Genomic DNA, 57,529 nt, shown 5'->3' on the forward strand with positions numbered 1-57,529 from the left:
AGCGCCGCCGCCGCAGGCTCGTGCATGGCGGGCCTCTTGTGCTCTCGTCCCTGAAGGTCGGGCATGCTAGCAAGCACCCACGGCCCACCGCTACTTCGTTTTGGAAACAGGGTGTGTCAAAGAGGCTCGTTGGGGGGGGACGTGCCGGGACACCCCCCCAGGCCTAGGGGGGTCTGGGTTCAGTCCAAACGACGCTGCTCGAGTGCGCGCGCCAGCGGTGCATCGCGCTGGTACACATCGGCGGCGAACCGCAGGAGCGCTGCGGGTGCCTCGGCCCAGGCGGTGAAGTAGACCAGGGCGACGGGCACCGGACGGCCGAGCCTCACGTGCTGCGAGGGGGCGGCATCGTCGCGCATCGCCGCGGCCACTCGCTCGGCGTTCCAGCCTGGCTGGTCGCGCAGCAGCCAGGTGGCCAGGGCGGCCGGCTCCTGCACGCGCACACAGCCATGGCTGAAGTCTCTCCGCTCACGCAGGAAGAGGCTGCGCGCCGGGGTGTCGTGCAGGTAGATGGCCTCGTCGTTGGGCATCATGAACTTCACGGCGCCCAGAGCATTGCCCGGGCCCGGCCTCTGGCGCAGGCGCAGGCTGCCGTCGCGCAGTCCGGCCAGGGCCTCGGGACCGAACGGGACCACAGGGGAATGGTCGGCCGGGCCGGCCACCACTTCCTTGTTCAGGCGGTGCACGGAACCGGGGTCGGCCTCGATGCGCGGCAGCTCCTCACGGTGCAGGATGCCGGATGGCACGTTCCAGTAAGGACGGAAGACGAGGTAGCGCAGCTCCTCCATCATCGAGGGCGTGGCGTCCTTGCCGCTGCGGCCCACGATCACACGCGACTCCAGGACGGGCTCCCCGGCCGCGTCGGCGTAGGCCCACAGGCGGAACATCGGCACGTTGACCAGGATGAGCGGCCCGCCCGGCCGGGAAGGCATCCAGCGCAGCCGCTCCAAGCTCAGCTCGACCTGGCGCACGCGCTGCGACAGCGGTACGTTGAGGGCCGCCACGGTGGAGGGCCCGATCACGCCGTCGTCGTTGAGCCCGTGGCGGGCCTGGAAGCGCCGTACGGCCGGCTCCCAGGCCGGGTCGTAGAGGGTCGGGTCGGTGGGCGATGGCGCATCGCCGGGCAGGTCGCCCAGGAAACGCAGCCGCTCGAAGACCTGCGCGGCCTGGCCATGTGACTGCCCCGGGCGCAGGCCGGGCCGGAAGACAGGCAACGAGGTCGGCGTTTCCCGGGCGGCCTGCGCCCGCAGGGTCGGCAAGGCGGCCCGCAAGGTCTCGTAAGCCGGCCAGGCGGGACGCAGGGCCTGCACCACGGGGGCCAGGCGTCCGGCTTCCACGGCCTGGTGCAAGATGGCGGCGAGGTCGGGCTCGCCCCGGGCGGGTCGGCGTTTCCAGCCGTGTCGATGCGGGTCGACACGGCCCAGGTGCAGGTCGCGCAGGAAGCGCAACCAGGTCAGACTCAGGCGCAGGTCCAGCGCGGGCAGCGCTGCCGACGCACCGGGCCCAGGAGTGGCTGCGCGCACGGCTTCGGCGGCCCGCGCCAGTTCAGCGGCCTGGTAGTCGTCGGGACGCAGCCCGTCGTCCTCGGCCGCGGCCAGCAGGGACAAGGCTTCGGCCAGCACCGGGCGCGCCCGCCCCTCGGCATCGAACCATCGCAGCCCGGCCGGGCCCAGGGCATAGAAGCGCCGCAGGGTCTCGGCCTGGGCCGCGGGGAGGGTCGCGGTCCAGGCTGTCTGAGGATGCTCGGGCCACCGGGCCAGCGGCGGGGGCAGTGGGGAGGCCAGAACCTGGGTGGCGAGCCCTGTGACGGCCACGCAGGCCACAAGAAACAGATCGGGGAAACGCATGGGGTGGCTACGGTACCTCGGAAGCCGGCCGTCGCGGCATCCCCCGAATCGGCGAACTTCGTCGTCATCCGGGCCGGCCGTCGGCCCGGGGCCGGCCGAACCAACGCCCATACCGCCAGCTCCAGCCCAAGGCCACGGCCGCCCAGACTACCGCCGAAGCGAGCACCAGCGCCCCCGAGGCCGCGCCCTGCCCCGTCCCCAGCAAGCGCAGCACCACGGCGACTTGCAGGCCCCAGAACAGCGCCCAGGCGATGTCGTCGGCGGCGAGCACGCGCCCGCCATGCCCGCAAGACACGCGTGTGGCCATGGCCAACAAGACGGACCCGAGGAAACCCAGCGTGAGCGCGTGCAGCGGGGCCAAACCGAGGGCGTGCCCGCCCAGCCACCACAGGGCCTGAGCGGCGGCCTGCAGCAGCAGGGCCAGGCCGAGCCAGACGAAGCCGAGGTGCAGCATGGCCAACAGACGGATGCGCAGGCTTTGCACCAGGCCCCAACGCACCGCCAGCCACAAAGCTCCGAGCCCGGCAACGAGGTTGAAGCCGATGGCCAACATGGTCAGGGGCCCGGAGCCTCGTGCCGCCCAGGCCAGCGGTGGCTGCGCCACCAGCACCGCCAGCCAAGTCCACAACAACCACATCGGCCGCCAGGCATCGAGCACCGGTAGCGCCGCGGTCGTGAAGAAGGGGATCATGCGATGCAGCACAGCGGCGTAGATGGGGGCGATGAACCACCACAGGCCCACCGAGGCGGCAGCCAGGGTCCAGCCTGGCTCCCCCAACATCAGGCCGGCCACTGCCGCCCACAGGTCGATCGAGCCGACCAGGCAGGCGCAGCCCACGACGCGCGCATGAGTGCGGTCTTGGGCCGTGGCACGGTGCAGCAGTTGTAGGTAGCGCCGGGTGAAGCCGCTCCAGCCCCAGGCCACCGCCGACAGGCCGATGGCTGCCAGCGGTGCCAGGCCATGCACCCCCATCAGGAAGACGGCCCAGCCGCTCAGGCAGGCCAGCGTGGGCGCCAGCAGGCTGCGCGCCCCCACCGGCGGCAGGCCCAGCCACTTTGGCCCGGCCGTGAAGAGGAAGCCCGTGATGAACAGGGGCATGAAACCATGGCTCATCAGCAAAGCATGTGCCAGGGTAGGAGAAAGGGTCCAGGACAGCGGCGGAACCAGGCCTTGGCGGCTGGCCAGCACGATCAGCCACCACACAGCGCTGGTCGAGAGCATCACGGCCCCGGCAAAGAAGCCCAGCCGGTGCGGCGCGGCCAGCAGCCAGGACGCCCGCCAGGCAGGGGCCGGGCCGGTGCGGCGCGGCGCAGCCGCCGGCCCGGCCGGCTCAGGCTGGATGGGAACGGTGCGCATGCCCGGACCTCAGGCCGCCGCCGGAGCCGGGGTAAGCAGCCGTTCGACCAGCTCGCGCACGCTGCGGATCTGGTCACCGAAAGGCAGGGCGCCCACACCGCGGAAGAACAGGCCCTTCTTCACGTCGCCGCGCAGGGCGGCGGCGAGCTGGTGATCGATGCAGAACTGGCCCCAACCGGCCAAGCCGTCGCGCAGCCCACACTGGGCCAGGCAATCGAAGGCCTTGGTGCAGCGGCTCTTGACATGCGCCACGGCCTGTAGCTTCTCCTCGATCTTGAGGTAAGCCTTGAGCCAGGGTGTGGCCACCGCGCGCGCCGGCAGGCCGGCCACGCTGGTGAACTCGACCACGTCCTCCTCACGGGCTTGCGCCAGCACCCGCTTGAACTCGGGGTGAGCGTCGCCCTCCTGCGTCACGGCAAACGGAGTGCCCAACTGCGCGGCACTGGCCCCCAGCGACTGCACGCGAGCGATGTCGGCATGGGTGCGAATGCCACCGGCGGCGATCAGCGGGATCTCGCGTTCGACGCCCGCCTTGCGCAGGAACTCGCGGGTCTCAGGCAGCACGCGCTCGAAGTCAAAGCGCGGGTCGTTCAGGTCGGCAATTTTCGCAGCACCCAGGTGGCCGCCGGCCAGGCGGGGGTGCTCAATCACGATGGCGTCGGGCAGGCGCTTCTTGCGCTCCCACTTCTTCACGATGAGCTGCACGCCGCGGCTGTCGGAGAGGATGGGAATGAGCAGGGCGTCGGGGTGATCCTGCGCCAGGTCGGGCAGGTCCAGCGGCAAGCCGGCGCCCACCACGATAGCATCGATGCCGGCTTCCAGTGCACGCTTTACGCTGGCGGCGTACTGGCTGACCGCACGCATCACATTCATGGCCAGCAGGCCGCGGCCGCCGCTGCGCGCGCGGGCGGCGGCCACTTCACGGTCGATGGCTTCGAGGTTGGCCGCGTCGATGGCCTGCTTGGCCGCCTCGCCCATGCCCACGCCACGAGTGCGCTCCGTCAGGTCGGGATGGTGACGGCGCAGATCCACGCTGCTGAGCGTGCCCACGCCGCCCAGCGCGGCCACGCTGCCGGCCAGACGGTGGGCTGACACCCCCACGCCCATGCCCCCCTGGACGATGGGCAGCAGGCGAGCGCCCTTGAGCTTCAGCGCCGACAGGCCGCTGCGCTCGAGCAAACGGGCCAACGCGGGTTCGACGCGAGAGAAAACTTCAGACATGACCGCACCTCTTGGAATGGCGCCCTGAAGGTAAGCGTATGCCCCGGTCAGGGTCTTGACCGAGCTCAACGGCAATTCGTCAATGCAACACGAGCACCGGCAGTTTCGTACGCGACATCAGGTTCTTCGTGTGCGATCCCCACATGAGCTCGCCAAAGACGCCACGGCCGTGCGTGACCATGACGATGAGATCGCACTGGTGCTGGGCTGCAACGTCGACGATGGCATCCTCGATGTTGTTGGCCTGCACGCTCACGCGCTGGAAGGGCACCTTCGCCTCGGCAGCGAGGCGCTCGAATCGTCCGAGCACTTCGTCGGCATGCGCACGCACCGATTCGTCATGGCTCTTGGTGATGCGCCCATAGGCATAGCCTTCGCCGATGCTGGCCGGTGGGGGCGCAAAGGGTTCGACGATGAAGCCCGTGACACGCGCGCCCAGGCGCTGGGCCAGAGCCAGACCGGAGGTCATGGCCTTGTCGCTGAGGTCACTGCCATCGACGGGGACGAGCAGGTGGTTGAACATGGAAGCCTCCGTCCGAGCCCGCCTCGGGCCCTCGGAAACACTCTACGCCGGGTATCCCGGCCGCGGATTGCTCCACGTCAAGCCCGGGGTCATCGGGGCGGGCGCAGCCGGCTGTCAATCTCGTTGAAGCACACGTCCTGCTCGGCCGGTATGTATGGCCCGGTCCCGCTGTGCTCGGACCGCGAGGCCGGCACGAAGCCCCCAGCCAGCACGTCGAAGACGTGCACTTCACCGTCCTCGATCACATAGTGCCAGCCATGCAGCGTGATCGTCCTGGACTCGACCCGGGAGCGCACCATCGGATAGTCCATCAGGCGCTCGAGTTGCAGCACCACGGCACGCTGCTCGGTGCGGCGCAGGGCTTCGGGGCTGGGCTGCACCGGCAGGGCCGCCTCGCGGGCCAGGTCGAGCCAGCGGGCCAGGTTGGGTGCTTCGGGCGAGATCTCCTCGTACAAGGCCTTCATGGCACCACAATGGCTGTGGCCGCACACCACGATGCGCGTCACATGCAGATTGAGCACCGCGAACTCGATGGCCGCGGTCGTGCCATGGTGTCCATGGCTGCCGTCGTAAGGCGGCACCAGCGCACCCACGTTGCGCACGATGAAAAGCTCGCCCGGCCCAGCCCCGGTGAGCAGGTAAGGCACGAGACGGGAGTCCGAGCAGCCGATGAAGAGCGTGCTGGGGTGCTGCCCCTGGTCCACCAGGTCGCGAAACCTCGCTTGGTGCCGAGGGAAGTAGTCGTCGTGGAATCGACGCAGGCGGGCGATCAGCTCGTCAGGCATGGTCGCACTCCCCTGCTCCCTACTGCACCAGGGGCGTTTCGGCGGCATCGAGTGCCACCCCGTCGAGTTTGGCCTGACTCGCCAGCAGACGCAGGTACTGGCGCAGCGCGGTCACGTAGGCCTGCTGCTGCAACGCCAGGCGCACGGCACCGCGCACCCTCTCGAAAGGCTGGGGGCGGCCGGCCTGGCGCTCCAGCACCTCCACCACGTGCAAGCCAAAGCGGCTGTGTACCAGTCGGGGCAGCACGCCCACCTCGGTGTGCCCGAAGACCTCGCGGGCGAACTCGGGGGCGCAGTCGGCCGCGCGCAGCCACCCCTCTTCATCACCAATCATGCCGCCGTGCGCACTGCTGGGGCAGTTCGACCACTGCTGAGCCGCCTGGGCAAAGCGTCGATCCCGATCGGCTTCGGTCTGGCCTTCGTCATGGCAGCGCAGTTCCAGCAGCACGCTCTCGGCCTTCAGGCGCAGGGCCTTCACGTCCACGCCGGGCGTCACGGCGAACAGGATGTGCCGGGCGCGCACCCGCTCACCTTCGCTGTACTTGGCCGCATGGGCCGCGTGGTGGCGACGCAGGGCCTCCTCGGACGGCTCGGGCAACGCCAGCTCGCGTTCGAGCAGGGCCTCGATCGCCGCGCTGGCCGCTTCGCTGATCACGCCGTCGGTGCCCGGTTCGTCAGCCGCGTCGAGCAGCCCGGCAGCCTGCGCGGCTTGGCGCAGCAGCTCGGTGCAGGCCCGTTGGCGCAGCACATCGGGCGGCAGCACCTCGCCAGGGGCATGGAGCGGCTGGCCGTTGACGCGAGCCGCAGGGTGAAGGGTCTCGGCGGTCATGGCATCGTCTCCTTCAGGCCACGGGACGGCGCGCCGGAGCATGGTGATCGGCCGGCAGGTTCAGACGGCGCGAGCGCACCACCTGGTACGGCCGCAGCAGATAGGCGATGGCGCCGAAGCCGCTCCACACGTGCACCAAGCGGGTGAACGGGAAGATCAGGAACATCGTCATGCCCAAGAACATGTGGGCGCGGAAGACCCAGGAGATGTCGGCCATCAGCTCGGCGGCGCCGGGACGGAAAGTGACGATGCGCTGGGCCCATTCGGCCAGCACCAGCATCACGCTGCCATCCAGGTGCTGGGCCGACAGCGGCACGGTGGCCAGGCCCAGCACCAGCTGCACCCACAGTAGCCACAGCAAGACGATGTCGCTGGTCTTGGACGTGGCACGGATGCGCGGGTCTGACAGGCGGCGGTGCAGTAGCAGGCTTACCCCGATCAGAGCCAGCACGCCGGCGATACCGCCGGCCGTCATGGCCAACACCTGCTTGGTGCCCGAGCTCATGAAGGGCTCATACAAGAAGTGCGGCGTGAGCATGCCCACGAAATGGCCGAAGAAGAGGAAGAGCACTCCGGCATGGAAGAGGTTGCTGCCCCAGCGCAACTGGCCGGCGCGCAACAGCTGCGAGGAATCGCTCTTCCAGGTGTATTGATCGCGATCGAAGCGAAGCAAGCTGCCGACGAAGAACACCCCCAAGCAAATGTAGGGGTACAGGCCGAAGACGAAGAAGTCGAGGGTGGCTTTCATGCGCGTGCTCCTTGAGTAGGTGCCGGCTTGCGGACGATGTGGATGGGCTGGGGCTGGTCCGGGCGGTTCTGGCCCTTGGTGGCGCAGCCATCGAAGGCCAGTGGCTCGGCCCAGGCGTCGTCGATGCCTTCTTCGGCGGGCAGGTTCACGTGCTGGACACGCTCACCCGCCATTTCCAGCACGGCAGCGATGGCCGCAGCGTAGGGGCTCTGGCGCTGGGCCAACGCCGTATGCAAGGCATTGAGGATGTGCGCCATCTCGCCGAGGAAGTCCCGCGCCACAGCCGCCTCCTGCGTGGCGGCGAACTCCAGGACCACGGGAAGGAAGTCCGGCAGTTCACCGGGGGCGAGGTAAAGGCCGGCTTGCTCATAGGTCTGCAGCAGGTCTACCATCGCCGGGCCGCGGTCGCGCGAGTCGCCATGCACGTGCTCGAACAAGTGCAGCGAGGTCGCACGGCCCCGGTCGAAGGTGTCCACATACCGGGCCTCGACCTCGAAGGTGTCACCCACGCGCAGCTGGCGAATCAGAGCCTGCAGGCCTGCTCGGGCCTCTTTGCTGAGTGCAGGATCCTCGGTCACCGCAGTCTCGATCTCGTCGAGAGCGGAACGCAGCGTGTCGTCCGGGTAGCCTAGCAGACGGGCCACCGCGCGGCAGCTTCGGGAGGGAAATCGTTTCATCGTGGATCTCCTGCGCTCAGACGGTGGCCTTGATGGGGATGGTGCGTTTCTTCTTCCCGCCGAAGAGACTGACCTCGGTGCTGCCCTCGGAGCAGCCGTTGCCGAAGGAAAAGCCGCAGCCACCGCGCACGTCGAAAGCGTTCTCGGCGTACTCACGGTGCGTGGTGGGGATGACGAAGCGATCCTCGTAGTTGGCAATGGCCATCACGTGATACATGTCTTCCACCGTGGTCGGATCCAGACCCACCTGCTGCAGCGCAGCGGTGTTGACGCGACCTTCTACGTGCTTGTCGCGCTGGTAGGCGCGCATCGCGAGCATGCGCTCGAGGGCGCGCACCACCGGCGCCGTCTCTCCGGCCGTGAGCATGTTGGCCAGGTAGCGCACGGGGATGCGCAGCTGGTTGACGTCGGGAATCTCGCCGTTGATGCCAATCTCGCCGGCATTGGCCGCGGCGGTGATGGGCGACAGCGGCGGCACGTACCACACCATCGGTAACGTACGGTACTCGGGGTGCAGGGGCAGCGCCACCTTCCAGTCCACTGCCATCTTGTAGACGGGGCTCTTGCGCGCCGCCTCCAGCCAGGACTCGGGGATGCCATCGGCGCGGGCCTGCTCGATCACCTGGGGGTCGTTCGGGTCGAGGAAGATGTCGAGCTGGGCCTGGTAGAGGTCGCGGTCGTGCTCGACGCTGGCGGCCTGCTCAATGCGGTCGGCGTCATACAGCAGCACCCCCAGGTAGCGGATGCGGCCCACGCAGGTCTCCGAGCACACCGTGGGCTGGCCGGCCTCGATGCGGGGGTAGCAGAAGATGCACTTCTCGGCCTTGCCGGTCTGCCAGTTGTAGTAGATTTTCTTGTAGGGACAACCCGAGACGCACATGCGCCAGCCGCGGCACTTGTCCTGGTCGATCAGGACGATGCCGTCCTCCTCACGCTTGTAGATCGAGCCCGAGGGGCAGGAGGCCACGCACGCCGGGTTGAGGCAGTGTTCGCACAGGCGCGGCAGGTACATCATGAAGGTGTTCTCGAACTGGCCGTAGATGTCCTTCTGCACCTCGTCGAAGTTTTTGTCCTTCGACCGCTTGGCGAATTCGCCGCCCAGAATCTCCTCCCAGTTCGGACCCCACTCGATCTTCTCCATGCGCTGGCCTGTGATGAGGCTGCGCGGGCGCGCCACCGGGGCCGCCTTGGTTTCCGGGGCGGACTGCAGGTGGTCGTAGTCGAAGGTGAAGGGCTCGTAGTAGTCGTCGATCTCGGGCAGGTGGGGGTTGGCGAAGATGCGCATGAGCAGCTTCCACTTGCCGCCCTGGCGCGGCTCGATGCTGCCGTTGCTCTTGCGGACCCATCCGCCATGCCACTTGTCCTGGTTCTCCCACTCCTTGGGGTAGCCGATGCCGGGTTTGGTCTCGACGTTATTGAACCAGGCGTACTCCATGCCCGGCCGGTTCGTCCAGACGTTCTTGCAGGTGACGGAGCAGGTGTGGCAGCCGATGCACTTGTCCAGGTTGAGGACCATGCCGATCTGTGCGCGGACTTTCATCGCAGGTATCTCCTTCTTCTCAGGCGGCGGTGGCCGTGGACTCGTCGTCGAGCCAGTCGATGCGCTTCATCTTGCGCACCACCACGAACTCGTCACGGTTGGTCCCGATGGTTCCGTAGTAGTTGAAGCCATAGCTCAACTGTGCATACCCGCCGATCATGTGCGTGGGCTTGGTGACGATGCGGGTCACGGAGTTGTGGATGCCACCACGCTGGCCGGTGATCTCACTGCCCGGAGTGTTGATGGTCTTTTCCTGGGCGTGGTACATCATCACCATGCCCGGGTTGACGCGCTGGCTCACCACCGCCCGCGCCGCGATCGCGCCGTTGGCGTTGAAAAGCTCGACCCAGTCGTTGTCGACGATGCCGGCTCGCTTGGCGTCGTCCTCGCTCAGCCAGATCACCGGGCCGCCCCGGTTGAGCGTGAGCATCACGAGGTTGTCGCTGTAGGTGGAGTGGATGCCCCACTTCTGGTGCGGCGTGATGAAGTTGAGCGTGATCTCCGGGTTGCCGTTGGGCTTGCGGTTCATCACCTCGTCCACCGTCTTCAGGTCTACCGGCGGTCGGTAGCTGGAGAAACCCTCGCCGAAGGCGATCATCCAGGGGTGGTCTTGGTAGAACTGCTGACGGCCGGTGAGCGTGCGCCAGGGGATCAGTTCGTGCACGTTGGTGTAGCCGGCGTTGTAACTGACCTTCTCGCTTTCCAGGCCCGACCAGGTGGGCGAGCTGATGATCTTGCGAGGCTGTGCCTGGATGTCGCGGAAGCGGATCTTCTCGTCCTCGCGGTGCAGGGCCAGGTGGGCGTGCTCGCGGCCCGTGATCTTCGAAAGCGCCTCCCAGGCCTTCACTGCGACATGGCCGTTGGTTTCGGGCGCGAGCATCATCACCACCTCGGCCGCGTCGATGTCGGTCTCGATCTTCGGCAGACCCTGGGTCACACCTTCTTCGTGCACCTTGCCGTTCAGCTCAGCGAGATGACGAACCTCCTCGGCCGTGTTCCAGGCGATGCCCTTGCCGCCATTGCCCAGCTTTTCCATCAGCGGCCCCAAGGCCGTGAATCGCTTGTACGTGTTCGGATAGTCTCGCTCTACCACAGTGATCTGCGGCGCGGTCTTGCCGGGGATCAGCTCACATTGACCCTTCTTCCATTCCTGCACGCCCAAAGGCTGGGCCAGCTCGGACGGCGTGTCGTGCATCAGCGGCGTGAGCACCACTTCCTTCTCCACGCCCAGGTGACCCACGCACACCTCACTGAACTTTTTCGCCAAGCCCTTGTAGATCTCCCAGTCGGACCGAGCCTGCCAGGCTGGGTCCACCGCCGTGGACAGCGGGTGGATGAAGGGGTGCATGTCGCTGGTGTTCAGGTCGTTCTTCTCGTACCAGGTGGCCGTGGGCAGCACGATGTCGGAGTACAGGCAGGTCGTGCTCATGCGGAAGTCGAGCGTGACCAGCAGGTCGAGCTTGCCTTCGGGTGCCTGCGCGTGCCAGGCCACCTCGGTCGGTTTGGCATCGCCGGGGCCCAGATCCTTACCCTGCACGCCGTGGGCGGTACCCAGCAGGTGCTTGAGGAAGTACTCATGGCCCTTGCCCGATGAGCCCAGCAGGTTGGAGCGCCACACGAAGAGGTTGCGCGGCCAGTTGTGGGGATGGTCGGGGTCCTCGCAGCTCATCTTGAGTACGCCGCTCTTGAGTGAGCTCACCACGTAGTCCTTGGTGTCCTGGCCTGCAGCCTGGGCGTCACGCACCACTTGCAGCGGGTTGGTTTGGAGCTGTGGCGCGCTGGGCAGCCAGCCCATACGCTCGGCACGCACGTTGTAGTCGATCAGGCTGCCCTGGAATTGGGTCTTGTCGGCCAGCGGCGAGAGCACCTCCTCCACACCCAGCTTCTCGTAGCGCCACTGGTCGGTGTGGGCGTAGAAGAAGCTGGTGGAGTTCTGCTGACGCGGAGGACGGATCCAGTCGAGCGCGAAGGCCAAGGCTGTCCAGCCGGTCTGCGGGCGCAGCTTCTCCTGACCCACGTAGTGCGCCCAGCCTCCGCCGCTTTGGCCCACACAACCGCACAACATCAGCATGTTGATGATGCCGCGGTAGTTCATGTCGCTGTGGTACCAGTGGTTCATCGCCGCGCCGATGATCACCATGGACTTGCCGTGCGTCTTGTCGGCGTTGTCGGCGAACTGACGCGCCACGGCAATCACCTGGTCGCGCTTGACACCGGTGATGCTCTCCTGCCAGGCCGGGGTGTAGGGGACGTTGTCGTCATAGGAAAGCGCCGAGTTTTCTCCCTGCAACCCGCGCGAGACGCCGTAGTTCGCCGCCAACAAGTCGAACACGGTGGCCACCAGGATCTCGCGGGGCTCGCCCGCCTTGCCCAGGGTGATGCGAACGGCCGGCACCTTGCGCTGGATCACGTCGCCCGCGGACTTGTTGGCGTTGAAGTGCGGGGTATCGACACCACCGAAGTATGGAAAGGCCACATCGACGACCTCATGAGCCTGGGCCCCGTCTTCCAGCACCGACAGCTTGAGCTTCACGTCGTGGCCGTGGCGGGCCTCCTTGCTTTCGAGATTCCATCGTCCCGCATCGGGTCGGCCTTCAGGGCCCCAGCGAAAGCCGATGGAACCGTTGGGCAGCACGATCTTGCCCATCTCGTCGAAAGCCACGGTTTTCCACTCGGGGTGATTGGTCTGACCGAGCTTGCCGTTGAAGTCGCTCGCGCGTACGTAGCGGTCTGGCACCAAGGTCTTGCTGCCGTCGGGCAGGTTGTGCTCCTTGAGCTGCACCAGCATCGGCAAGTCGGTGTATCGGCGCGCGTAGTCGTCGAAGTAGCTGGATCGCTTGTCGAAATAAAACTCTTTGAGGATCACATGACCCATGGCCATGGCCAGCGCAGCATCGGTGCCTTGCTTGGGGTGCATCCACAGGTCGGCCAGCTTGGACACCTCCGCATAGTCGGGCGTGATGGCCACGACCTTGGCGCCCTTGTAGCGCACCTCGGTAAAGAAGTGCGCATCAGGCGTGCGCGTCTGCGGCACGTTGGAGCCCCAGGCGATCAGGAAGGTGGAGTTGTACCAGTCGGCACTCTCCGGCACGTCGGTCTGTTCCCCCCAAGTCTGGGGACTTGATGGCGGCAAATCGCAGTACCAATCGTAGAAGCTCATGCACACGCCGCCAATGAGCGACAGATAACGGCTGCCAGCGGCGTAAGACACCATCGACATCGCCGGGATCGGCGAGAATCCGATCACCCGATCCGGGCCGTACTTCTTGATGGTGTAGACGTTGGCCGCCGCGATGATTTCGTTGACCTCCTCCCAGGTCGATCGGACGAACCCTCCGAGCCCGCGCTGGCGCTGGTAGTCGCGGCGCTGCGCATCGTTCTCCACGATGCTGACCCAGGCATCCACGGGACTTCGGGCCACCGCTTTGGCCGCGCGCCAGTGCTTGAGCAGTCGGCCGCGCACCATCGGGTACTTCACGCGGTTGGCACTGTAGAGATACCAGGAGTAGCTAGCGCCGCGGGCGCAGCCGCGCGGTTCGTGATTAGGCAGATCGGGACGGGTGCGCGGGTAGTCGGTTTGTTGGGTCTCCCAAGTCACGATACCGCCCTTGACGTAGATCTTCCACGAGCACGACCCTGTGCAATTGGTGCCGTGGGTGGAGCGTACGATCTTGTCATGCGCCCAGCGCCCCCTATAGGCGTCCTCCCAGGTGCGGTCCTCGCCGGTGGTCACGCCATGGCCGTCCGCAAAGGGCTCTCGGGGTTGGTTGAAGTAGGTCAGACGATCAAGGAAGTGGCTCATCGAGGGCTCCTAGTTCGGTTTGGTATCAGACGCTCAGCAAGGCATCGGGGCGTTTTTGCGGCTGTAGTACCACCACGTGATGGCCACGCACGTCACGTAGAACGCAATGAACACATACAAGGCCGCCTCGGGTCCGCCCGTCATGGCAATGGATGTCCCGTAACCTTTCGGAATGAAAAATCCGCCGTAGGCCCCCACGGCCGAGCTGAAGCCCAGCACGGCAGCGGCCTCCTTGTTGGCGTCACGCTGAGCCTGCTCTTGGGCCGCTGTACTTGATCCGGCCGCGCGCTGCCGCTCGGTCAGAAAGATGATGGGGATCATCCGAAACGTCGAGCCGTTGCCCACACCCGAGGCGGCAAACAGTACGAGGAAAGAGACGAGGAAGCCGTTGAAGTTGCCGGCGCGGCCTTCAGCCGGGAGGAACTGCAGCACCGCGGCCACGCCCAGGCCCATCACGATGAAGGTCCAGAAGGTCACGCGCGCACCGCCCAGCTTGTCGGACAGCCAGCCCCCCACCGGTCGAATGAGGGCACCCACCAGCGGACCCAGCCAGGCATACGACAGCGCGTTGATTTCGGGAAACTGGCTTTTGATCAACAACGGGAAGCCGGCCGAGTACCCAATGAAGCTGCCGAACGTGCCGATGTAGAGCCAGCACATCAACCAATTGTGCTTGCGCTTGAAGATCACTGCTTGATCGGCAAAAGAGGCTTTGGCGTCTTTGAGATCGTTCATCCCGAACCAGGCCGCCAATGCCGATGCCATGATGAAAGGCACCCAGATGAATCCCGCGTTTTGCAACCACATCGGTACTTGCTGCCCCGAGCGATCGACCATGACCGGCTCTCCACCAAGGACGCCAAACACCCCTGTGGTGATCACCAAGGGAACGACGAACTGCACGAGCGACACACCCAAGTTGCCCAAGCCCGCGTTCATTCCCAATGCATAGCCCTTGCGCGACTTAGGGTAGAAGAAACTGATGTTGCTCATGCTGGAAGCAAAGTTGCCGCCACCCAGACCGCACAACAGCGCCAGCACCACAAAGACCTCATAAGGGGTCTGGGGGTTTTGCACCGCAAACCCGATGCCCAATGCAGGCAGCAGCAAGCTGGCGGTGGAGATGGCCGTCCAGCGTCTGCCGCCGAAGATGGGTACGGCAAACGAGTAGAAGATGCGCAAAGTGGCGCCGCACAAGGCTGGCAACGCGGCCAGCCAGAACAGCTGGTTGGTGTTGAACTTGAATCCAACGGCGGGCAAGTTCACCACCACGACGGACCACACCATCCACACGGCAAACGCCAGCGTGAGCGCGGGAATGGAGAGCCACAAGTTCCGCCTCGCGATGGCTTCGCCTTGCTGACTCCAAAATGCGGGATCCTCGGGGTTCCAACGCTCAATCACATGAGAAGCCACGTCAGCCTCCAGTCAGTATCGGTTGCAGATCAGCTTTGGACAGACAACCCGCCGGCGTTGGGGCCCAACACTTCGCGGCGTCGCACTTCGGTGAAGTACATCCAAATGAGGGACACCCAGACCACGCCATAGAGCAACATGAATGCGCTGGAGCGGATGCCGGTAAAGTCGAGCAGGGCGCCGAACATGATGGGCAGGATGAATCCACCCAGGCCGCCAGCCAGCCCTACGATGCCGGAGACCGTGCCAATGTTGCTGGGGTAGTCATCACTGATGTACTTGAAGACACTGGCCTTGCCAAAGGCCCAGGCGATACCCAGAATGAACATCAGCGCGGTGAAGGCGTACACGTTCAGGCCGATCGTGAAGGTTCGCGGTCCATCGACGGTGAGCACCGTGAATTCGGTTTGCGGATAGCTCAACAGGAACAGACAGATCCAGCTCACCCACATCACCCACCAGGTGACGCTGTGGGCGCCGTACTTGTCTGACAGCCAACCACCGATGGCGCGCAGCACGCCGCCGGGCAGCGAGAAGCACGCCGCCAGCAGCGCCGCCACACGGATGTCCAGGCCGTATTCGCCCACGTAGTACTGCACCATCCACAGGCTGAGGGCCACATAGCCGCCGAAGACGATGCTGTAGTACTGGCAGTACTTCAGCACGCGCGGATCCTTCAGTGCCTTGAGCTGGTCCGTGAACTTGACGTTGCTCGGCACCAAGTGGCTGGGGTCGCTGTGGCTGAACATCCAGAACAGCACCACGGTGCCGAGCATGATGGCCGCATACACCTGCGGCACCATGGTCCAGCCGAAAGCCACCAGGATCACTGGCGCGACGAACTTGTTGACCGCCGCCCCCGAGTTGCCCGCGCCATACACGCCCATCGCAAAGCCCTGACGCTGCTTGGGGAACCAGCGAGCCACATAGGGCGTTCCCACTGAGAACGACCCCCCGGCTAGACCGACGAACAGGCCGATGACGAGGAAGTGCCAGAACTGGGTCGCATAGGCCATCAGCCAGATGGCCGGCACGGTGGCGGCCATCAGCAGGGTCATCACGATGCGCCCGCCGTAGCGGTCGGTCCATATGCCCAGCGGCACTCGCACCAGCGATCCGGTGAGCACCGGCGTGGCCATCAGCAGGCCGAACTCGGTGGCGTTGAGATTGAGCGCCTTCTTCAGCGGGATGCCGATGACGCCAAACATCATCCACACCATGAAGCACACGGTAAAGGCCAGGGTGCTGACGATCAGCACCGACCAGGCCTTGGCTGAAATGGGAGGGACCGTTACCGATCCCGGTTGGGGGGCCGCCATGGGGATCACTCCTTGCTCTCTTCCATGTCAGCCACTGTAGGAAGCGGAGCGGGCCTTGCCCATCCTTCCGCAGGGCGTCCCCGTCTGTCCGGAAGAACGATGTCGCCACAGGTCTCATCGTTCTTTGGAACTATTGACACCCCGCTGACCCACACCCGTAAAGATGACGGGGAGCTGACATCCGACAAGCGCTGTGCGGCTTCGTGGCCCACGCGCTCCCCACTCGCTCAGGGCTTACCCGCGCCATAAGCTGGACGTAAGCCTGGCCCATCACATTGCGATGCAACGGTGCAGGCCTGCGTCTGCAACGCGATACGCCCCGCGGCCTTGCGGCCGCTTTCTTGGATTTCCGATTTTCGAGAGGAGACGCTCGGTGGATGACAACAACGCAAAGGCCTATTGGTCGGCGACGCTGGGGTTGCTGACCAAGGTGCTGGTGATTTGGGCCGCGGTGTCCTACGGCGCCGGCATCCTGTTCGCCCCGGCCCTCAATGCCATTCAGTTGGGGGGCTATCCCCTGGGCTTTTGGTTCGCCCAGCAAGGATCCATCTACATCTTCATCGCACTGATCTTCTGGTACGCGAAGAAGATGAAGGACATCGACCGCCGATTCGGCATGCAAGAAGACTGATCAGGGACGAACCATGGATCTTCAAACAATGACCTATTTGATCGTGGGGCTGAGCTTCGCGATCTACATCGGCATTGCCGTCTGGGCACGTGCCGGCAGCACCAAGGACTTCTATGTGGCCGGCGGGGGCGTGCACCCCGTGACCAACGGCATGGCCACGGCGGCCGACTGGATGAGCGCCGCATCGTTCATCTCGATGGCCGGCCTGATCTCCAACATGGGCTATGGCGGCGCGGTGTTCCTGATGGGCTGGACAGGCGGCTATGTGCTGCTGGCCTGCCTGCTGGCCCCTTACCTGCGCAAGTTCGGCAAGTTCACGGTGCCCGAGTTCATCGGCGATCGCTACTATTCTCAGTTTGCGCGCAACGTGGCGGTGATCTGCCTGCTGGTGGCCTCCATCACCTACATCATCGGCCAGATGACGGGTGTAGGTGTGACCTTCGCGCGCTTCCTGGGAGTGACGAGCGACCAAGGCATCTACATCGGCATGGCCATCGTCTTCGCCTACGCCGTGTTCGGCGGCATGAAGGGCATCACCTATACGCAGGTGGCACAGTACATCGTGCTGATCCTGGCCTACTTGGTGCCGGCTTTCTTCATCTCGCTCAACCTCACCGGCAACTTCCTGCCACAGCTGGGCTTGGGGGCCAACCTGGCAGGCACCGACGTGTCACTGCTGGCCAAGCTCGACCAGGTGGTGACCGATCTCGGCTTTGGCCAGTACACGAGCACCACCGCCGGCAGCACCATCAACATGGTCTTCTACACGGTCTCGCTGATGATCGGCACGGCCGGACTGCCTCACGTGATCGTGCGCTTCTTCACCGTGCCCAAGGTGGCCGATGCCCGCTCCTCCGCCGGATGGGCGCTGGTGTTCATTGCGCTGCTGTACACGACGGCTCCGGCCGTGGGAGCCATGGCCCGGCTGAACCTGTTTGGTACCACCAACACGGCTGTGGGCATCACGCAGAACGAAGCCGGACAGCTCGCCGTCAACCCTGACGTGGTCAAGGCCAACGCTGACCTTTTCGCACCCGAAGCCAGCCTGCAGTACGACAAGCGCCCCGAATGGATGAAGCGCTGGGAAGCCACAGGGCTGTTGAAGTGGGAAGACAAGAACGGCGATGGCCGCATCCAGTTCTACAACAGCGCCACGAAGAATCCCGACGTGCTGGCCAAGGCCGAGGCCGCCGGTTGGAAGGGCAACGAGCTGACGGTCAACGCCGACATCATCGTGCTGGCCAACCCCGAGATTGCGCAACTGCCCAACTGGGTGATCGCGCTGGTGGCCGCCGGCGGCCTGGCCGCCGCCTTGTCGACGGCAGCCGGCTTGCTGCTGGCGATTTCCTCGGCCATCTCGCACGACTTGATCAAGGGCGCGATCAAACCCGACATTAGCGAGAAGAGCGAGCTGATGGCCGGAAAGATTGCCATGGCCGGCGCCATCTTCGTGGCGGGCTATCTCGGCCTGAACCCGCCGGGCTTCGCAGCCGGGACGGTGGCTCTGGCCTTCGGCATCGCGGCCTCGACGATCTTCCCGGCCCTGATGATGGGGATCTTCAGCAAGACTGTGACCGACAAAGGCGCCAGCGCCGGCATGATCGCGGGCTTGGCTGTGACGTTGTTCTATGTCTTCGCACACAAGGGCATCTTCTTCATCAAAGGCACGGAGTACCTCGACCTGATCGGCGGCGCCAACAGCTTCTTCACCATCACCCCCGAAGCGTTCGGCACCGTCGGGGCCATCGTGAACTTCACGGTAGCCTTCTTGGTAAGCAAGATGTCGGCTCCCGTGCCCTCGCACATCGCTGCGATGGTGGATGCCGTGCGCACCCCCAAAGGCGCCGGAGCGGCCGCGGTCCACTGAGCGATCCGCTTCCATCGCGAGGGGCCCGGTGTGGCCCGCTCACTGACCCCGTCGGCCGCCGGCGGGGTTTTTTCATTGCGGGATTTGTTGCGAGAATCGGCGCACAGGTCGTGAACCCATGAGCATCTTCATCATCAACTGGATCTTCCTGCTGGCGCTCATCCCGATCGCCTTTTTCTGGTTGCGTCGCGCCTGGCGTATCGCGGTGCATCGCGATTTCTCGGAGGTGGCGCTCAAGAGGGGCCTGCCCCCGGCCAATGCCGAGCGCTATGCTCCCTACGAGATGATCATCAACCTCACGGGTGGCGTGGTGCTGGTGGGTGTGCTGGTGGCCGTGCTCGGTTTCCAAGCTCTGGCCCGCGAGGACTGGATTGCCATCGCCGGCTCGACGCTGTGGATCAAGCTGTTGGCCTCGTTTGCCCTGAGCCGGCAGGCCCATGGGCTGGGCACCGGACGCCAGCGCGGCCCTGGGGGTTCACCGTAAGGTCACGGTCAGAGGAACGGGCGACAATAGGCGCCGCAGAGAGCCTTGCCGCCATGGACTGCACCCCCTGTTCGAGGAGACACCGATGTTCAGGAGCCTGGGGGCGCAGCGGCTGGTGTTCGTGTTCTTCGCCGGCTGGCTGTCGCTGAACTTTCCGCTGATGGCGCTGTGGGACCGCGAGGCCACAGTGCTGGGGGTGCCGCTGTTCCCGGCGGCGCTCTTCCTGGTGTGGGCGGTACTGATCGGCGTGACCGCCTGGCTCGTGGAACGCCTGGACGACTGACATCGTGCTCAGCGCACCGCTGGTCATCGTCACGGCCTTTGCCTACCTGCTGCTGCTGTTCGCCGTGGCCTACCACGGTGACCGCCGCGCCGCCGAAGGCCGCTCGATCATCGGCAATGCCTGGATCTACACCCTGTCGCTGGCGGTGTACTGCACCGCCTGGACATACTTTGGCAGCGTGGGACGTGCCGCCGGTTCGGGCGTGTGGTTCCTGCCGATCTACCTGGGCCCCACGCTGGCCATGGTGCTGGCGTGGATGGTGGTGCGCAAGATGATCCGCATCGCCAAGACCTATCGCATCACCTCGATCGCCGACTTCATCGCCAGCCGTTACGGCAAGAGCCCCGCCCTGGCCGGTGTGGTGACGCTGATCACTGTCGTGGGCATCGTGCCCTACATCGCGCTGCAGCTCAAGGCCATCTCGGTGGGCTACGGACTGCTGACGCAGCCGCCGATGAGCCCCCTGGGCCCGGCACACGACGGCCTGCCCTGGTGGCAGGACACTGCCTTGTACGTGGCGCTGGTGCTGGCTGGCTTCACCATCGTCTTCGGGGCGCGTCACCTCGACAGCACCGAACGTCACGAAGGCATGGTGGCGGCCATCGCGTTCGAGTCGCTGGTCAAGCTGCTCGCCTTCCTGGCCGTCGGTGTCTTCGTCACCTGGCGTCTGTACGATGGGCCAGGCGATCTTTTCGGCCGGGCCCTGGCCGATCCGGAGCTGGCCCCCCTGCTCAGTCCCTCGCAAGGTGCGGGCCAGGGTCAAGGATTCGCCTACGGATCCTGGTTTGCACTGACACTGCTGTCGATGCTGTCGGTCATCTTCCTGCCGCGGCAGTTCCAAGTGATGGTGGTGGAGAACGTCGACGAGAACCACCTCAAGCGCGCGGCCTGGGCTTTCCCGGCCTACATGCTGCTCATCAATCTCTTCGTGCTGCCCATCGCCTTGGGCGGGCTGATGCTGTTCGAGCGGGGCGGCCAGAACCCCGAGGGCTTCTTGATCTCGCTGCCGCTCAGCGACGGCCAACAGGCGCTGGCGCTGCTGGCCTTCATCGGTGGCCTGTCGGCCGCCACCGGCATGGTCATCGTCGAAGCCATCGCCGTCTCCACGATGGTGTGCAACGATCTGATCATGCCCTGGCTGCTGCGCGCAAGGCGTGTGCAGGCCCGATCGGGCGGCGACCTCACCGGGGTGCTGCTGGGCATCCGGCGCTCGGCCATCGTGGGCATCCTGCTGCTGGGCTACCTCTACTTCCACCTGGCCGGAGAGGCCTACGCCCTGGTGAGCATCGGCCTGATCAGCTTTGCCGCGGTGGCCCAGTTCGCCCCGGCAATGCTGGGCGGCATGTACTGGAAGGGGGGCACCCGCCAGGGCGCGATGGCCGGCCTGCTGGCGGGTTTTGCGCTGTGGGTCTACACGCTGCTGCTGCCTTCCTTTGTCAAGTCGGGCTGGCTGGATGCCTCGCTGCTGGAGCGCGGCCCCTTCGGTTGGGAGCTGCTCAAGCCCGAGGCCCTGCTCGGGGTGAGCGGCCTGGACTACCTCACGCACTCGCTGTTCTGGAGCCTGCTGGCCAACGTCGTCGCCTACGTGGGTGTCTCCTTGTGGCGCGGGCCTTCGGCCCATGAGGCCAGCCAGGCGATGCTGTTCGTCGACGTGTTCGATCGCACCCAGGCCACACGCCCCGTGTTCTGGCGCGGCCGAGCCCAGGTGGCCGACCTGCTGCCGCTGGTGGCCCGCTTCCTGGGGCCGACGCATGCTCGCCGGCTCTTCGAGGACTATGCCCGCCAGGTCGGCGCGCCCAGCATCGAAGGCATCCCACCCGACGCCCGGCTGGTGCAGTATGTGGAAACCCAGCTCGCCGGGGCGATCGGCAGCGCCTCGGCACGCGTGATGGTGGCCTCGGTGGTCGAGGAGGAGACTCTGGACCTCGACGACGTCATGCGCATGCTGGAGGAAACCTCGCAGCTGAGGGCCCACTCGCGCGAGCTGGAGGAGAAGTCGCACGCGCTCGAGCAGCTCACCGCCGAGCTGCGCCAGGCCAACGAGCAGCTCAAGAGCCTGGACCGCCTCAAGGACGACTTCATGTCCTCGGTGACCCACGAGCTGCGCACGCCGCTCACCTCGATCCGCGCGCTGTCCGAGCTGATGCTCGACGACGCCGACATGGATCGTGCGCAGCGCCAGCAGTTCCTGGGCCTCATCGTCAGCGAAACCGAGCGCCTGAGCCGCCTGGTCAACCAGGTGCTGGACATGGCCAAGATCGAGTCCGGCCACGCCGAGTGGCACCCCACCGACGTGGACCTGGCCGCCCTGCTGGAGCAGGCGGTGAAGACCACCCGGGAGCTCTTCCACGAGCGCGGGGCCGAGGTCCATCTGCACCTTCCGCACGGGCTGCGCACGCTGCGCACCGACCGCGACCGGCTGACCCAGGTGATGCTCAACCTGCTCACCAACGCCGCCAAGTTCGTGCCCCAGGGCGACGGCCAGGTGGATGTGCGGGTCACACCCGACCCCCGGGGCGTGCAAATCGAGGTGCACGACAACGGCCCTGGCGTGCCCGAGGACCAGCGCGCCACGGTGTTCGAGAAGTTCCGCCAGGGCGGGGACGAGAGCATCCGCCGCCAGGGCACCGGGCTGGGCTTGCCCATCAGCCGCCAGATCGTGGAGCATTTCGGCGGCCGCATGTGGCTGCGCGACGATGCCGGCCCGGGAGCCTGCTTCTGCCTGTGGCTGCCCTGGACGCCGGCCGACGAGACCTTCGGCAACAACCCGCACGAACCCATCACCGGAGACGACCATGCCAGCGAAGATCCTCATCGCGGACGATGAGCCCAACATCCTGCTGTCGCTGGAGTACCTGATGAAGCGCGAGGGCTACGAGGTGGTTCTGGCGCGCGACGGTCAGGAAGCCCTCGACGCCATCCGCGCCGATCCGCCCGCCCTGGTGCTGCTGGACGTGATGATGCCTCGCCGCAACGGCTTCGAGGTCTGTCAGGCTGTGCGCAGCGACGAAACCCTGCGCGGCGTGCGCATTCTGATGCTCACTGCCAAGGGGCGCGACACCGACATCGCCAAAGGCCTGGCGCTGGGAGCCGACGCCTACGTGACCAAGCCCTTTTCCACCAAGGAGCTGGTGGGCAAGGTTCGCGAGATGCTGGAGGCGCAGGGCTCGTGAAGGTCGATCGCCGCTTCGTCGTGGCCCTGCTGGCCTTCGCGCTGGCGCTGCTGCTGTGGGGAGCGCTGAGCCTGGCGCTCGTTGTGCCCACCGTCGACGAGGCTCAGCGCGGCCTGCTGCGCTCGGTGCTGACCGAGCGTGCGCCCCTGGTCTTCATGGCCTTCATCTTCACGCTGGGCGTGGTGGTGCTCGTGCTGCGCCCGGTCTACCGCCGCTGGATCACCGCCGCCGCCAGGTTGGCCGAGGACACCCAGACCGTGCTGGGCACCGGCGTCGTGCGCGAGATCGCGCCGCGCGGCAGCGCCGAGCTGCGCGCCCTCACCCAGGTGATCAACGAGCTGGTGCGCCAGCGCGCACGGCTGCGCGAGGACATAGCCCAGCAGGTGCGCCTGGCCAGCGAGCGCATCGAGCAGGAACGCTCGCGCCTGGCCGCGCTGATGGCCGAGCTGACGCAGGCGGTGGTGGTGTGCAACCTCGACGGGCGCATGCTGCTCTACAACGCCCGTGCGCGCAGCCAGTTCCGCGCCCTCTCAAGCGTGCCGGCGCTGGCCGACGGCGCCGAGCTGATCGGCCTGGGCCGCTCGATCTACACCGTCATCGACCGTCGCCTGGTGGCGCATGCGCTGGACACCGTGCGCCGTCAGATCGCCCGCGGACATCCCGAGCCGTCGGCCCAGTTCGTCACCAGCACGGCCACGGGCCAGTTGCTGCGCGTGCAGATGACGCCGGTGCGCGACCATTCGGAGTCGGGCCTGGGCGGCTTCTTGCTGATGCTGGAGAACATCACCGAGGCCTTCGAGACCGAAAGCGAGCGTGACCGGGTGCTGCACGATCTCATCCAGGGCACGCGCGCCTCGCTGGCATCGTTGCAGGCAGCCGTCGAGGTGCTGGACGACCCCGGGCTGGACACGTCCATGCGCGAGCGATTCCAGCGCGTGATCCGCGAGGAGACGGCCACGATGAGCCGCCGGCTGACGGACCTGGCGCGGCGCAGCACCGAGGCCCGCCAGACCCGCTGGCCGCTGGAGGACATGCTCGGCGCCGACTTCGTGGCCGCCGCCGCCCAGCGCCTGGAGGCCGCCCATGGAGCGCGCGTCACCGTGGGGGAGGTCGATCCGACCGTGTGGCTGCGCGTGGACAGCTTCTCACTGCTGCAAGCCCTGTCCTACCTGGCCGGCCGTCTGGTGGACGAGTATCAAGTGCGCTACCTGCAGTTGCGCCTGGCCCCGGCCGGGGCGCATGTCCACCTGGACCTCCTCTGGCCCGGCCAGGCCATGAGCACCGAGACCGTGATGAGCTGGGAACTCGACCCCATGCAGGGCGGGGCCGGAGCCTCGCCGCTGAGCGTGCGCGAGGTGCTCGACCGCCACGGCGGCGAGTTCTGGTTCGAGCGCGAGCGCACACGCAACCAGGCCTTCTTCCGCTTCCTGCTGCCCCAGGCCGCCGCACCCGAGGCGGCGGATCCGGCCCCGCCGGCCGTGGGCGACAGCCGCCCGGAGTTCTACGACTTCGATTTGTTCCAGACCACCGAATCGACCGAAGAGCTGGCCGAGCGTCGGCTGGTGGACCTGGTGTACACGGTGTTCGACACCGAGACCACCGGCCTGGAGCCGTCGGCCGGCGACGAGATCATCCAGATCGGTGCCGCCCGCATCGTCAACGGCCGGCTGTTGCGCCACGAGTGCTTCGAGCAGCTCGTCGATCCGCAGCGACCCATTCCGGCCGCCGGCATCCCCATCCACGGCATCACGCCGGAGATGGTGCTGGGACAGCCCACCATCGACACGGTGCTGCCGGCGTTCCACGCCTACGCCCGCGACACGGTGCTGGTGGCGCACAACGCGGCCTTCGACATGCGCTTCCTGCAGCTCAAGGAGACTCGCACCGGGGTGCGCTTCGACCAGCCGGTGCTCGACACCCTGCTGCTGTCGGCCGTGGTGCACCCGCATCAGGACTCCCACAAGCTCGAGGCCATCGCCGAGCGCCTGGGCGTGACGGTGTTCGGCCGCCACACCGCGCTGGGCGACGCCATCGTGACGGCCGAGATCTTCCTCAAACTCATCCCGCTGCTGGCGGCCCAGGGCATCCACACCCTCGGGCAGGCGCGAGAGGCCTCGAAGAAGACCTTCTACGCCCGCATCAGCTATTGAAGCGCCGCTGCAGCCAGCGGGCGGGTGCGGCCGCAGAGACCCGCTCTGAGAGCCACCGGCGGCTTCGACGCCGCCCCGTAGGGCCCGATCGCCCAGGCCGTGGCCGCCGAGGCCCGTGCGGCCAGCGCGGCTCTGGGTCATCGGGCCGGATCCGCCTCCCCTGCGACGCACCGGGACGGCTCAGGCGCCCATCCGGTCGGCCAGGTCGGCCAGATCGGCGGCCTGCAGGTCCACCGGCACGCTGGCCTGAATCTCCCCCCGCCCCGGTCCATGCTCATCGGGGCGGGCGATGAAAGCGGTGCGCAGGCCCGCCGCTGCGGCCGCGGCCAGGTCGGAAGAATGGGCGGCGACCATCATCACCTCGTGGGGGGCGCAGTCGAAGGCGCGCGCCGCGGCGAGGTAAACCTCGGGCTTGGGCTTGTAATCACGTGCCACCTCGGCCCCCAGGATGGCATCCCAGTGCCAGCCGTTGCGCCGTGCCAGGTCCACCATCAGCGAGATGTTGCCGTTCGAGCACGGGGCAACGAGGAAGCGCCCGCGCAGCCGCTCCAGCGCCGGCGTCACATCGGGCCAGGCGTCGAGCCGGTGCCAGGCCCGGTTCAGGTGCACGCGCAGGGGCTCGTCAACCGCGGCGTCCAGGCCGAACCGGTGCAACACCACGTCGAGGTTGCGGCGGTGCAGCACATCCAGCGTCGAGAACGGCCGCCGGCCCGTGCGCACCTCCTCCATCGCCGGCTGGTACTCGTCTCGCCAGGCATCGGCAAACGCCGGCCCGTCCACCTGCAGGCCGCGGGGCTCCAGCGCGAGTTGTACCTCTCGGGCGATGCTGGTGCGCCAGTCCACCAGGGTGCCGAAGACATCGAAGACGAGCGCACGGACGGCAAACGACATGGCGGGTGTTCGGACAAGGTTCTGGACCACGCAGAAGTATCTCCGGCTTCGAGGCGAAGCGGTGGTGCCGAAGCGCTCCTGCTTCGGCGGCCTCTTCGGCCTGCCAGGCCACCACCGCCCCAGACCGCCCGGCTCTTGCGGGGCCTGGAGCGTGTGCCGAGCGTCCCCACTCGACAGCTGATGCGATGAGCGCACGCAGCCCCCGGCGGCTCACCGCCTGGGCCGTGAACGCATATCGCACGGCGGGCGGGGGGGAGGCCCCCTCTCGTCGCGCGCTCGCCCCGTCAGCTTGCGCCCGCCGTGCCGATAGCCCTGGGACCCCCCATGCGCCCGACGAAGGCCCGTGGCGCTTTTCCCTTCCGAGGAGCTTTTTTCATGAAGATCACCCTGCGCAATCTCCGAGTCGGCACGCAACTGATCGGCGGCTTCGCCATCGTGAGCGTGATCGGCGCGTTGATCGGTGCGGTCGGACTGTGGCGTTCAGCCCAGATGAACGAGTTGGCCCGTCAGATGTACGACCGTCAGGTCGTGGGTCTGAATGCCGCGGCCGAAACGGCCTTGGCCCTGCTCGAGGCCAACCGGGCCGCCACGAACGCCGTGTTCGCCGACACCCTGACCGACCGCCAGAAGCACACGGCCTCCACCCGCGCCCGCTTGGAGGCCACACGCGAAGCCCTGGGCCGCACGGAGACCCGGTTCTTCACGGACGAGGGCAAGCAGCAGGTGCAACGCGCCCGCGAGCAGGTGCAAAAGGTGTCCCAGGTGGTGGACGAGCTGCTCACGCGCCTGGAAAGCGAACCGCCCGGCGAGGCCTGGACCGCGGCCGACATGCTGCGCAATGAACTGCGCCCGGCGGTGGACGAGGCCGAGGCGCTGCTCAAGCAGATCATGCAGCGCAAGCAGGCCGATGCGGCCGGGCTGGCCGAGGCCACCACGACCGCCTTTGCCAGCGGCCGTGTCGCGATGATCGCCCTGACCCTGGGCGGCTTCGTCGTGGGCCTGGGCCTGGGCGTGTGGCTCACCCGGCGGCTGACCCGCCAACTCGGCGGCGAGCCGGCGGACGTGGCGGCGATGGCCAACGCCATCGCCGAGGGGGATCTGACCACGGCCATCGACACCTCGCGCGCCCAGCCTGGCAGCGTGGTCCATGCCATGCAGGCGATGCAAGCGGCGCTGCGCCGCGTGGTGGGCAGCGTGCGCAGCAGCAGCGATCACATCGCCACCGGCTCCACGCAGATCGCCACCGGCAACGCCGACCTGTCGCAACGCACCGAGGAGCAGGCCAGCAACCTGCAGCAAACCGCGGCCTCGATCGAGCAGTTGGTCAGCACGGTGCAGCACAACGCCGAGACCGCCCGCCAAGCCGCTCAGTTGGCCGGCGTGGCCAGCGATGTGGCGGCCAAGGGCGGCCAGGTGGTGGGCGAGGTGGTGCACACCATGGGCGAGATCAACGCCTCCTCCAAGAAGATCGCCGACATCATCGGCGTCATCGACGGCATCGCCTTCCAGACCAACATCCTGGCCCTCAACGCCGCCGTGGAAGCTGCCCGCGCCGGCGAGCAAGGCCGCGGCTTTGCCGTCGTGGCCGGCGAGGTGCGCAGTCTCGCCCAGCGATCCGCCCAAGCCGCCAAGGAGATCAAGAGCCTGATCCAGGCCAGCGTGGAAAAGGTGGAGGCCGGCCAGACGATGAGCGACATCGTCGCGCAAGTCAAGCGCGTGACCGATCTGATCCAGGAGATCAGCGCGGCCACCACCGAGCAGACTTCGGGCCTGAACCAGATCAATGACGCGGTGAGCCAGCTCGACCAGGTGACGCAGCAAAACGCCGCGCTGGTGGAGGAATCGGCCGCCGCCGCCGACAGCCTGGCCCAGCAAGCCCGGCGCCTGGTAGAAGCCGTGGCCCAGTTCAAGTTGAGCGAGCACGAAGCCGCTCAGGCCATCGCCCGGGCCCAAGCTTCGAGCCTGCAGGCAACGGCCGCCCCGGTGACCTCCCCGGCAGGCGAGGCAGACGACGCCGGCTGGCGCACGCATTGAGCCCCACGGACGGCCGCTAGAACCGCCCGGCCTGGAAGCGCTGCTCCAGCACGCTTTGCAAGGTGTGGACGACGTCGAAGGCGTCCTTGAGCTGGTTGCGTTCGAAGTGGGACAGGCTGTCGACGACGAGGAAGTTGTCGGGCGCCTGTCCTTGCGCCATCTGACGGGCCTGGTGGCGGATGCGCAGCACGGCCAGGAACTCCAGCGCTTGGCGCAGGTCGCGCACGCCGTCGGCGCTGATCTCGCCGCTGTCGGCCGCGCGCTGCAGGCGGTCTTGCGTATTCACCTCCTTCAGGGCCCCGGCCAGGGCATAGATGCGCGCCAGGTCGACGATGGGCACGATCCCGGTGTGCTTGAGGTCGATGGCGCCGCGGTGCTCGCCGCTGCGGATGGGCGTGATGCCGCCAAACAGTCCCCGCGGCGGCCGGTGGGCCAGGGCATTGCCCACCATGTAGGCCAGGAAAATGCCATTGCCGCGCGTGCGCTCGAGCATGTCGAGGCGCAGGCTGTCGAGCAGTTCGGTGCGGCCGTGCACCGCACGCAGATCGAAGAACACGCAAGTAAGCATCAGCGCCTTGGGCTCGGGCTCGTTGATCCAGGTGCGAAAGTACTGGCGCCAGCGGCGCAAGGGCTGGCGCCAGGCCGGCGTCATTGCCATCATCTCGCCGGGGCAGTGCACGTAGCCGCAGGCCGCCAGGCCATCGCAGACGAAGCGCGCGAAGGCCTCGAAGTAGGCCCCATGCCGGGCTTCGTCGTAGCCATCGTCGAGCACCAGGCAGTTGTCCTGGTCGGTCTTGGCGGTCTGCTCGCAGCGGGCCTGCGAGCCGGCGGCCACCCAGGCGTAATCCACCGGCGGCGGGCCCAGGTGGCTTTCCGCGAGGTGGATCAGCCGGCTGGTGAAGGCATCAGTGACGGCGGTGATCAGGTGGCCCGTGGCATGGGCCGAGGCGTCGGCCGCTGCGAGGTGGCGCTGCAGCTCGGGCAGGCGCCGGCTCACGCGCACCAGGCCTTCCAGGTCGGGCTGCTTGTGGATCTCCCCAACCAGATACACCGCAGTGGTACTGTGCCGCTCGGTCAGGTCGCGCACCGTGACCAAGCCAGTGACGCGCTCGCCGTCCATGAGCGGCAGGTGGTGGATGTTGTGCCGCGCCATCAGCATCAGCGCCTCGATCGCGGGGCGGCGCTCGTCCAGGGTCAGGGGCGCCAGCGTGGCGATGTCCATGACCGGGCGGGACGGATCGAGCCCGGCTGCAACGACCCGGTTGCGCAGGTCGCGGTCGGTCACCAAGCCGAACAGGCGGCCCTGCTCGACCACCAGCACCGACGACACCCCCTGCTGCTGCATGAGCTGGGCCGCCTCGCGCACGCTGGCCGTGGGCGGCACCGTCACGGGCTCGCGCCAGCGCAGGCCCGACAGCGGCTCGCTCAGCAGGTGCAGGTGCTGTTCGCGCCCGCCGGTCGCCAGGTCCGGGCCAGACGGGTCGGGGGGAAGGAAAGGCGCATGCATGGCCGCATCATCGCCGCGAAGCCCCGGGCTGACCAGAGGGGAGCCCCGACAGGCTCTTTCCCCTCCGGTTTCACCCGCGCTGACGCTCACTGACGTAGACGGCCGCCTGCACACGCGAACTCAGCCCCAGCTTGCGCAGGATGTGCTGGACGTGGATCTTCACCGTCGTCTCGGCGATGCCCAGTTCGCGGGCGATCTCCTTGTTGCTGGCGCCCCGCGCAATGTGGTCCAGGATCTCGCGCTCGCGCGGCGACAGGGAGTCCAGCGGCTCGGGCGCCGCCGGCGCGGGCGGTGCGAGCGCGCCGGGCGCGGCGTGCAAGGCCTGGAAGGCCGCCACCAGCTTGGCCGTGAGCTCGGGGCTGACGACCGAGTCGCCGGCCATCGTGCGCTCGATGGCGCGCACCAGGTCCGGGCCATCGATGGTCTTGAGCACATAGCCGCGTGCGCCGGCCTTCAGGGCGGCGGCGAGGTCTTGCTCGTCCTCGCTGACGGTGAGCATCAACACTTTCGCGTCCGGCGCCGCCTCGCGTAAGCCGGCCAGTGCATCCACGCCGTTCACGCCGGGCAGGTGGTTGTCCAGCAAGATGAGGTCGGGCTGCAGCTCGCGTGCGCGGCGTTGGGCCTGCCCGGCATCGCCGGCTTCGCCCACCACCTGCAGCCGCGGCTCCAGGCCCAGCAGGGCCACGATGCCGCGACGAAACAGGGTGTGATCATCGACGACCAGCAGGCGGATGGGGGGCGCAACGTCAGTCATGGGCAGCGGCGGGGTCAGGCGGCCAGCGATTCGGCAGGCACGACCGGGCTGGGCAAGGTCAGCGTCACGCATGTGCCGCGACCGCACTGGGAATGGACGTCGACCGTGGCGCCGATGCGGGCCGCACGCTCGCGCATGATGCGCAAGCCCACATGGGTCTCGTCCGGGGACTCGGCAGCGACATCGAAGCCCACGCCGTCGTCGCGCACCTCGAAGCGCCACACTGGAGTCTGCTGCACGTCCACCCAGACCTCACGGGCCCGCGCATGCTTGCGCACGTTGGACAGGGCTTCTTGCACCACATGCAGCACCTGGATCTGCACGTCCGGGTCGAGCGGCAGGCCGTGGCCGTGCATCGACAGGTGCACCCGCATGCCGCTTTGCAGCTCGAACTTCTGCAGGGTCGTGCGCAGCGCCGGCTCGATGTCCTCGCCGCTGGCGCGGGTGCGGAAGTGCAGCAGCAGTTCGCGCACGTCGTTGTAGCTCTCGCGCACGCCGGCATCGAGCTCTCCCAGCACCCGCTCCACCCCGTCGTGATCGGCGCGACGCAGGGCCTCGCGCAGCAGCTGCACCTGGATCTTCAGGAAGGCCAGCGACTGGGCGATGGAGTCGTGCAGCTCCTGCGCCAGCAGACTGCGCTCCTGGGCCACCGCGGCCTCCTTGCCCAGGGCCTCGGCGCGCAGGCCCTCCATGGCCCCGGCCAGATGGGCCGCCAGGGCTTCGAGCAGCGATCGTTCGTCCTCGCCCAGCGCGGTGTCGCTGCGGAAGAAGAGGTCCACCTCGCCCAGCAGCCGATGCTGCAAGCGCACCGGCACCGACACCAGGGTCTGGTAGCCCGCCCGCATGCAATGGTCCAACGTCGGCGCACCGCCCCGGGCCGACGGGGCGGCGATGCGGATGATCCGCGTGCTCGCTTCGTCCGCCCCCTGGCCACAGTGGCAACTTCCGGTCTGCACGCACTGCTCTTGCTCACTCATGAACTCCGGCAGGCAGTCACCGGCCAGCAGCAAGTAGCGCTGGTTGGCCTCGTCGGACCAGCGCACGGCCACCGCATCGGCCCGCGAGAGGCGCCGCACCTGGCGTGCAAACCCCTGGGCCAGCTCGTCCAGCGTGGCAGCCTCGGCCAAGATCGCACTGGTTTCGTACAGCGCGGCCAGTCGCTCGCGCTGCTGTTCCAGCCGCGCAGTCTTCTCGGCCACCCGCGCTTCCAGGTTGGCATACAGCGCTTGCAGCGTCTCGGCCATGCGGTTGAAGCCTCGGGCGAGCTGATCGAACTCCTCGCTCGAGCCTTCCTCGACCCGCGCGGCGAAGTCCTGTGCTTGCACGCGCTGCAGGCCGCGCTGCAGGCGGTTGAGCGGATGGATCACGAACAGGTGGCCCGCATACAGCAAGGCCACCCCCACTGCGATGGCCAGCGCGAGGATGCCCAGCTGCACTGCGTGCAAGATGGCCGTCCACAAGGACAACTGCTGTTCGATGGCGCCGACGAAGTCATCGATGGCCCCCACGAAGCGCTCGACCTCCTCGGGGGCGGCCGTCTGCTCAGCGCCCCGCCAGCGATCGCGCAGGCTGCGCCACTGGCTGCGCACGGTGTCGAACCGCCTTCGGGTGGCCTCGTTCCAGGGCACGAAGAGCGGTCGGGAGGGGTCGCCGGTGCGCAGCAGTTCCAGGCCCTGGTCGAAACGACGCAGTCGCTCCTCGATCACGACCGGCGCGGCCCGGCGCTCGACCTCGAGCGCGAGCTGGTAGCTCTTCATGCGCAGCCGCCCGGCCTCGTTGACCGCGGCCGCCCCGCCTTCGATCTGCCAGGTGATCCACAGCGTCAGGCCGATCGAAGTCAGCGCGGCCAGTAAAAAGGCCGTGCACAACAGGGCCATCTTGGCCGACAGGGTCCCCGGATGTCGTCTCACGCGGCCACTCTAGGCTGCAGGCCGGGGGCTTGGCTTGATCCAGGTCAAGTCGTCAAGGGGTGCTCAGTCGGCTGCGCGCCGGCCAGCAAGGTGACATGCTCCGCCTGGGTGTAGTTCTACAGGGTGTCACCGGCGGATCATCAGCAGGTCACGCTCGGGTGACTCCACCCCCTTGTGAGCCTCTGGTCGCCGCGATAGCCCCCGGCCCGGGCGATCAGCGTCTCGACACCGCGGCGGATGGCCTCGTCGAACACAGCCTGCTGGCCTGGGTGGATGCGAATATCGGCGACGTCGAGGATCATGCAGGCTCCCGTCGTGAACGATGAGCCCCGATGGTCGCTCACCACGCATCCACATAGCGCCCGCCCGGCTCGCCCACGCGGGACGACGCCAGGCCGCGCGCCAGCCAGTCGCGGGTGTCGGCCGGGTCGATCACGGCGTCGATCTCCAGCGTCTGCGCGATGTGGAGCGCCGCGCCGCGGGCCACCTGCTCGGCCAGCAAGCGCTCGAACAGCGCCTCGCGCGCCGGGCCTTCGGGCTGGGCTTCCAGCTCTTTGCGGTAGCCCAGGCGCACCGCGCCCTCCAAGCCCATGGCCCCGAACTCGCCGGTGGGCCAGGCGGCCGTGACCATCGGCACATGCAGGCTGCCCCCGGCCAGGGCCATCGCCCCCAGGCCATAGGCCTTGCGCAGCACCACGGCCAGCCAGGGCACGCGCTTGCGCGCCGCCGCCAGGAACAGGCGGCTCACATGGCGCACCTGCGCCTGGGCCTCGGCCTGCGGGCCCACGAGGAAGCCAGGGGTGTCGATGAGCGAGACGATGGGCAGACCATGCACATCGCACAACTGCACGAAGCGCGCGGCCTTGTCGGCCGCGTCGGCGTCGATGGCGCCGCCCAGGTGAGCCGGGTTGCTGGCCAGCAGGCCCACCGGGCGGCCTTCGATACGCGCCAGCGCGGTGAGCACGCTGCGGCCGAAGCCCTCGCGCAGCTCCAGCAGCGAGCCGGCATCGGCCACGCCGCGCATCACCGTGCGCACGTCGTAGGCGCGCGCGCGGTTCTCGGGCACGGCTTCGCGCAGGGCCTGCGGGTCGGCCCAGTCCCATTCGCTCACACGACCCTGGAAGAAGGAGAGGTAGTGGCGCGCCGCGCGCACTGCGGCCGCCTCATCGTCCACCAGCACGTCGATCACGCCGTTGCGAGCCTGCACCTCGCTCGGGCCGATCTCCTCGGGGCGGTAGACGCCCAAGCCACCCCCTTCGATCATGGCCGGCCCGCCCATGCCGATATTGCTGCTGCGGGTGGCGATGATCACGTCGCAGCAGCCCAGCAAGGCCGCGTTGCCGGCAAAGCAGCGCCCGGCGGCGATGCCCACCACCGGCACCTGGCCCGACAGCCGGGCGTGGCTGGCGAAGGTGGGCAGGTGCAGCCCGGCCACCACGGGCCAGTCCGTATCGCCCGGGCGGCCGCCGCCGCCTTCGGCGAACAGCACCACGGGCAGCCGCTGCTCGATCGCCACGCCCAGCAGGCGGTCGGTCTTCTGGTGGTTGCGCGCGCCCTGGGTGCCGGCCAGCACCGTGGCGTCATAGGCCATCACCACGCAGCGCGAGGCCTCCTCGCCGAACCAGGCGCTGTTGACCGAGCCGATGCCGGTGACGATGCCATCGGCGGGCGTGTGGCGTTGCAGGTCGTCCAGGCTGCGCCGGCGGCTCTGCGCGGCGATCGCCAGCGCGCCGTATTCGATGAAGCTGCCCGGGTCGCACAGGTCGGCAATGTTCTCGCGTGCGGTGCGCAAGCCCTGGGCGTGGCGCCGGGCCACGGCCTCGGGCCGGGCGGCATCCTCGGTGAGCGCCAGGCGCTCGCGCAGGGCCTGCAGGTCAGTGCGCGGCCCCTGTGCTGGCGGCGGGGCCGGCGACAGCCGTGCCTCGGCCTGCGGTGCCACCTGCGGCGGGCCCAGACGCAGCAGAGCCGTCCCTTCAGCGACCAGCTCGCCCACGGCGGCGAGCCACTCCTGCACCACGGCATCGGCCGGGGCGCAGATCTCGTGCTGCATCTTCATCGCTTCGAGCACCACCAACGGCTGGCCGGCACGCACGGCCTGGCCGGGCCGGACGAGGAACTCGACCAACGTGGCGCTGGTGGGGGCGTGGACGATGGACGGGGAACGGCTCGGGTCGGCCTTCATCAGCGGTCTCCTCGCTCGGCCGGATACCGCCGAGCAATGCTTTGTCCCATGTCGCTGCGGCCTTGTCCGTCACCCAGGTGACGCCCGCATCAGACGGGTGCTGCCGAGGCATGCCCCAGCCCGCGGGATCGTCCCTCGCTGCCAGCGCGCTCAGCTCAGGCCGTTGACGGGCAGTGCCGCTCCGTGCAGGGCGCGTGCCGCCGGCGAGGCCAGGAAGACGATGACCTCGGCCAGGTCTTGCGGGGCCACCCAGCGCGAAGGATCGGCCGAGGGCATGGCCGCGCGGTTCTCCGGCGTGTCGATGATCGTGGGCATCACGCAGTTGACATTGATGCCGTGCTCGCGCAGTTCCATCGCCATCGCCTCGGTCAGACGCATCACCGCGCTCTTGGAGGCACAGTAGGCCCCCATCTGCGCGCGACCCTGGGTGGCGCTGGCGGCCGCCACATTGACCACCTTGCCCGCTCCAGCGGCCAGCATGTGCGGCACCACGGCGCGCGCCATGTGCACCACCGTACGGGCATTGAGGTCGAGCAGAAAGTCCCAGGTCGCCTGCGAGGTCTCGTGCACGGCCTCGCCCATGCGGAAGCCGCCGGCGATGTTGCACAGCACGTCCAGACGGCCGAAGCGCTGCAAGGCCTGATCCACCGCCGCCTGCACCTGCTGCGGGTCGAGCAGGTCGGCCGCAAGCGTCAGGCGGGTGGCGTCATCGGCCCCGTAGGCCCTCTGCAGGGCCGCCGGGTCACGATCGAGCAGCACCAGGCGGGCGCCGCGCTGCGCAAACGCCTGGGCCACGGCCCGACCGAGGTTGCCGGCCGCGCCGGTGACGAAAACGGTTTGTAGGCTGAAATCCATCGGCAAAGCACTCCTCGGGTTCGTTCGTTGCATCCGGGCCGGCATGTCAGGGCCTGCGGCCGTCCGGCCCGGCATGGCATCTCATGGACCCGATGATCACCGATCTGATCGAGGCGTGGCTCGGGCCAAGCGAGGGAGGCCTGGCCAGGCCGACGCCTCGTCATGAACACTTCATGCGAGGATAGGACCATCCCAATCCTTGCACTCGCCTCTCGCCCATGCACGAACCGTTTCGCCTCCAGCCCCTGTCCCACGCCATGGCCCACGGCGATACACCCGACCCCGGGCGGCGCCGCTGGCTCGGCCGAACGGTGCTGGCCTGTGCGGCGCTGGCCGGCTGTGCACGGCGGCAGGGCCAGCACCGCGAGGAGGCCGCCGCGCCCGCTCAGGTGGCGCCCTTCTCGGCCTCACCCCCCGACGGCCGACTGCCGCGCGGCTGGGAGCCCTATGCCCTGCGCCGCGACAAGCGGGTCACCCGCTATGCCACCGAGGCCCACGACGGCCGCACCGTGCTGCGGGCGGTTTCCGACGGCGCCGCCACCGGCCTGCGCTGCCCGGTGGACATCGACCCGCTGCAAACCGGCCGGCTGCGCTTTTCGTGGAAAGTCGATAAGATGGACCCGCGCCTGACCGTCACCGACCCGCGCATCGACGACTCCCCGGCGCGTGTCATCCTGGCCTTCGACGGAGACCTGCGCCGACTGTCGCTGCGCGACCTCATTTTCTTCGAACAGGTGGAGATCTTCACTGGGCGACGCCTGCCCTATGCCAGCCTGATGTACGTCTGGGATGGGCGAGCCGCCCTCGAGTCCATCCACACGTACAGCCGCAGTGGTCGCATCCGTTATCTGGTGATCGACAGCGGCCCGCGCGGCCTCGGCCGCTGGCAGACACACGAACGCGACGTCGTGGCCGATTTTCGTCGCGCCTTTGGTGAAGAGCCTGGGCCGATCCGCAGCGTGGGCGTGCTCACCGACAGCGACGATCTGGAGGTGACGGCCTCGGCTCTGTATGGGGACATCTCGCTCGGTGCGCGCTGATCTGAGCCGCTGCTGCCAACCGCGCGGGTTCGTCCCCCCTGGCTTCAGGCCAACGTGTAACCCGTCTTGACCGTGGTGTAAAACTCCGCCGCATAGGCCCCCTGCTCGCGCGGGCCGTAGCTGGAGCCTTTGCGACCGCCAAAGGGCACGTGGTAGTCCACCCCCGCGGTGGGCAGGTTGACCATCACCATCCCCGCCTGTGCATGGCGCTTGAAATGCGTGGCGTGCTTCAGGCTGGTGGTGGCGATGCCCGAGGCCAGGCCGAAGGGGGTGTCGTTGGCCAGGTGCAGGGCCTCTTCGTAGTCCTTCGCACGGATCACGCTCACCACTGGGCCGAAGATCTCTTCGGTGTTGATGCGCATGGACGCCGCGGTGCCGGTGAACAGCGCCGGGGTCAGGTAGTAGCCAGGCGCCCCTGCTGCGTTGCGCTCGATGTATTGCCCCCCTGCGACCAAGGTGGCACCCTCTTGCTGTCCGATGGCGATGTAGGCCAGATCCTGTTCGAGCTGACGTTCGTCGACCACCGGACCGATGTCGGTGCCGGGCTTGCGGGCATCGTCCACCTTGAGCGTCTTCATGCGCTCGGCCATGGCCGCCACGAAGCGGTCGTGGAGGCCTTCGGTGACGATCACGCGCGACGAGGCCGTACACCGCTGGCCGGTGGAGAAAAAGCCGCTCTGGATGGCGCAGTTCACGGCCACGTTCAGGTCGGCATCGTCCAGCACCACGAAGGGATTCTTGCCGCCCATCTCGAGCTGGAACTTGGCGCCGCGGGCCACGCAGGCCTGAGCCACCAAGCGACCGGTGGCCACCGAGCCGGTGAAGCTGACCGCCGCCACGCGCGAGTCGTCCAGCAAGACCTGACCGACCTCACGGCCGCGGCCCATCACCAGGTTGAACACGCCTGCGGGCACGCCGGCGCGCTGGAGGATGTCGGCCAGGGCCCAAGCCGAGCCGGGCACCAGCTCGGCCGGCTTGAACACCACGGTGTTGCCATAGGCCAGCGCCGGGGCCACTTTCCACGCGGGAATGGCAATCGGGAAGTTCCAAGGGGTGATCAGGCCGACCACACCCACCGGCTCACGCGTGACCTCCACGCCCACCCCAGGGCGCACCGAGGGCAGCACGTCGCCCGCCCCTCGCAGGGCTTCGCCGGCGAAGAACTTGAAGATGTTGCCGGCGCGCACCACCTCGCCGATGGCCTCGGGCAAGGTCTTGCCCTCTTCACGCGCCAGCAGGTCGCCCAGCTCGGCGCGGCGGGCCAGGATCTCGGTGCCGACGGCATCGAGGATATCGAAGCGCTGCTGCGGAGTGGTCAGCGACCACGTAGCGAAGGCGGCATGCGCTGCGGCCACAGCCTCACGCGCCTGGGCCGCGTCGGCCAGGGCGTATTCGCCGATCGCATCGCGCGTGTCAGAGGGGTTGATATTCACAATGGTGGATGCTCCATCCACCCATTGACCGTTGATGAGGTTCTTGAACATAGCGAAGCACGTTCAGCGGACCAAGCAGGGCCGCTTGGGGTCGAAAGTCCAGTTCGGGATGAGGTATTGCATGGCCACCGCATCGTCTCGGGCACCCAGCCCGTGCTGGCGATAAAGCTGGTGGGCTTTCTCCACCTCTGCCATGTCAAGCTCGATGCCCAGGCCCGGCGTCTTCGGAACCTCCACCACACCCCCTCTGATCTGCAGCGGCTCCTTCGTGAGGCGCTGACCGTCCTGCCAGATCCAATGCGTGTCGATGGCCGTGACCCGGCCAGGCGCCGCGGCCGCCACATGCGTGAACATGGCCAGCGAGACATCGAAGTGGTTGTTGGAATGCGAGCCCCAGGTCAGACCCCAGTCTCGGCAGGTCTGCGCCACGCGCACCGAGCCCGACAGGGTCCAGAAATGCGGATCGGCCAACGGGATGTCCACGGCCTGCAAGGCCAGCGCATGCACCAGTTGCCGCCAGTCGGTGGCGATCATGTTGGTGGCCGTCGGCAAGCCGGTGGCCCGGCGGAATTCGGCCATCACCTCGCGACCCGAGAAGCCGTCTTCCGCTCCGCACGGGTCTTCGGCATAGGCGATCACGCCGTGCAGGTCTCGCATCAGACGGATGGCGTCCTTCAGCAACCAGCCGCCGTTGGGATCCAGCGTCACGCGAGCCTTTGGAAAGCGCTCGTGCAGGGCACGCACCGCTTCCACCTCGTCTTCGCCGCGCAGCACCCCACCCTTGAGCTTGAAGTCATTGAAGCCATAGCGCGCATGCGCGGCCTCGGCCTGGCGCACGATGGCCTCGGGCGTCAACGCCGTGGCGTGGCGCACGCGGCACCAGTCGTCCTCGCCGGTTTCACTGGCGGGGTCCACATAAGGCAGATCGGTGCGCGTGCGGTCACCCACGAAGAAAAGGTAGCCGAGCATCTCCACCTTCTCACGCTGTTGGCCCTCCCCCAGCAGCGCCGCCACCGGCACCCCCATGTGCTGACCGAGCAAATCCAGCAAGGCGGACTCGAGCGCCGCCACCGCATGGATGGTGGTGCGCAAGTCGAAGGTCTGCAGGCCTCGGCCGCCGCGGTCGCGGTCGGCAAAGGCCTGCTGCACGCGCTGCAGGATCTCCAGGTGCGAGCCCACCGGCTGGCCCACCACCAGGGCGGCGGCATCTTCCAGGGTCTGGCGGATCTTCTCGCCGCCGGGCACCTCGCCGACGCCAGTGCGCCCGGCGCTGTCGGTGAGCAGCAGCAGGTTGCGGGTGAAGAAAGGGCCGTGCGCGCCGCTCAGGTTGAGCAGCATGCTGTCGCGCCCGGCCACGGGAATGGCGCGCAATGCAGTGATGCGCGGGGTGTCATGCAAGGACATGGGGACTCCAGGCCGGCGGTTCAATCCGCGGTGATATTGCGAGCCTTGATCAGCGCACGCCAGCGGTCGTACTCGGCGCGCTGGAAGGCCGCGAACTGCTCGGGCGTGTTGGCCACGAGTTCGAAGCCCACCGAGACGAACTGCTCGCGGATCTGCGGATCGTTCAGCGCCGCCACCAAGGCAGTGTGCAGCTTGGCCTTGATGTCGGCCGGCAGCCCCCGAGGCGCCGCGATGCCCTGCCAGGAATAGACGTCGGCCCCCTTGATGCCGGCTTCGTCCAGCGTGGGCACGTCAGGCAGCAGTTTCGAGCGCTGGGCCGAAGTGATGGCCAGGGCACGCAGCTTGCCGGTGCGCACATGCTGGAGGATGGCATTGATGTTCTGGAACGATGCATCCACCTGGCCGCCCAGCAGGTCCGAGATGGCCGGTGCGCCGCCACGGTAGGGCACATGCACACCCGTGGTGCCCGACTGCTGCCAGAACAGTTCGGCCGTGAGGTGGTCGGAAGATCCATTGCCTGACGAAGCGAAGGTGACCTTGCCCGGATGGGCCTTGGCATGGGCCACCAGATCGGCCAGCGTCTTGTGCGGCGAGCCGGCCGGCACCACAAGCACATTGGGCGCCTGCACGGCCACCGTCAACAGGTCGAAGTCTTTGGTGGCGTCATAAGGAACGCTCTTGAGCAGGTGCGGCGCGATCACGAAGGGGCCCAACGAAGCCACGAGCAGCGTGTGGCCATCGGCCGGCGCGCGCGTGACGACAGCGGCGCCGATGGTGCCGGTGGCACCGGGCTTGTTGTCGACGATGAAGCTCTGGCCGAGCTGCTGCTGCAGCTTCGGCGCGATCGCGCGGGCCAGCGTGTCGGTCGAGCCGCCCGGGGGGAAGGGCACGATCATCGTAACGGTCTTGTCGGGCCAGGCCAAGGCGCTGGTCGCAACACCCAGGCCCAAGGCCAACACGGACAGCAGCTTTTTCATTCCAATCATCGGAGGTCTCCTTGTCATCGGGGAGCAGCAGGTGACTGAGGCCCGAGCTTGTCGATCAGGGCACGCAACTGCTCGATTTCGGCCGGCTTGAGGTCCGACAGCGGTGGGCGCACCGGGCCCGCGCCATGCCCCACCAAGGCAGCACCCGCCTTCACGATGCTCACCGCATAGCCTTGACCCTTGTTGCGCAGGTCGATGTAAGGCAGGAAGAAGTCGCGGATGAGGCGGTCGGTGGTGGCGGTATCGCCGGCAGCATGGGCGTTGTAGAACTCGATCGCCGTGCGCGGGATGAAATTGAAGACGGCCGACGAGTACACCGGGCACCCCATGGCCTTGTAGGCCCCCGCAAACACCTCGGCCGTGGGCAGGCCGCCCAGGTAGGCAAAGCGGTCGCCCAGGCGCTGGCGGATGGACACAAAGGCCTCGATGTCACCAATGCCGTCTTTGAACCCCACGAGATTGGGGCAACGCTCGGCCAGCGTCAGCAGTGATTCGGGCGTGAGCCGACAGGCACCGCGGTTGTAGACGATGACTCCCAAGCGCACGCTCTTACACACGGCTTCGACGTGAGCCACCAGCCCTTCCTGCGTGGCTTCGGTGAGGTAGTGCGGCAACAACAGCACGCCCTGGGCACCCAGGCGCTCGGCCTCTTGGGCGTACTGGATGGCCAGCCGCGTGCCGCCGCCGGCGCCAGCAATGATGGGCATGCGGCCCCTGCAGGTGTCGACAGCCACGCGGATCACGTCGGCGTACTCGCGCGGCTCCAGCGAGAAGAACTCCCCCGTGCCGCCAGCCGCGAACAGCGCACTGGCACCGTAGGGCATCAGCCATTCGAGCCGCTCGGCATAGGGCTTGGGTGCAAAGCGCAGGTCAGCGTCGAAGTCCGTCAGCGGGAAGGACAGCAGGCCGGAGGACATCGTGCGTTGAAGGTCTTGAGGGCTCATGGACAGGCTCACAGGGCTGGGAAAGGGAAGCCCCGACCCATGAAGGTCGGAACTGCTATGTTGTCAGTCATCGTACAACTTAATCCAGGCGAGTTCAAGGCTACGCCGGCACGTTCATGATCCGGAGTTCTACGTAGGCCGCCTTGGGCGCCGTGTCAGGCCGCTGCGTTTTCTGCCGCCTCCTGGGCGCGGCGCAGGCGTTCGCGGCTGTTGGACAGGTGGGTGCGCATGGCCGCCCGGGCCGCCTCGGGGTCGCGGTTGGCGATGGCCACGATCACACTGTCATGTTCGGCCAGCACGCGCAGGAGGTACTCGCGCCGCCCTTGGCCGGCCAGGCGCGCGGTGTTCACGCGCGAACGCGGGATGAGCAGGTCACCCAAGTGCTGCATCAGATCGACGAAGTGCGGGTTTTGGCTGGCGCGGGCGATCTCCATGTGCAGCGCCCGGTCGGCAGCCACTGCATCGGTGCCGTCTTCGATGGATCGAGCGAAGGCCGCCTGCGCTTCGCGCATCACCTGCAGATGAGCCTCACTGCGACGCACCGCAGCCAAGGCGGCGGCCTCTGCCTCCACGCCGATGCGCAGCTCCAGCACGGCAATCACGTCACGCAGCGTGGCCACCTGTTCGGGCACGATGCGGAAGTTCGCCCCCTCGCCGCTGCCAGTCACGAAGGTACCGATGCCGTGACGCGTCTCCACCCAGCCGCCGGCCTGCAGCTTGGACAACGCCTCGCGCACCACGGTGCGACTCACGCCGAACTCTTCCATGATGGCCGCCTCGGTCGGCAGCTTGTCGCCCACCGCCAGCTGCCCGGCGCGGATGCGTGCGCTCAGGGCATCGACGAGGTCGAGCGCCAGGCTGCGGGATTTGCGGCGAGCAGGAACGGCAAGGGTGGACATGGGACTCCGCGTAAACCCCAGGCCCTGCCGCCTTGACAGGTTGCGGGGTGTGAACGACGATATGTTGTACGACAACCGATGACGTATGACATCAGTGTTTCGACTCTAGCAACCCACCTCTGGATCTGCAAGCTGCACCATGCTCGCTCAGCATTCCACATCTGCGCGATTCGCGCGTCTGCTGCTCACCGGCGCGGCCGGCGGCCTGGGCCGCGAACTGCGTCCTCGCCTGAAAGCCTATTGCGACGTCTTGCGCGTGAGCGACATGGACGAACTGGGAGCGGCCGCTGCCGGCGAGGAGCTGTACCGCGTGGCGCTGCAGGACAAAACCGGCATGCTGGCATTGCTGCAAGGTGTGGAGGCCGTGGTGCACTTGGGAGGCGTCTCTACCGAGCAGCCTTGGGAGCCTATCTTGCAGGCCAACATCGTTGGGGTTTATCACCTCTACGAGGCAGCGCGGGTGCACGGTGTGCGGCGCATCGTCTTTGCCAGCTCCAACCACGTCACCGGTTTTTACCGACAAGATGAAGTGCTCGGCACCGACGCCCTGCCTCGCCCCGACAGCCTGTACGGCGTGAGCAAGGCCTTCGGCGAAAACCTCGCTCGCTTTTACTTCGATCGCTATGGCATCGAGACGGTGGCGCTGCGCATCGGCTCGTCCTTTCCCGAACCCCGCGACCGTCGCATGCTCGCCACCTGGCTGAGCTACAACGACCTGGAGCGGCTGGTGGTGGCCAGCCTCACCGCACCGGTGGTGGGCTACAGCGTGATCTACGGCATGTCCGACAACGCGACCACTTGGTGGGACAACACCAAGGCGCGCCACATTGGTTACCGGCCGCAGGATAGTTCGGACGTCTTCCGCACCGCCGTCGAAGCCCGCCAACCACGCATCGATCTGGACGACCCAGCTGCGATCTACCAAGGAGGCGCCTTCGTGCGCACCGGCCCTTTCGAGTAACAGCGCCGCCGGCTCGGCCGGCGGCATCCGTCACACCAAGAGGAGACAGAGCATCATGAACCTTCGCCGTCATCTGCTGGTCGCCACCGCTGCCATGCTGACCTTCGCCGGCGCCGCCGGCGCCCAAGCCCTGACCCTGAAGGCCGCCGATGTGCACCCGGCCGGCTATCCGACGGTGGTCGCCGTTGAAAACATGGGCAAGAAGCTCGAGTCCGCCACCAACGGACGCATCAAGGTGCAGATGTTCCCCGGTGGCGTGCTGGGCGGGGAAAAGGAAATGATCGAGCAGACCCAGGTGGGTGCCATCCACCTGCTGCGCACCTCGCTGGGCCCCATCGGCCCGGTGGTGCCCGAGGTCAACGTCTTCAACATGCCCTTCGTCTTCCGCAGCCAGGCGCATGTACGCGCCGTGCTCGACGGCCCCATCGGCACCGAGATGCTCGACAAGATCAGCGCCTCGCCGGCGCGTCTGGTGGCTCTGGCCTGGATGGACAGCGGCTCACGCAGCCTCTACACCAAAAAGCCGGTGCGTTCCCCCGCCGACCTCAAGGGCCTGAAGATCCGCATGATGGGCAACCCACTCTTCGTCGACACCATGAACGCGATGGGCGGCAACGGCATCTCCATGGGTTACGGCGAAGTGTTCAGTGCGTTGCAGACCAATGTGGTCGACGGCGCCGAGAACAACCCTCCCAGCTACTTCACCAGCAACCACTACAACACCGGTGCGAAGTACTACACGCAGACGAATCACCTGATGATCCCCGAGATCCTGGTAATGTCCAAGGTGACCTGGGACAAGCTCTCCAAGGACGACCAGGCGCTGGTGAAGAAGCTCGCCCGCGAAGCGCAGCTGGAGCAGCGTGTGCTGTGGGACAAGAGCGTGGCCGAGTACACCGACAAACTCAAGGCCGCCGGCGTGGAGTTCATCAATATCGACACCCGGCCCTTCTATGAAGCCACCGCACCGGTGCGCGCAAAGTACGGCGCCCAGTTCACCGAACTGATGAAGCGCATCGAAGCCGTCCAGTGAGCCCGTTGCGATGGATTCCCGCTACGTCCGCCTGATGGACGCGCTTTACCTGGCGGCCATCTGGACTGCCGGTGTCGCGATCTTCTTCATGTCCCTCATCATCCCCTGGGGGGTGTTCAGCCGCTACATGCTGGGCACCGGCTCGCAATGGCCAGAGCCAGTGGCCATCTTGCTGATGATGGTGTTCACTTTCGTGGGCGCTGCCGCGGCCTACCGTGCCGGCGGCCATATCGCCGTGAGCCTGCTCACCGAGCGGCTGCCGCGGCTCGCACAGGGGGCGATCGCGATCGCTGTCGATCTCCTGATGGCCGTCGTTTGCCTCTTCGTGCTGTACCACGGCACCCGCCTGTGCCTCACCACGATGGGCCAGTCGATCAGCGAACTGCCCTGGTTGCCGGTAGGTGTCACCTACGCCTCGCTGCCTCTGGGCTCGCTGCTCACGCTGCTCTTCGTGATCGAAAAGCGCCTTTTCGGGTCGCAGGCGCACCGGCCTGTCGTACGTTATGAAGAACAGGAGAGGCCCTGATGGATGCATTCATCCTGCTGGGCAGCTTCTTCGGCTTGGTGCTGCTGGGCGTGCCGGTGGCCTATGCGCTGGGGTTGGCCGCGCTGGTCGGCGCGCTGTGGATCGAGCTGCCACTGGACGCGGTGATGATCCAGCTCGCCTCGGGCGTCAACAAGTTCTCGCTGCTGGCCATCCCCTTTTTCGTGCTGGCCGGGGCCATCATGGCCGAAGGCGGCATGGCGCGCCGTCTGGTGGCCTTCGCCAACGTGCTGGTGGGGTTCATCCGCGGCGGTCTTTCGTTGGTGAACATCCTGGCCTCGACCTTCTTCGGGGCCATCTCAGGCTCGTCAGTGGCCGACACCGCCTCGGTGGGCTCGGTGCTCATCCCCGAGATGGAGAAGAAGGGCTATCCACGCACTTTTGCGACGGCCGTGACGGTCAGCGGGTCGGTGCAGGCCATCCTCATCCCGCCCAGTCACAACGCGGTGCTGTATTCGCTGGCCGCTGGCGGCACGGTGTCGATCGCCGCGCTCTTTATGGCCGGCGTGCTGCCCGGGCTGCTGCTGGGACTCACGCTCACGGTCATGTGCCTGGTCATTGCGAAGAAGAACAACTACCCAAAGGGAGAGCTCATTCCCCTGCGCCAGGCGCTGAAGATCTGCGTTGACGCGCTGTGGGGCCTGATGACGATGGTCATCATCCTCGGCGGCATCTTGAGCGGGGTGTTCACCGCCAACGAGTCGGCCTCTATCGCTGTGCTTTGGGCCTTCTTCGTGACGATGTTCATTTACCGCGACTACAAATGGCGCGATCTTCCCAAGCTCGTACATCGCACGGTCAAGACGGTCACGGTGGTGATGATCCTCATCGGCTTCGCCGCGGCCTTCGGCTACCTGATGACGTTGATGCAGATCCCGATGAAGGTCACCGCCTTCTTCACCAGCCTCTCCGACAACAAGCTGGTCATCCTGCTGATGATCAATCTGATGCTGATCGTTCTGGGTTGCCTGATGGACATGTCGCCACTCATCCTGATCTGCACACCCATCTTGCTGCCGGTGGTCACCTCGCTGGGCATCGACCCGGTGCACTTCGGCATGATCATGATGGTCAACCTGGGCATCGGCCTCATCACCCCGCCGGTGGGCACTGTGCTCTTCGTGGGCAGCGCTGTGGCCAAGCTGCCGCTGGGCGTGGTGTCCAGGACCATGCTGCCCTTCTTCGCAGCGCTGTTCCTCGTGCTGATGCTGGTGACTTACGTCCCCGGGCTGTCGTTGTGGCTGCCGCGGGCCATGGGCTTGTAGCCAATGACCAGGCTGGTGGTGGTCTCCTGTGCCGACAGCGGCGAGCTGCACACGCTGACGCTGGCTGCCGACGGCCGGCTGGCGCCGCGCCAAGTGGTGCCGCTGGGTGGCGCGCTCATGCCCATGGCCCTGCACCCGCGCGGCCACCGGCTCTACGTGGCGCGGCGCAGCGACCCACTGGCGGTGGTCAGCCTGGCCATCGGGTCTGACGGCACGCTCACCCCGCTCGCCGAAGCGCCGCTGCCCGCCAGCATGGCCTGCCTGGCCTGCGACCGCACCGGGCTGCACTGGATGGCGGCTTCCTATGGTAGCGACTGCGTGAGCATCGGCCCTTTGGACACAAATGGCCTGGCGCAGGCCCCCACGCAGGTGCTGCCCACCGGCCGCCACGCCCATGCCATCGTCACCGACCCAGCCAACCGCTACGCCTACGCCACCAGCCTAGGTAGCGACCTGATCCACTGCTACCGCTTGCAGGGCGATCGCCTGGAGGCCGCCGATACTGCCACGGTCGCCGTGCGCGCCGGATCCGGTCCGCGCCATCTGGTCTTCCACCCTTCCGGCCGCTGGCTTTACCTACTCAACGAACTCGATGCCGGGCTGGACACGTTTGCCGTCGAGCCCGAGACAGGCCTGCTGCATTGGCGGCACAGCGCCACCACGCTCGCGCCGGTCTTCTCAGGCGAGCCCTGGGCGGCCGAGCTTCGTCTGTCCGCCGATGCCCGCTGCCTGCTTGCCACCGAACGGCGGTCGAGCACCCTGTCAGTCTTCGATGTGGCCACCGATCCCAGCCAGCCCCGCCTGCTCGAGCAAACGCCCACCGAAGCCCAGCCACGCGGCATGCAAATGGCACCCGATGCCCGGCAGGTCGTGGTGGCCGGGCAGGCCTCGCATCATGTCACCGCCTATGCCTTGGACACGCACAGCGGCGCGCTCAGGGCCACCGACCGTGCCCGCGTGGGCCTGAATCCCAACTGGGTCGAGATCCTCGACCTGCCCTCGTGAGGCCATCCCACCCGGCCTCGTTGCTTCGCCCTTCCTGATCTGGAATCTCATCATGCATCCTCCCCGCCGCTCCCTCCTGGCTGCCGGCCTCGGCGCCGTGCTGGCCGCCGCGCTGCCCGTCCACGCCCAGGACACTTGGCCGTCCAAACCCGTGAAAATCGTCGTGCCCTTTGCCCCCGGCGGCACCTCCGACATCCTGGCCCGCACCCTGGCCGAAAAACTCCAGGGTTCACTCAAGCAGACCATCGTGATCGAGAACAAGGCTGGCGCGGGTGGCGTGATCGGCGCCGACAGCGTGGCCAAGTCGGCCCCAGACGGCTACACCTTCCTGCTGGGCACCATCGCCAGCCACGCCATCAACCCGGCACTGCAGCCCAAGATCCCCTATGACGCCCTCAAGGACTTCGCACCGGTGATGCTGCTGGGCAGCATCTCCAACGTGCTGCTGGTGGGCGCGAACCAGCCCTACAAGAGTGTGGCCGACCTCATCGCCGCGGCCAAAGCCAGGCCCGGAAGCATCGCCTTCGGCTCCGCCGGCACCGGAAGTTCGCAGCACATGTCGGGCGAAGCCTTCAAGCTGCTGACCGGTGCCGAACTCAGCCACGTGCCGTACCGCGGCAGCGCGCCCGCGATCCAGGATCTGATCGGCGGCCAGATCCCCGCCAGTTTCGAGACGGTCACCGTCGCTCTGCCGCACATCCAGTCGGGCAAGGTGCGGGCCCTGGCCGTCACCTCGGCCTCGCGCAGCCGCGTCCTGCCCGACATCCCCACGCTGCAGGAAGCCGGCGTGGCCGGATTCGATGTGGCGAGTTGGCAGGCCTTCTACGCCCCCGCGGGCACCCCGCCGGCCATCGTGCAGCGCATGAACCGGGAGTTGGCATCCATCATCGCCACACCCGAGGTCAAGGCCCGCATGGAAGGCCTGGGCCTGGAGTACCAACCCAACACCCCGGAGCAGTTCGCAGAGTTCGGCCGCAAGGAACTCGCGAAATGGGCGAAGATCGTCAAAGACGGCAACGTCAAGCCTTGAGTCCCGCATGGCCGCTCCTGTCCTGATTCGCATGCACGAGGCCGACAACGTGGCCATCGTGGCCAATGACGGCGGCCTGCCTGCGGGCACCGTCGTCGATGGCCTCACCTTGCGCGAACACGTGCCTCAGGCCCACAAAGTGGCGCTGGCCGACTTGCCCGAAGGGGCCGAGGTACGGCGCTACAACGTGGTGATCGGCCACACGGTCCAGGCCGTGCCCGCGGGCGGCTGGGTGCACGAACGGCTGCTGCGCCTGCCGCCGGCCCGTGGACTCGAGGGCCTGCCCATCGCCACCGTGAAGCCGCCGACCCTGCCCCGCCTGGAAGGCTACACCTTCGAGGGCTACCGCAACGCTGACGGCTCCGTGGGCACGCGCAACATCCTGGCCATCACGCAGACGGTGCAGTGCGTGGCCGGTGTCACCGAGTTTGCCGTGCAGCGCATCAAGCGAGAGCTGCTGCCCAAGTACCCGAACGTCGACGACGTGGTAGCGCTGGAGCACACGTATGGCTGCGGCGTGGCCATCGACGCTCCCGATGCGGTGATTCCCATCCGCACCCTGCGCAACATCAGCCGCAACCCCAACTTCGGCGGCGAGGTGATGGTGGTGAGCCTGGGCTGCGAGAAGCTGCAGCCCGAACGCCTGCTGCCGCCGGGCAGCATCCCTATCGGCAGCCACCGCAGCGATGCCTTGGATGTCGTGTGCCTGCAGGACGACGCGCACGTGGGTTTCATGTCAATGATCGAGTCGGTGATGCGTCAAGCCGAGGTACACCTGCAGCGGCTGAACGCACGCCGGCGCGAGACAGTGCCCGCCAGCGAGCTGGTGGTGGGCGTGCAATGCGGCGGCAGCGATGCCTTCTCGGGCGTCACCGCCAACCCCGCCGTGGGTTTCTGCACCGACCTGCTGGTGCGCGCGGGCGCCACGGTGATGTTCTCGGAAGTGACCGAGGTGCGTGACGGCATCGACCAGCTCACCTCACGTGCGGCCACGCCCGAGGTGGCGCAGGCCATGATCGAGCAGATGGCCTGGTACGACGCCTATCTGAAGCGCGGCCAGGTGGATCGCAGCGCCAACACCACGCCGGGCAATAAGAAGGGTGGGCTCTCGAACATCGTCGAGAAGGCGATGGGCTCCATCGTCAAGAGCGGCAGTGCGCCGATCTCGGGGGTGGTCGCGCCGGGCGAAAAAGCCACGCAGCGCGGCCTGCTGTATGCCGCCACCCCGGCCAGCGACTTCATCTGCGGCACGCTGCAACTGGCCGCCGGCATGAACCTGCACGTCTTCACCACCGGCCGTGGCACCCCCTACGGCCTGGCCGCGTGCCCGGTGATCAAGGTCGCTACGCGCAGCGACCTGGCCCGCCGCTGGCACGACCTGATGGACGTGAACGCCGGGCGCATCGCCGAGGGTGAGGCCAGCATCGAAGACGTCGGCTGGGAGCTCTTCCACCTGATGCTCGACGTGGCCAGCGGCCGCAGGAAGACCTGGGCCGAGCGCTGGCAACTGCACAACGCCCTGGTGCTATTCAACCCGGCGCCGGTGACGTGATCAAACCGGACGGGGCCTCCGTGCGATCGGCATCCCGCGCCACACCGCAGGTCAACTCGCCTGGGGCCGGACCGGTTGCGGTAGGCTTGCGCCCATGTGGACACCAACTATCATCGCCCCACAACGGTTCAATGACGCTCAAGCGGCGCTCGACCGGGTTCGTTTGATCTATTCACAAAGCCTGGCCCACCTGCGCGAGGCCCTGCGCCGCTTCGTGGGCGGCGAAAACTTGAATCAGCGCGTGCGCGCCTGCTACCCCTACGTGCGCGTGCACACCGACACGGTGGCCCGGGCCGACTCGCGCCTGTCCTACGGCTTCGTGGCGGGGCCGGGCACCTACGAAACCACCCTGACCCGGCCCGACCTGTACGAGGACTACTACCGAGAGCAATTCCGCCTGCTGTTGCGCAATCACGGCGTGGACCTGGAGGTGGGCACCAGCCACCAGCCCATCCCGGTGCACTTCGCCGTAGACAGCTCCGACCATGTCGAAGGCCAGCTCGACGCGGCACGCCGCCTGCGCCTGCGCGACCTCTTCGACCTGCCCGACCTGGGCGCGATGGACGACGGCATCGCCAACGGCACCTACGAGCCCGCGCCGGGCGAGCCGCACCCGCTGGCGCTGTTCACCGCACCGCGCGTGGACTACTCGCTGCATCGCCTGCGCCACTACACCGGCACCGCGCCCGAGCACTTCCAGAACTTCGTGCTGTTCACGAACTACCAGTTCTACATCGACGAGTTCGTGCGGCTGGGCCGCGAGTTGATGGCGCAAGCGCCCAACCAGGGCGCGCTGTTCACCGCGTCGAAGGACGCGGCGGCCGACGATGGCTACGTGGCGTTCGTGGAGCCCGGCAACGTGGTGACGCGCCGCCAGGGCGAGGCGCCCGAGCCTGACGACGCGCTGGGCGCACCGCCCCCGCGCCTGCCGCAGATGCCAGCCTACCACCTGGTGCGGCGTGACCGAGCGGGCATCACCATGGTCAACATCGGCGTGGGGCCCGCCAACGCCAAGACCATCACCGACCACATCGCCGTGCTGCGCCCCCACGCCTGGATCATGCTGGGCCACTGCGCCGGCCTGCGCAACACCCAGCAGCTGGGCGACTACGTGCTGGCCCACGGCTATGTGCGCGAAGACCATGTGCTGGACGAAGACCTGCCGCTGTGGGTGCCCATCCCTGCGCTGGCCGAGGTGCAAATCGCGCTGCAGACCGCCGTGGCCGACATCACGCAGCTCAGCGGCTACGAGCTCAAGCGCATCCTGCGCACCGGCACCGTGGCCAGCACCGACAACCGCAACTGGGAGCTGCTGCCGCACCGCACGCCCGAGCGCCGCTTCAGCCAGAGCCGCGCGGTGGCGCTGGACATGGAAAGCGCCACCGTGGCGGCCAACGGCTTCCGCTTCCGCGTGCCTTACGGCACCTTGCTGTGCGTGAGCGACAAGCCCCTGCACGGCGAGCTCAAGCTGCCGGGCATGGCCAACCAGTTCTACCGCGAGCGCGTGGACCAGCACCTGCGCATCGGCATCCGCGCCATCGAGATCCTGCGCGGCGAAGGCGTCGACCGCCTGCACAGCCGCAAGCTGCGCAGCTTCGCCGAGGTGGCCTTCCAGTGATCGGGGTCAGAAACTGCCGGTGAACTGGTAGCGCGAGGCCGGGTGCCACATCGCCGCCACCGAGGCCACCTGGCCCTGCGAGTGGGTCTGGCGGCGCAGCACCAGGCAGGGCTCGTGGGGGCCCATGTGCAGCAACTCGCCGATCTCCTTGGGCGGCAGGCAGGCCTCGATAGCAAAGCGCACGCCCTGCAGCGGCGCCACGCGCATCAGGTAGGCATTGGGCGTCTGGCTGCGGAAGTCCTGGGCCAGGTAGTCGGGCGCCACCCGGGGGTTGACGTAGCGATCCTCCACCTGGATGGGCAGTTCGTTCTCGAAGTGCACCACCACCGAATGGAACAGCGCCGCCCGCGCTGACAACCCGAACTGGCGCGCCAGCGCCTCGCTGGCCTTGCAGCGCTCGAGCAGCTGCAGTTCGCTGCGGTGCACATGGCCGCGCGCGGCCACCTCGTCGGCGATGTTGCGGATCTCCACCAGCGTGGACTGGTACTTCTGCTGGGCCACGAAGGTGCCCGAGCCCTGCACCCGCACGACGATCTGCTCGTCGCTCAGCTCGCGGATCGCGCGGTTGACCGTCATGCGCGACACGCCGAACTCGCGTGCCAGTGCCTCCTCGCCGGGAATCGCATCGCCCTCCTTCCACTGCCCGCTCTGGATGCACTTGAGCACATGAGCCTTGATGGCCTGGTAGGCCGGTTGCCGGGCCCCGTCGGCGGGCAGGAGGGTCGTGTTCATCCTAGGGTAATCACCAAGACTTTCTGCCGCGGATTGTATTGACGTCCCTCGGTCTCGACAATCAAAATGTATATACAACTTGAAGTCAAACTTAGCCAATTTGTATAGGCTCACCCCGCCGAAGGAGACCCCCCGTGACCCGCCCTGACAGCGCCCAGGCCTTGCCCCGTACCGGCCTGGCCCTTCCCCTGCTCAAGCTGCTGGCCTTCAGCGCCGTGGGCATCTTCCTGTTCTTCGTCGACATCGAGATCGGCGGCCGGCGCACGATCCCGGTGGATCACATCAGCAGCTACCTGGTGCGCGAGCAGCGCAGCCTCGCGGTGATCTTCGTGCTGGCGCTGATGGCCTGGGGGGCATTCGCACCCTTCGTCACCGGCGCCTTCCGCCAAAGCGCCACGGCGCGGGTGTTCAGCGTGATCAAGCTGACCGGCCTGGCCCTGGCGGGCCTGTACCTGGCCGGACTGGCGCCCGACTGGGCCACCCGGAAGGACATGCTGCCCTTCCTCTTCGAGAAGCTGGCGCTGTCGGTGGGCGTGCTCATCCCCATCGGCGGCCTGGCGCTGACCTTCCTGGTGGGCTTCGGCCTGCTGGAGCTGGTGGGCGTGCTGATGGAGCGCGTGATGCGCCCGCTCTTCCGCACCCCCGGCTACTCGGCCATCGACGCCGTCACCTCCTTCGTCGGCAGCTATTCCATCGGCCTGCTCGTCACCAACGCCATGTACCTGCAAGGCAAGTACACGGTGCGCGAGGCCATGGTCATCGCGACCGGCTTTTCCACCGTCTCGGCCACCTTCATGATCGTCGTGGCCAAGACCCTGGGCCTGATGGAGCACTGGACGTTCTTCTTCTGGGCCAGCTTCGTCGTGACCTTCGCCGTCACCGCGATCACGGCCTACCTGCCGCCCATCGCCGGCATGGACGACCGCCGCCCCACGCCCGCCGGGGACGAGCACGGCACGGCCGCCGGCAACCGCTGGCAGCGAGCGCTCCAGGCCGGCGTGGCACGCTACCAGTCGCGCGAGCCGCTGCTGCAGATGCTGTGGGCCAACCTGAAGGACGGGCTGCAGATGTCCGCCGTGGTCGCCCCCAGCATCCTCGCGGTGGGCTTTGCCGGCCTGTGCTTGGCCAAGTTCACGCCGGTGTTCGAGTGGATCGGTGTGCTGCTCAAGCCCGCGCTGTGGGTCGCCGGCGCCCTGCTCGGCCTGGAGAACGCAGCGGCCGCCAGCGGCGCCTTCGCCTCGGGCCTGGCCGAAATGTTCCTGCCGGCCATCCTGCTCAAGGACGCCGAGTTCCTGCTGCGCTTCCTGGTGGCCCTGGTCTCGATCAGCACGGTGCTCTTCCTGTCCGGCTGCGTGCCCTGCATCCTGGCCACCCGCATCCCCGTCAAGTTCCGCGACCTGCTCGTGATCTGGCTGCTGCGCAGCCTGCTGAGCATCGTCCTCGGCGCCGTCGCGCTGCGCGCCGGCCTCGCCTTCGGCTGGCTCGTGCTGCCGGCCTGACCCCCTGCCCCCGCGTTCCTTCGCCCTGGAGAGCCCCATGACCGCCCAACCCGACCCCCGCTACGATCCGACCCGCGTGATCCGCGCCCCGCGCGGCTCCGAGCTGCACTGCAAGAGCTGGCTCACCGAGGCCGCCTACCGCATGCTGCAGAACAACCTCGACCCCGACGTGGCCGAGAACCCGCAGGCCCTGGTGGTCTATGGCGGCATCGGCCGCGCCGCGCGCAACTGGGACTGCTTCGATCGCATCCTGGCCTGCCTGCGCGAACTCAACGACGACGAATCGCTGCTGATCCAGTCGGGCAAGCCCGTGGGCGTGTTCAAGACCCACCCCCACGCTCCGCGCGTGCTGATCGCCAACTCCAACCTCGTGCCCAAGTGGGCCACCTGGGAGCACTTCAACGAACTGGACCGCAAGGGCCTGTTCATGTACGGCCAGATGACGGCCGGCAGCTGGATCTACATCGGCAGCCAGGGCATCGTGCAGGGCACCTTCGAGACCTTCGTCGAGGCCGGCCGCCAGCACTACGGCAATGACCTGTCGGGCAAGTGGATCCTCACCGCCGGCCTGGGCGGCATGGGCGGCGCCCAGCCGCTGGCCGCCACCCTGGCCGGCGCGGTATCGCTGACCATCGAGTGCCAGCAAAGCAGCATCGACTTCCGCCTGCGCACGCGCTACGTGGACAAGCAGGCCCGCGACATCGACGAAGCCCTGGCGATGGTGCGCCACCACTGCGAGCGCCGGGAGGCCGTTTCCATCGCGCTGCTGGGCAATGCAGCCGAGGTGCTGCCCGAGCTGGTCAAGCGCGCGAAAGCCGGTGGCCTGAAGCCCGACCTCGTGACCGACCAGACCTCGGCCCACGACCTCATCCACGGCTACCTGCCTGCCGGCTGGACCGTCGAGCAATGGAAGGCCGCCCAGCGCGACCCGGCCCGGCATGCCGCGCTGAGGGACGCCGCCGCAAAGAGCTGTGCCGTGCACGTGCAGGCCATGCTCGACTTCCACGCGATGGGCGTGCCCACCGTGGACTACGGCAACAACATCCGCCAGGTGGCCTTCGACCAGGGTGTCAAGAACGCCTTCGACTTCCCCGGCTTCGTGCCGGCCTACATCCGCCCGCTGTTCTGCGAGGGCAAGGGCCCCTTCCGCTGGGTGGCGCTGTCGGGCGACCCGGAAGACATCTACAAGACCGACGCCAAGATCAAGGAGCTCTTCCCCGACAACCACCACACCCACCGCTGGCTGGACATGGCGCGCGAACGCATCGCCTTCCAGGGCCTGCCCGCGCGCATCTGCTGGCTGGGCCTGGGCGAACGCCACCGCGCGGGCCTGGCCTTCAACGAGATGGTGCGCAAAGGGGAACTGAAGGCGCCCATCGTGATCGGCCGCGACCACCTCGACACCGGCTCGGTGGCCAGCCCCAACCGCGAAACCGAAGGCATGCGCGACGGCACCGACGCCGTCTCCGACTGGCCGCTGCTCAACGCCCTGCTCAACACCGCTGGCGGCGCCACCTGGGTCAGCCTGCACCATGGCGGCGGCGTGGGCATGGGCTACTCGCAGCATGCAGGCATGGTCATCGTGGCCGACGGCAGCGACGCCGCCGCCGAGCGCCTGGCGCGCGTGCTGGTCAACGACTGCGGCTCGGGCGTGATGCGCCATGCCGACGCGGGTTACGAACTGGCCATTGCCACCGCGAAGAAACAGGGGCTCAATCTGCCCATGATCAACCGGGCCTGAGCATGCACGACACCCTGGTCCTCGATCCTGGCCGGCTGACCCTGGCCGAGCTGCGCGCCCTGTGGACCGCCCCGCGGCGTGTGGCCCTGCCCGAGTCCGCGCGCGCGGCCATCACGGCCTCGGCAGCGGCCATCGAGGCCATCGTCGCGCGCGGCGAGGCCGCCTACGGCATCAACACCGGCTTTGGCAAGCTGGCCCGCACGCGCATCCCCGACGCCCAGCTCGAGCAGCTGCAGCGCAACCTCATCCTTTCGCATTCGGTGGGCACGGGCGAGCCGATGAGCGACGCCACCGTGCGGCTGGTGATGGCGATGAAGGCCGCCAGCCTCGCGCGCGGCCATTCGGGCGTGCGCCCGGTGGTGATCGACACCCTGCTGGCGGTGCTCAATGCGGGCATCGTGCCGCGGATCCCGGTAAAAGGCTCGGTCGGCGCCTCGGGCGACCTGGCCCCGCTGTCGCACATGACCCTGGCGCTGATGGGCGAGGGCGAGGTGCGCGTGGACGGCCGCGTGGTGCCGGCCGCGGCCGCGCTGCAGGCGGCCGGCATCACACCGCTGACGCTGGCCGCCAAGGAAGGCCTGGCCCTGATCAACGGCACCCAGGTGTCTACCGCACTGGCGCTGCACGGCCTTTTCCTGGCCGAGCGCCTGCTGGAGGCCGGCAGCCTCACCGGCGCGCTGTGCGTCGATGCCGCCAAGGGCAGCGATGCCCCCTTCGATCCGCGCATCCACGCCCTGCGCGGCCAACCCGGGCAGATCGCCAGCGCCACCGTGACACGCGCCCTGCTCGAAGGCAGCGCGATCCGGCAGTCGCACGTCGTGAACGACGAGCGCGTGCAGGACCCCTACAGCCTGCGCTGCCAGCCCCAGGTGATGGGCGCCTGCCGCGACCTCGTCGCCCAGGCGGCGCGCACCCTGCTCATCGAGGCCAACGCCGTCACCGACAACCCGCTGGTCTTTCCCGCCACGGGCGAGGTGCTCTCGGGCGGCAACTTCCACGCCGAACCCGTGGCCTTTGCCGCCGACACCCTGGCCCTGGCGCTGGCCGAGATCGGTGCGCTGTCCGAGCGGCGCATTGCCCTGCTGATCGACAGCACGCTCTCGGGCCTGCCGCCCTTCCTGGTCGACAACCCCGGCCTGAACAGCGGCTTCATGATCGCCCACGTCACCGCGGCCGCCCTGGCTTCGGAGAACAAGTCGCTCGCCCACCCCGCCAGCGTGGACAGCCTGCCCACCAGCGCCAACCAGGAGGACCATGTGAGCATGGCCACCTATGCCGCGCGCCGCCTGGAGACGATGGCCGACCACACCGCCACCATCCTCGCGATCGAGTGGCTCGCCGCCGCCCAGGGCGTGGACTTCCACCGCCCGCTGCTCACCTCGCCGCGCCTGCAGCGCCTGCAGGCCACCTTGCGCGCGCAGGTGCCCTTCTACGACCGCGACCGGCTCTTTGCGCCCGACATCGAAGCCGCCAAGGCGCTGGTGCTGGCAGGTGCAGCCGGTGCCGGCAACGAGGACCTCCTCGCCACGCTCTGGAAGGATTGACATGCCGACGCCGTCGCCCCCGCTCACCCTCTGGCGCCACGCCCGCCTGGCCACGCTGGCCGGCGAGGGCTGGGGCCTGGTCGACGACGGCGCCCTGCTCACGCAAGGCCCCCGCATCACCTGGGTGGGCCCTGCCCGCCAACTGCCCGCTGGCCTGGCGGTCAACGCCGAACACAACCTGGGCGGCGCCTTGGTCACCCCCGGCCTGGTCGATTGCCACACCCATCTGGTCTATGCCGGGCGGCGTTCCGACGAAGCCGAGCTGCGCCTGAACGGCGCCAGCTACGAACAGATCGCCCGCGCCGGCGGCGGCATCCGCTCGACCGTGGCCGCCACGCGCGCGGCCGGTGAAGACGAACTGCTGCGCCTGGCCGCTCGGCGAGCCCAGGCCCTGCGTGCCCAGGGCGTGACCACGCTGGAGGTGAAGTCGGGCTATGGCCTGTCGCAGGAGGCCGAAGCGCGCTGCCTGCGCGTGGCGCGGCGCCTGGGCGACACCTTGGATCTGTCGGTGCGCACCACCTTCCTCGGGGCCCACGCGCTGCCGCCCGAATACGAAGGGCACAGCGACGACTACATCGACGCCGTGTGCGCGTGGCTGCCCGCCCTCCATGCCGAGGGCCTGGTCGATGCGGTAGACGCCTTCTGCGAGCACCTGGCGTTTTCGCCCGCGCAGACACGGCGCGTATTCGAGGCCGCACGCCGACTGGGCCTGCCGGTGAAGCTGCACGCCGAGCAGCTGTCCGACCAGGGCGGCGCGGCCCTGGCCGCCGCCTTCGGCGCCCTCTCGTGCGACCACCTTGAACACCTGAGCCCGGACGGCATCGCCGCGATGCAGGCCGCCGGCACCGTGGCCGTGCTGCTGCCCGGCGCCTTCTACATGCTGCGCGAGACGAAGCTGCCGCCCATCGCCGCCCTGCGCGAAGCCGGCGTGCCCATGGCTGTTGCCACCGACCACAACCCCGGCACCTCGCCTGCGCTGTCGCTGCCGCTGATGGCCCACATGGCCTGCAGCTTCTTCCGCTTGACGCCGCTGGAGGCCGTGCGCGGTATCACGGTGCATGCCGCACGGGCGCTGGGCCTGCACGACCGCGGCACGCTGGCCGCGGGACAGCGCGCCGACCTGGCGGTGTGGGCGCTCGACCATCCCAACGAACTGTGCTACTGGTTCGGCCACACGCCCTGCACCCAGGTGGTGGTGGCCGGCGAGGTCTCACGATGAACCCCTTCCCCTGGCAAGGCCGCATCGACGCCGAAGACAGCGGCATCACCACCCGTTGGCACCAGCACGTGCAGCCTTTCGCGGACACCAGCCGCGGCGGTGTGGTGCTGCTGGGCTTTGCCAGTGACGAAGGCGTGCGCCGCAACGGCGGCCGCCCCGGCGCAGCCCAGGGGCCCGCGGCCCTGCGGGCGGCCCTGGCCAACCTGCCCGTGCTGGGCGAGCCGATGGTTTTCGATGGCGGCGACGTGGTCTGTGAAGATGGTGAGCTCGACGTCGCCCAGGCCTCGCTGGCCGCGCG

The 57,529-nt window shown here is 67.7% G+C and carries 47 protein-coding genes (1 of these 47 cut by a window edge); 22 read left to right on the forward strand and 25 right to left on the reverse strand.

All coding sequences use genetic code 11. From position 1 onward, the window contains the following. Positions 1 to 179 precede the first annotated feature (179 nt). The 12 genes from ACK4ZD_RS08985 to ACK4ZD_RS09040 all read right to left on the reverse strand — a co-directional run bounded on the left by ACK4ZD_RS08985 (position 180) and on the right by ACK4ZD_RS09040 (position 16,061). Positions 180 to 1,844: a murein L,D-transpeptidase gene (locus ACK4ZD_RS08985; protein WP_409660669.1), complete on the reverse strand. Its 1,665-nt coding sequence runs from the start codon at positions 1,842 to 1,844 to the stop codon at positions 180 to 182. 64 nt (positions 1,845 to 1,908) lie between these two features. Beyond that, positions 1,909 to 3,201: an NnrS family protein gene (locus ACK4ZD_RS08990; protein WP_409660671.1), complete on the reverse strand. Its 1,293-nt coding sequence runs from the start codon at positions 3,199 to 3,201 to the stop codon at positions 1,909 to 1,911. Between the two features lie 9 nt (positions 3,202 to 3,210). Continuing rightward, on the reverse strand, positions 3,211 to 4,422 hold the full coding sequence (locus ACK4ZD_RS08995; protein ID WP_409660673.1) for an NAD(P)H-dependent flavin oxidoreductase: 1,212 nt from the start codon (positions 4,420 to 4,422) through the stop codon (positions 3,211 to 3,213). Between the two features lie 79 nt (positions 4,423 to 4,501). Next, positions 4,502 to 4,945, reverse strand: a complete 444-nt coding sequence (locus ACK4ZD_RS09000; protein WP_409660675.1) for a universal stress protein — start codon at positions 4,943 to 4,945, stop codon at positions 4,502 to 4,504. A gap of 89 nt (positions 4,946 to 5,034) precedes the next feature. Continuing rightward, positions 5,035 to 5,730 (reverse strand): carbonic anhydrase, encoded by a 696-nt coding sequence (locus ACK4ZD_RS09005; protein ID WP_409660677.1) that lies wholly within the window; start codon positions 5,728 to 5,730, stop codon positions 5,035 to 5,037. A gap of 19 nt (positions 5,731 to 5,749) precedes the next feature. Next, complete coding sequence (locus tag ACK4ZD_RS09010; protein ID WP_409660679.1) at positions 5,750 to 6,559, reverse strand: peptidylprolyl isomerase; 810 nt, start codon at positions 6,557 to 6,559, stop codon at positions 5,750 to 5,752. Between the two features lie 13 nt (positions 6,560 to 6,572). After that, entirely contained in the window at positions 6,573 to 7,307 is a 735-nt protein-coding gene (gene narI, locus ACK4ZD_RS09015; RefSeq protein ID WP_409660681.1) for a respiratory nitrate reductase subunit gamma, read from the reverse strand. After that, complete coding sequence (narJ, locus tag ACK4ZD_RS09020; RefSeq protein ID WP_409660683.1) at positions 7,304 to 7,984, reverse strand: nitrate reductase molybdenum cofactor assembly chaperone; 681 nt, start codon at positions 7,982 to 7,984, stop codon at positions 7,304 to 7,306. The genes narI and narJ overlap by 4 nt, the downstream gene beginning before the upstream one ends. A gap of 16 nt (positions 7,985 to 8,000) precedes the next feature. Next, on the reverse strand, positions 8,001 to 9,524 hold the full coding sequence (narH, locus tag ACK4ZD_RS09025; RefSeq protein ID WP_409660685.1) for a nitrate reductase subunit beta: 1,524 nt from the start codon (positions 9,522 to 9,524) through the stop codon (positions 8,001 to 8,003). A gap of 19 nt (positions 9,525 to 9,543) precedes the next feature. Next, positions 9,544 to 13,326: a nitrate reductase subunit alpha gene (locus tag ACK4ZD_RS09030; RefSeq protein WP_409660687.1), complete on the reverse strand. Its 3,783-nt coding sequence runs from the start codon at positions 13,324 to 13,326 to the stop codon at positions 9,544 to 9,546. 33 nt (positions 13,327 to 13,359) lie between these two features. Continuing rightward, entirely contained in the window at positions 13,360 to 14,742 is a 1,383-nt protein-coding gene (locus ACK4ZD_RS09035; RefSeq protein WP_409660689.1) for a NarK family nitrate/nitrite MFS transporter, read from the reverse strand. 29 nt (positions 14,743 to 14,771) lie between these two features. Continuing rightward, positions 14,772 to 16,061 (reverse strand): MFS transporter, encoded by a 1,290-nt coding sequence (locus tag ACK4ZD_RS09040; protein WP_409660691.1) that lies wholly within the window; start codon positions 16,059 to 16,061, stop codon positions 14,772 to 14,774. A 373-nt stretch (positions 16,062 to 16,434) separates the two neighbouring features. Between ACK4ZD_RS09040 and ACK4ZD_RS09045 the strand changes: the two genes are divergently transcribed. The 7 genes from ACK4ZD_RS09045 to ACK4ZD_RS09075 all read left to right on the forward strand — a co-directional run bounded on the left by ACK4ZD_RS09045 (position 16,435) and on the right by ACK4ZD_RS09075 (position 24,649). After that, the gene (locus ACK4ZD_RS09045; protein ID WP_409660693.1) at positions 16,435 to 16,692 is read left to right on the forward strand and encodes a DUF4212 domain-containing protein; all 258 of its coding nucleotides are present in this window, start codon (positions 16,435 to 16,437) and stop codon (positions 16,690 to 16,692) included. Positions 16,693 to 16,705: 13 nt separating this feature from the next. After that, positions 16,706 to 18,559 carry a sodium:solute symporter family protein gene (locus ACK4ZD_RS09050; RefSeq protein WP_409660695.1) on the forward strand — a complete coding sequence of 618 codons (1,854 nt, stop codon included), beginning with the start codon at positions 16,706 to 16,708 and terminating at the stop codon, positions 18,557 to 18,559. Positions 18,560 to 18,677: 118 nt separating this feature from the next. Beyond that, on the forward strand, positions 18,678 to 19,043 hold the full coding sequence (locus tag ACK4ZD_RS09055) for a hypothetical protein (protein WP_409660697.1): 366 nt from the start codon (positions 18,678 to 18,680) through the stop codon (positions 19,041 to 19,043). An 85-nt stretch (positions 19,044 to 19,128) separates the two neighbouring features. Continuing rightward, on the forward strand, positions 19,129 to 19,326 hold the full coding sequence (locus ACK4ZD_RS09060) for a hypothetical protein (RefSeq protein WP_409660699.1): 198 nt from the start codon (positions 19,129 to 19,131) through the stop codon (positions 19,324 to 19,326). 4 nt (positions 19,327 to 19,330) lie between these two features. Further along, positions 19,331 to 22,153, forward strand: coding sequence for an ATP-binding protein (locus ACK4ZD_RS09065; RefSeq protein ID WP_409660701.1), 2,823 nt, complete (start codon positions 19,331 to 19,333; stop codon positions 22,151 to 22,153). After that, entirely contained in the window at positions 22,122 to 22,499 is a 378-nt protein-coding gene (locus ACK4ZD_RS09070; RefSeq protein ID WP_409660703.1) for a response regulator transcription factor, read from the forward strand. The genes ACK4ZD_RS09065 and ACK4ZD_RS09070 overlap by 32 nt, the downstream gene beginning before the upstream one ends. Further along, positions 22,496 to 24,649 carry an exonuclease domain-containing protein gene (locus ACK4ZD_RS09075; RefSeq protein WP_409660705.1) on the forward strand — a complete coding sequence of 718 codons (2,154 nt, stop codon included), beginning with the start codon at positions 22,496 to 22,498 and terminating at the stop codon, positions 24,647 to 24,649. Before ACK4ZD_RS09070 ends, ACK4ZD_RS09075 begins: the two co-directional genes overlap by 4 nt. Before the next feature lie 180 nt (positions 24,650 to 24,829). Here the strand turns inward: ACK4ZD_RS09075 and ACK4ZD_RS09080 are convergent, their stop codons facing one another. Continuing rightward, positions 24,830 to 25,540, reverse strand: coding sequence for a haloacid dehalogenase type II (locus ACK4ZD_RS09080; protein WP_409660707.1), 711 nt, complete (start codon positions 25,538 to 25,540; stop codon positions 24,830 to 24,832). A gap of 375 nt (positions 25,541 to 25,915) precedes the next feature. On the opposite strand from ACK4ZD_RS09080, the gene ACK4ZD_RS09085 reads away from it, so the two are divergent. Then, positions 25,916 to 27,574, forward strand: a complete 1,659-nt coding sequence (locus ACK4ZD_RS09085) for a methyl-accepting chemotaxis protein (protein WP_409660708.1) — start codon at positions 25,916 to 25,918, stop codon at positions 27,572 to 27,574. A 16-nt stretch (positions 27,575 to 27,590) separates the two neighbouring features. Here ACK4ZD_RS09085 and ACK4ZD_RS09090 read toward each other — a convergent pair whose 3' ends face one another. The 6 genes from ACK4ZD_RS09090 to ACK4ZD_RS09115 form a co-directional block, all read right to left on the reverse strand. Further along, on the reverse strand, positions 27,591 to 29,081 hold the full coding sequence (locus tag ACK4ZD_RS09090) for a DUF294 nucleotidyltransferase-like domain-containing protein (RefSeq protein ID WP_409660710.1): 1,491 nt from the start codon (positions 29,079 to 29,081) through the stop codon (positions 27,591 to 27,593). 70 nt (positions 29,082 to 29,151) lie between these two features. After that, a complete protein-coding gene (locus ACK4ZD_RS09095; protein WP_409660712.1) occupies positions 29,152 to 29,835 on the reverse strand; it encodes a response regulator in 684 nt (227 codons plus the stop codon). Between the two features lie 14 nt (positions 29,836 to 29,849). Continuing rightward, positions 29,850 to 31,712 (reverse strand): type IV pili methyl-accepting chemotaxis transducer N-terminal domain-containing protein, encoded by a 1,863-nt coding sequence (locus tag ACK4ZD_RS09100; RefSeq protein WP_409660776.1) that lies wholly within the window; start codon positions 31,710 to 31,712, stop codon positions 29,850 to 29,852. Positions 31,713 to 31,885: 173 nt separating this feature from the next. Beyond that, positions 31,886 to 32,047, reverse strand: a complete 162-nt coding sequence (locus ACK4ZD_RS09105; protein ID WP_409660714.1) for a hypothetical protein — start codon at positions 32,045 to 32,047, stop codon at positions 31,886 to 31,888. A 38-nt stretch (positions 32,048 to 32,085) separates the two neighbouring features. Beyond that, the gene (locus tag ACK4ZD_RS09110; RefSeq protein WP_409660716.1) at positions 32,086 to 33,927 is read right to left on the reverse strand and encodes a carboxyl transferase domain-containing protein; all 1,842 of its coding nucleotides are present in this window, start codon (positions 33,925 to 33,927) and stop codon (positions 32,086 to 32,088) included. A 150-nt stretch (positions 33,928 to 34,077) separates the two neighbouring features. Continuing rightward, a complete protein-coding gene (locus ACK4ZD_RS09115; RefSeq protein WP_409660718.1) occupies positions 34,078 to 34,782 on the reverse strand; it encodes an SDR family oxidoreductase in 705 nt (234 codons plus the stop codon). Between the two features lie 218 nt (positions 34,783 to 35,000). On the opposite strand from ACK4ZD_RS09115, the gene ACK4ZD_RS09120 reads away from it, so the two are divergent. Beyond that, positions 35,001 to 35,822 (forward strand): DUF3047 domain-containing protein, encoded by an 822-nt coding sequence (locus ACK4ZD_RS09120; protein ID WP_409660720.1) that lies wholly within the window; start codon positions 35,001 to 35,003, stop codon positions 35,820 to 35,822. A gap of 44 nt (positions 35,823 to 35,866) precedes the next feature. On the opposite strand, the gene ACK4ZD_RS09125 is transcribed toward ACK4ZD_RS09120, so the two are convergent. The 5 genes from ACK4ZD_RS09125 to ACK4ZD_RS09145 form a co-directional block, all read right to left on the reverse strand. After that, on the reverse strand, positions 35,867 to 37,306 hold the full coding sequence (locus tag ACK4ZD_RS09125; RefSeq protein ID WP_409660722.1) for an aldehyde dehydrogenase family protein: 1,440 nt from the start codon (positions 37,304 to 37,306) through the stop codon (positions 35,867 to 35,869). A 12-nt stretch (positions 37,307 to 37,318) separates the two neighbouring features. Then, on the reverse strand, positions 37,319 to 38,659 hold the full coding sequence (gene gudD, locus ACK4ZD_RS09130) for a glucarate dehydratase (RefSeq protein WP_409660724.1): 1,341 nt from the start codon (positions 38,657 to 38,659) through the stop codon (positions 37,319 to 37,321). Positions 38,660 to 38,679: 20 nt separating this feature from the next. After that, positions 38,680 to 39,636 (reverse strand): Bug family tripartite tricarboxylate transporter substrate binding protein, encoded by a 957-nt coding sequence (locus ACK4ZD_RS09135; protein ID WP_409660779.1) that lies wholly within the window; start codon positions 39,634 to 39,636, stop codon positions 38,680 to 38,682. A gap of 23 nt (positions 39,637 to 39,659) precedes the next feature. Next, complete coding sequence (kdgD, locus tag ACK4ZD_RS09140; RefSeq protein ID WP_409660726.1) at positions 39,660 to 40,589, reverse strand: 5-dehydro-4-deoxyglucarate dehydratase; 930 nt, start codon at positions 40,587 to 40,589, stop codon at positions 39,660 to 39,662. Positions 40,590 to 40,744: 155 nt separating this feature from the next. Then, positions 40,745 to 41,488: a FadR/GntR family transcriptional regulator gene (locus ACK4ZD_RS09145; protein WP_409660728.1), complete on the reverse strand. Its 744-nt coding sequence runs from the start codon at positions 41,486 to 41,488 to the stop codon at positions 40,745 to 40,747. Positions 41,489 to 41,627: 139 nt separating this feature from the next. Here ACK4ZD_RS09145 and ACK4ZD_RS09150 point away from each other — a divergent pair, with 139 nt between their 5' ends. The 8 genes from ACK4ZD_RS09150 (at position 41,628) to ACK4ZD_RS09185 (ending at position 50,496) form a co-directional block, all read left to right on the forward strand. Next, positions 41,628 to 42,449, forward strand: a complete 822-nt coding sequence (locus ACK4ZD_RS09150) for an NAD-dependent epimerase/dehydratase family protein (protein WP_409660730.1) — start codon at positions 41,628 to 41,630, stop codon at positions 42,447 to 42,449. A 55-nt stretch (positions 42,450 to 42,504) separates the two neighbouring features. Further along, complete coding sequence (locus ACK4ZD_RS09155; RefSeq protein ID WP_409660732.1) at positions 42,505 to 43,482, forward strand: TRAP transporter substrate-binding protein; 978 nt, start codon at positions 42,505 to 42,507, stop codon at positions 43,480 to 43,482. Between the two features lie 10 nt (positions 43,483 to 43,492). Further along, entirely contained in the window at positions 43,493 to 44,008 is a 516-nt protein-coding gene (locus ACK4ZD_RS09160; RefSeq protein ID WP_409660734.1) for a TRAP transporter small permease, read from the forward strand. Next, positions 44,008 to 45,291 (forward strand): TRAP transporter large permease, encoded by a 1,284-nt coding sequence (locus tag ACK4ZD_RS09165; RefSeq protein WP_409660736.1) that lies wholly within the window; start codon positions 44,008 to 44,010, stop codon positions 45,289 to 45,291. The genes ACK4ZD_RS09160 and ACK4ZD_RS09165 overlap by 1 nt, the downstream gene beginning before the upstream one ends. 3 nt (positions 45,292 to 45,294) lie before the next feature. Further along, positions 45,295 to 46,296: a lactonase family protein gene (locus ACK4ZD_RS09170; RefSeq protein WP_409660738.1), complete on the forward strand. Its 1,002-nt coding sequence runs from the start codon at positions 45,295 to 45,297 to the stop codon at positions 46,294 to 46,296. A gap of 52 nt (positions 46,297 to 46,348) precedes the next feature. Beyond that, entirely contained in the window at positions 46,349 to 47,326 is a 978-nt protein-coding gene (locus ACK4ZD_RS09175; protein WP_409660740.1) for a Bug family tripartite tricarboxylate transporter substrate binding protein, read from the forward strand. Between the two features lie 7 nt (positions 47,327 to 47,333). Further along, positions 47,334 to 48,878, forward strand: coding sequence for a galactarate dehydratase (gene garD / locus ACK4ZD_RS09180; RefSeq protein ID WP_409660742.1), 1,545 nt, complete (start codon positions 47,334 to 47,336; stop codon positions 48,876 to 48,878). 94 nt (positions 48,879 to 48,972) lie between these two features. Further along, positions 48,973 to 50,496, forward strand: a complete 1,524-nt coding sequence (locus ACK4ZD_RS09185) for an AMP nucleosidase (RefSeq protein ID WP_409660744.1) — start codon at positions 48,973 to 48,975, stop codon at positions 50,494 to 50,496. A gap of 6 nt (positions 50,497 to 50,502) precedes the next feature. On the opposite strand, the gene hutC is transcribed toward ACK4ZD_RS09185, so the two are convergent. Continuing rightward, positions 50,503 to 51,228 (reverse strand): histidine utilization repressor, encoded by a 726-nt coding sequence (hutC, locus tag ACK4ZD_RS09190; RefSeq protein ID WP_409660746.1) that lies wholly within the window; start codon positions 51,226 to 51,228, stop codon positions 50,503 to 50,505. A gap of 134 nt (positions 51,229 to 51,362) precedes the next feature. On the opposite strand from hutC, the gene ACK4ZD_RS09195 reads away from it, so the two are divergent. The 5 genes in view from ACK4ZD_RS09195 to hutG are tightly spaced (at most 37 nt apart) and all read left to right on the forward strand, a layout consistent with a single transcriptional unit that may run on beyond the window. Then, positions 51,363 to 52,727 carry a YjiH family protein gene (locus tag ACK4ZD_RS09195; protein ID WP_409660748.1) on the forward strand — a complete coding sequence of 455 codons (1,365 nt, stop codon included), beginning with the start codon at positions 51,363 to 51,365 and terminating at the stop codon, positions 52,725 to 52,727. Between the two features lie 37 nt (positions 52,728 to 52,764). After that, entirely contained in the window at positions 52,765 to 54,468 is a 1,704-nt protein-coding gene (gene hutU, locus ACK4ZD_RS09200; RefSeq protein WP_409660750.1) for a urocanate hydratase, read from the forward strand. 2 nt (positions 54,469 to 54,470) lie between these two features. Continuing rightward, a complete protein-coding gene (gene hutH, locus ACK4ZD_RS09205) occupies positions 54,471 to 56,012 on the forward strand; it encodes a histidine ammonia-lyase (RefSeq protein WP_409660752.1) in 1,542 nt (513 codons plus the stop codon). A 1-nt stretch (position 56,013) separates the two neighbouring features. Further along, entirely contained in the window at positions 56,014 to 57,231 is a 1,218-nt protein-coding gene (hutI, locus tag ACK4ZD_RS09210) for an imidazolonepropionase (protein ID WP_409660754.1), read from the forward strand. Further along, on the forward strand, positions 57,228 to 57,529 hold the beginning of the coding sequence (gene hutG / locus ACK4ZD_RS09215) for a formimidoylglutamase (protein WP_409660756.1). The gene runs 631 nt beyond the window's last position; the window shows 302 of its 933 coding nt (coding positions 1–302); its start codon is at positions 57,228 to 57,230; the stop codon falls past the right edge of the window. Before hutI ends, hutG begins: the two co-directional genes overlap by 4 nt.

Source organism: Caldimonas sp. (assembly GCF_046291045.1).
Taxonomy (GTDB): Bacteria; Pseudomonadota; Gammaproteobacteria; order Burkholderiales; family Burkholderiaceae_C; genus Caldimonas.

Excerpts from the sequence above, each read along its gene's own strand:
- ACK4ZD_RS08985 (WP_409660669.1), bottom strand. The coding sequence starts at position 1,844 with ATGCGTTTCCCCGATCTGTTTCTTGTGGCCTGCGTGGCCGTCACAGGG.
- ACK4ZD_RS08990 (WP_409660671.1), bottom strand. The coding sequence starts at position 3,201 with ATGCGCACCGTTCCCATCCAGCCTGAGCCGGCCGGGCCGGCGGCTGCG.
- ACK4ZD_RS08995 (WP_409660673.1), bottom strand. The coding sequence starts at position 4,422 with ATGTCTGAAGTTTTCTCTCGCGTCGAACCCGCGTTGGCCCGTTTGCTC.
- ACK4ZD_RS09000 (WP_409660675.1), bottom strand. The coding sequence starts at position 4,945 with ATGTTCAACCACCTGCTCGTCCCCGTCGATGGCAGTGACCTCAGCGAC.
- ACK4ZD_RS09005 (WP_409660677.1), bottom strand. The coding sequence starts at position 5,730 with ATGCCTGACGAGCTGATCGCCCGCCTGCGTCGATTCCACGACGACTAC.
- ACK4ZD_RS09010 (WP_409660679.1), bottom strand. The coding sequence starts at position 6,559 with ATGACCGCCGAGACCCTTCACCCTGCGGCTCGCGTCAACGGCCAGCCG.
- narI (WP_409660681.1), bottom strand. The coding sequence starts at position 7,307 with ATGAAAGCCACCCTCGACTTCTTCGTCTTCGGCCTGTACCCCTACATT.
- narJ (WP_409660683.1), bottom strand. The coding sequence starts at position 7,984 with ATGAAACGATTTCCCTCCCGAAGCTGCCGCGCGGTGGCCCGTCTGCTA.
- narH (WP_409660685.1), bottom strand. The coding sequence starts at position 9,524 with ATGAAAGTCCGCGCACAGATCGGCATGGTCCTCAACCTGGACAAGTGC.
- ACK4ZD_RS09030 (WP_409660687.1), bottom strand. The coding sequence starts at position 13,326 with ATGAGCCACTTCCTTGATCGTCTGACCTACTTCAACCAACCCCGAGAG.
- ACK4ZD_RS09040 (WP_409660691.1), bottom strand. The coding sequence starts at position 16,061 with ATGGCGGCCCCCCAACCGGGATCGGTAACGGTCCCTCCCATTTCAGCC.
- ACK4ZD_RS09050 (WP_409660695.1), top strand. The coding sequence starts at position 16,706 with ATGGATCTTCAAACAATGACCTATTTGATCGTGGGGCTGAGCTTCGCG.
- ACK4ZD_RS09055 (WP_409660697.1), top strand. The coding sequence starts at position 18,678 with ATGAGCATCTTCATCATCAACTGGATCTTCCTGCTGGCGCTCATCCCG.
- ACK4ZD_RS09060 (WP_409660699.1), top strand. The coding sequence starts at position 19,129 with ATGTTCAGGAGCCTGGGGGCGCAGCGGCTGGTGTTCGTGTTCTTCGCC.
- ACK4ZD_RS09070 (WP_409660703.1), top strand. The coding sequence starts at position 22,122 with ATGCCAGCGAAGATCCTCATCGCGGACGATGAGCCCAACATCCTGCTG.
- ACK4ZD_RS09080 (WP_409660707.1), bottom strand. The coding sequence starts at position 25,540 with ATGTCGTTTGCCGTCCGTGCGCTCGTCTTCGATGTCTTCGGCACCCTG.
- ACK4ZD_RS09085 (WP_409660708.1), top strand. The coding sequence starts at position 25,916 with ATGAAGATCACCCTGCGCAATCTCCGAGTCGGCACGCAACTGATCGGC.
- ACK4ZD_RS09090 (WP_409660710.1), bottom strand. The coding sequence starts at position 29,081 with ATGCATGCGCCTTTCCTTCCCCCCGACCCGTCTGGCCCGGACCTGGCG.
- ACK4ZD_RS09095 (WP_409660712.1), bottom strand. The coding sequence starts at position 29,835 with ATGACTGACGTTGCGCCCCCCATCCGCCTGCTGGTCGTCGATGATCAC.
- ACK4ZD_RS09100 (WP_409660776.1), bottom strand. The coding sequence starts at position 31,712 with ATGGCCCTGTTGTGCACGGCCTTTTTACTGGCCGCGCTGACTTCGATC.
- ACK4ZD_RS09105 (WP_409660714.1), bottom strand. The coding sequence starts at position 32,047 with ATGATCCTCGACGTCGCCGATATTCGCATCCACCCAGGCCAGCAGGCT.
- ACK4ZD_RS09110 (WP_409660716.1), bottom strand. The coding sequence starts at position 33,927 with ATGAAGGCCGACCCGAGCCGTTCCCCGTCCATCGTCCACGCCCCCACC.
- ACK4ZD_RS09115 (WP_409660718.1), bottom strand. The coding sequence starts at position 34,782 with ATGGATTTCAGCCTACAAACCGTTTTCGTCACCGGCGCGGCCGGCAAC.
- ACK4ZD_RS09120 (WP_409660720.1), top strand. The coding sequence starts at position 35,001 with ATGCACGAACCGTTTCGCCTCCAGCCCCTGTCCCACGCCATGGCCCAC.
- ACK4ZD_RS09125 (WP_409660722.1), bottom strand. The coding sequence starts at position 37,306 with ATGTTCAAGAACCTCATCAACGGTCAATGGGTGGATGGAGCATCCACC.
- gudD (WP_409660724.1), bottom strand. The coding sequence starts at position 38,659 with ATGTCCTTGCATGACACCCCGCGCATCACTGCATTGCGCGCCATTCCC.
- ACK4ZD_RS09135 (WP_409660779.1), bottom strand. The coding sequence starts at position 39,636 with ATGAAAAAGCTGCTGTCCGTGTTGGCCTTGGGCCTGGGTGTTGCGACC.
- kdgD (WP_409660726.1), bottom strand. The coding sequence starts at position 40,589 with ATGAGCCCTCAAGACCTTCAACGCACGATGTCCTCCGGCCTGCTGTCC.
- ACK4ZD_RS09145 (WP_409660728.1), bottom strand. The coding sequence starts at position 41,488 with ATGTCCACCCTTGCCGTTCCTGCTCGCCGCAAATCCCGCAGCCTGGCG.
- ACK4ZD_RS09150 (WP_409660730.1), top strand. The coding sequence starts at position 41,628 with ATGCTCGCTCAGCATTCCACATCTGCGCGATTCGCGCGTCTGCTGCTC.
- ACK4ZD_RS09155 (WP_409660732.1), top strand. The coding sequence starts at position 42,505 with ATGAACCTTCGCCGTCATCTGCTGGTCGCCACCGCTGCCATGCTGACC.
- ACK4ZD_RS09160 (WP_409660734.1), top strand. The coding sequence starts at position 43,493 with ATGGATTCCCGCTACGTCCGCCTGATGGACGCGCTTTACCTGGCGGCC.
- ACK4ZD_RS09165 (WP_409660736.1), top strand. The coding sequence starts at position 44,008 with ATGGATGCATTCATCCTGCTGGGCAGCTTCTTCGGCTTGGTGCTGCTG.
- ACK4ZD_RS09170 (WP_409660738.1), top strand. The coding sequence starts at position 45,295 with ATGACCAGGCTGGTGGTGGTCTCCTGTGCCGACAGCGGCGAGCTGCAC.
- ACK4ZD_RS09175 (WP_409660740.1), top strand. The coding sequence starts at position 46,349 with ATGCATCCTCCCCGCCGCTCCCTCCTGGCTGCCGGCCTCGGCGCCGTG.
- garD (WP_409660742.1), top strand. The coding sequence starts at position 47,334 with ATGGCCGCTCCTGTCCTGATTCGCATGCACGAGGCCGACAACGTGGCC.
- ACK4ZD_RS09185 (WP_409660744.1), top strand. The coding sequence starts at position 48,973 with ATGTGGACACCAACTATCATCGCCCCACAACGGTTCAATGACGCTCAA.
- hutC (WP_409660746.1), bottom strand. The coding sequence starts at position 51,228 with ATGAACACGACCCTCCTGCCCGCCGACGGGGCCCGGCAACCGGCCTAC.
- hutU (WP_409660750.1), top strand. The coding sequence starts at position 52,765 with ATGACCGCCCAACCCGACCCCCGCTACGATCCGACCCGCGTGATCCGC.
- hutH (WP_409660752.1), top strand. The coding sequence starts at position 54,471 with ATGCACGACACCCTGGTCCTCGATCCTGGCCGGCTGACCCTGGCCGAG.
- hutI (WP_409660754.1), top strand. The coding sequence starts at position 56,014 with ATGCCGACGCCGTCGCCCCCGCTCACCCTCTGGCGCCACGCCCGCCTG.